At 54.0% G+C, this 57,671-nt stretch carries 44 protein-coding genes and 1 riboswitch (2 of these 45 cut by a window edge); of the genes, 18 read left to right on the top strand and 26 right to left on the bottom strand.

Annotated elements, in window-relative coordinates; genetic code table 11:
- The 8 genes from ACZ51B_RS15145 to ACZ51B_RS15110 form a co-directional block, all read right to left on the bottom strand.
- Nucleotides 1-430, bottom strand: partial view of a hypothetical protein gene (locus ACZ51B_RS15145; protein ID WP_464294176.1) — the start only. 776 nt of this gene lie to the left of the window's left edge; 430 of the gene's 1,206 nt are visible here — the first part of the coding sequence; it begins with the start codon at nt 428-430; the stop codon falls past the left edge of the window.
- 172 nt (nt 431-602) lie between these two features.
- On the bottom strand, nt 603-1,715 hold the full coding sequence (locus ACZ51B_RS15140) for a VWA domain-containing protein (RefSeq protein ID WP_464294175.1): 1,113 nt from the start codon (nt 1,713-1,715) through the stop codon (nt 603-605).
- Entirely contained in the window at nt 1,712-3,961 is a 2,250-nt protein-coding gene (locus tag ACZ51B_RS15135; protein ID WP_464294174.1) for a DUF5682 family protein, read from the bottom strand. The genes ACZ51B_RS15140 and ACZ51B_RS15135 overlap by 4 nt, the downstream gene beginning before the upstream one ends.
- Complete coding sequence (locus ACZ51B_RS15130; RefSeq protein WP_464294173.1) at nt 3,943-5,022, bottom strand: ATP-binding protein; 1,080 nt, start codon at nt 5,020-5,022, stop codon at nt 3,943-3,945. Before ACZ51B_RS15130 ends, ACZ51B_RS15135 begins: the two co-directional genes overlap by 19 nt.
- Before the next feature lie 10 nt (nt 5,023-5,032).
- Nucleotides 5,033-6,460: a DUF5691 domain-containing protein gene (locus ACZ51B_RS15125; protein ID WP_464294172.1), complete on the bottom strand. Its 1,428-nt coding sequence runs from the start codon at nt 6,458-6,460 to the stop codon at nt 5,033-5,035.
- Entirely contained in the window at nt 6,457-7,746 is a 1,290-nt protein-coding gene (locus ACZ51B_RS15120) for an SWIM zinc finger family protein (protein ID WP_464294171.1), read from the bottom strand. The genes ACZ51B_RS15125 and ACZ51B_RS15120 overlap by 4 nt, the downstream gene beginning before the upstream one ends.
- Nucleotides 7,747-7,855: 109 nt before the next feature.
- Entirely contained in the window at nt 7,856-11,419 is a 3,564-nt protein-coding gene (locus ACZ51B_RS15115) for a family 43 glycosylhydrolase (RefSeq protein ID WP_464294170.1), read from the bottom strand.
- Between the two features lie 453 nt (nt 11,420-11,872).
- On the bottom strand, nt 11,873-12,274 hold the full coding sequence (locus ACZ51B_RS15110) for a VOC family protein (protein ID WP_464294169.1): 402 nt from the start codon (nt 12,272-12,274) through the stop codon (nt 11,873-11,875).
- A 411-nt stretch (nt 12,275-12,685) separates the two neighbouring features.
- On the opposite strand from ACZ51B_RS15110, the gene ACZ51B_RS15105 reads away from it, so the two are divergent.
- Nucleotides 12,686-12,823 (top strand): hypothetical protein, encoded by a 138-nt coding sequence (locus ACZ51B_RS15105; RefSeq protein ID WP_464294168.1) that lies wholly within the window; start codon nt 12,686-12,688, stop codon nt 12,821-12,823.
- A gap of 198 nt (nt 12,824-13,021) precedes the next feature.
- Here ACZ51B_RS15105 and ACZ51B_RS15100 read toward each other — a convergent pair whose 3' ends face one another.
- A complete protein-coding gene (locus ACZ51B_RS15100) occupies nt 13,022-14,110 on the bottom strand; it encodes an FAD-dependent oxidoreductase (protein WP_464294167.1) in 1,089 nt (362 codons plus the stop codon).
- A 26-nt stretch (nt 14,111-14,136) separates the two neighbouring features.
- Here ACZ51B_RS15100 and ACZ51B_RS15095 point away from each other — a divergent pair, with 26 nt between their 5' ends.
- Complete coding sequence (locus ACZ51B_RS15095) at nt 14,137-14,595, top strand: MarR family winged helix-turn-helix transcriptional regulator (protein WP_464294166.1); 459 nt, start codon at nt 14,137-14,139, stop codon at nt 14,593-14,595.
- 129 nt (nt 14,596-14,724) lie between these two features.
- On the opposite strand, the gene ACZ51B_RS15090 is transcribed toward ACZ51B_RS15095, so the two are convergent.
- Complete coding sequence (locus ACZ51B_RS15090) at nt 14,725-16,038, bottom strand: helix-turn-helix domain-containing protein (protein WP_464294165.1); 1,314 nt, start codon at nt 16,036-16,038, stop codon at nt 14,725-14,727.
- 303 nt (nt 16,039-16,341) lie between these two features.
- On the opposite strand from ACZ51B_RS15090, the gene ACZ51B_RS15085 reads away from it, so the two are divergent.
- The 4 genes from ACZ51B_RS15085 (at nt 16,342) to nadB (ending at nt 22,095) form a co-directional block, all read left to right on the top strand.
- Nucleotides 16,342-17,232, top strand: a complete 891-nt coding sequence (locus ACZ51B_RS15085; RefSeq protein WP_464294164.1) for a prepilin-type N-terminal cleavage/methylation domain-containing protein — start codon at nt 16,342-16,344, stop codon at nt 17,230-17,232.
- A gap of 164 nt (nt 17,233-17,396) precedes the next feature.
- Entirely contained in the window at nt 17,397-18,197 is an 801-nt protein-coding gene (locus tag ACZ51B_RS15080) for a stalk domain-containing protein (RefSeq protein WP_464294163.1), read from the top strand.
- 110 nt (nt 18,198-18,307) lie between these two features.
- A complete protein-coding gene (locus tag ACZ51B_RS15075) occupies nt 18,308-20,539 on the top strand; it encodes a DUF5060 domain-containing protein (RefSeq protein ID WP_464294162.1) in 2,232 nt (743 codons plus the stop codon).
- A complete protein-coding gene (gene nadB / locus ACZ51B_RS15070) occupies nt 20,539-22,095 on the top strand; it encodes an L-aspartate oxidase (RefSeq protein WP_464294161.1) in 1,557 nt (518 codons plus the stop codon). Before ACZ51B_RS15075 ends, nadB begins: the two co-directional genes overlap by 1 nt.
- Here the strand turns inward: nadB and ACZ51B_RS15065 are convergent.
- From ACZ51B_RS15065 to xylB, 7 genes are all read right to left on the bottom strand, one after another.
- Complete coding sequence (locus ACZ51B_RS15065; protein WP_464294160.1) at nt 22,025-23,830, bottom strand: hypothetical protein; 1,806 nt, start codon at nt 23,828-23,830, stop codon at nt 22,025-22,027. The two genes, nadB and ACZ51B_RS15065, sit on opposite strands and share 71 nt — an antisense overlap.
- Entirely contained in the window at nt 23,817-25,886 is a 2,070-nt protein-coding gene (locus ACZ51B_RS15060) for a hypothetical protein (RefSeq protein ID WP_464294159.1), read from the bottom strand. Before ACZ51B_RS15060 ends, ACZ51B_RS15065 begins: the two co-directional genes overlap by 14 nt.
- A gap of 63 nt (nt 25,887-25,949) precedes the next feature.
- The gene (locus ACZ51B_RS15055; protein ID WP_464294158.1) at nt 25,950-28,799 is read right to left on the bottom strand and encodes a COG1470 family protein; all 2,850 of its coding nucleotides are present in this window, start codon (nt 28,797-28,799) and stop codon (nt 25,950-25,952) included.
- Between the two features lie 84 nt (nt 28,800-28,883).
- Nucleotides 28,884-31,016, bottom strand: a complete 2,133-nt coding sequence (locus ACZ51B_RS15050; RefSeq protein ID WP_464294157.1) for a hypothetical protein — start codon at nt 31,014-31,016, stop codon at nt 28,884-28,886.
- Nucleotides 31,017-31,271: 255 nt separating this feature from the next.
- A complete protein-coding gene (gene coaE / locus ACZ51B_RS15045) occupies nt 31,272-31,814 on the bottom strand; it encodes a dephospho-CoA kinase (RefSeq protein ID WP_464294156.1) in 543 nt (180 codons plus the stop codon).
- Between the two features lie 84 nt (nt 31,815-31,898).
- The gene (locus ACZ51B_RS15040) at nt 31,899-33,515 is read right to left on the bottom strand and encodes a 30S ribosomal protein S1 (protein ID WP_464294155.1); all 1,617 of its coding nucleotides are present in this window, start codon (nt 33,513-33,515) and stop codon (nt 31,899-31,901) included.
- Nucleotides 33,516-33,620: 105 nt separating this feature from the next.
- Nucleotides 33,621-35,060 carry a xylulokinase gene (xylB, locus tag ACZ51B_RS15035; protein WP_464294154.1) on the bottom strand — a complete coding sequence of 480 codons (1,440 nt, stop codon included), beginning with the start codon at nt 35,058-35,060 and terminating at the stop codon, nt 33,621-33,623.
- Nucleotides 35,061-35,123: 63 nt separating this feature from the next.
- On the opposite strand from xylB, the gene ACZ51B_RS15030 reads away from it, so the two are divergent.
- The 5 genes from ACZ51B_RS15030 (at nt 35,124) to ACZ51B_RS15010 (ending at nt 40,781) form a co-directional block, all read left to right on the top strand.
- The gene (locus ACZ51B_RS15030; RefSeq protein ID WP_464294153.1) at nt 35,124-36,044 is read left to right on the top strand and encodes a Ppx/GppA phosphatase family protein; all 921 of its coding nucleotides are present in this window, start codon (nt 35,124-35,126) and stop codon (nt 36,042-36,044) included.
- Nucleotides 36,045-36,072: 28 nt separating this feature from the next.
- A complete protein-coding gene (locus tag ACZ51B_RS15025; RefSeq protein WP_464294152.1) occupies nt 36,073-36,645 on the top strand; it encodes a ComEA family DNA-binding protein in 573 nt (190 codons plus the stop codon).
- Nucleotides 36,646-36,772: 127 nt separating this feature from the next.
- A complete protein-coding gene (locus ACZ51B_RS15020; protein WP_464294151.1) occupies nt 36,773-38,584 on the top strand; it encodes a methyl-accepting chemotaxis protein in 1,812 nt (603 codons plus the stop codon).
- A gap of 239 nt (nt 38,585-38,823) precedes the next feature.
- Nucleotides 38,824-39,699: a hypothetical protein gene (locus ACZ51B_RS15015; RefSeq protein ID WP_464294150.1), complete on the top strand. Its 876-nt coding sequence runs from the start codon at nt 38,824-38,826 to the stop codon at nt 39,697-39,699.
- Between the two features lie 188 nt (nt 39,700-39,887).
- On the top strand, nt 39,888-40,781 hold the full coding sequence (locus ACZ51B_RS15010; protein WP_464294149.1) for a hypothetical protein: 894 nt from the start codon (nt 39,888-39,890) through the stop codon (nt 40,779-40,781).
- 288 nt (nt 40,782-41,069) lie between these two features.
- On the opposite strand, the gene ACZ51B_RS15005 is transcribed toward ACZ51B_RS15010, so the two are convergent.
- The gene (locus ACZ51B_RS15005; RefSeq protein WP_464294148.1) at nt 41,070-42,809 is read right to left on the bottom strand and encodes a carbohydrate ABC transporter permease; all 1,740 of its coding nucleotides are present in this window, start codon (nt 42,807-42,809) and stop codon (nt 41,070-41,072) included.
- A complete protein-coding gene (locus ACZ51B_RS15000; RefSeq protein WP_464294147.1) occupies nt 42,806-45,244 on the bottom strand; it encodes an extracellular solute-binding protein in 2,439 nt (812 codons plus the stop codon). The genes ACZ51B_RS15005 and ACZ51B_RS15000 overlap by 4 nt, the downstream gene beginning before the upstream one ends.
- A 171-nt stretch (nt 45,245-45,415) precedes the next feature.
- A riboswitch (cyclic di-AMP (ydaO/yuaA leader) is annotated at nt 45,416-45,543 on the top strand.
- A 33-nt stretch (nt 45,544-45,576) separates the two neighbouring features.
- On the opposite strand from ACZ51B_RS15000, the gene ACZ51B_RS14995 reads away from it, so the two are divergent.
- The 5 genes from ACZ51B_RS14995 to secA all read left to right on the top strand — a co-directional run bounded on the left by ACZ51B_RS14995 (nt 45,577) and on the right by secA (nt 51,154).
- Nucleotides 45,577-45,867, top strand: coding sequence for a hypothetical protein (locus tag ACZ51B_RS14995; protein ID WP_464294146.1), 291 nt, complete (start codon nt 45,577-45,579; stop codon nt 45,865-45,867).
- A 19-nt stretch (nt 45,868-45,886) separates the two neighbouring features.
- Nucleotides 45,887-47,176 carry an MFS transporter gene (locus tag ACZ51B_RS14990; RefSeq protein WP_464294145.1) on the top strand — a complete coding sequence of 430 codons (1,290 nt, stop codon included), beginning with the start codon at nt 45,887-45,889 and terminating at the stop codon, nt 47,174-47,176.
- Between the two features lie 133 nt (nt 47,177-47,309).
- Nucleotides 47,310-47,561 carry a hypothetical protein gene (locus ACZ51B_RS14985; RefSeq protein WP_464294144.1) on the top strand — a complete coding sequence of 84 codons (252 nt, stop codon included), beginning with the start codon at nt 47,310-47,312 and terminating at the stop codon, nt 47,559-47,561.
- Between the two features lie 74 nt (nt 47,562-47,635).
- The gene (locus ACZ51B_RS14980) at nt 47,636-48,007 is read left to right on the top strand and encodes a hypothetical protein (RefSeq protein WP_464294143.1); all 372 of its coding nucleotides are present in this window, start codon (nt 47,636-47,638) and stop codon (nt 48,005-48,007) included.
- Between the two features lie 120 nt (nt 48,008-48,127).
- Entirely contained in the window at nt 48,128-51,154 is a 3,027-nt protein-coding gene (secA, locus tag ACZ51B_RS14975; protein WP_464294142.1) for a preprotein translocase subunit SecA, read from the top strand.
- A gap of 320 nt (nt 51,155-51,474) precedes the next feature.
- Here the strand turns inward: secA and ACZ51B_RS14970 are convergent, their stop codons facing one another.
- From ACZ51B_RS14970 to ACZ51B_RS14960, 3 genes are read right to left on the bottom strand one after another with little or no spacing between them, the layout of a single operon-like run.
- Nucleotides 51,475-52,248 carry an MOSC domain-containing protein gene (locus ACZ51B_RS14970; protein ID WP_464294141.1) on the bottom strand — a complete coding sequence of 258 codons (774 nt, stop codon included), beginning with the start codon at nt 52,246-52,248 and terminating at the stop codon, nt 51,475-51,477.
- A 17-nt stretch (nt 52,249-52,265) separates the two neighbouring features.
- Nucleotides 52,266-53,174 carry an NADP-dependent oxidoreductase gene (locus ACZ51B_RS14965; protein ID WP_464294140.1) on the bottom strand — a complete coding sequence of 303 codons (909 nt, stop codon included), beginning with the start codon at nt 53,172-53,174 and terminating at the stop codon, nt 52,266-52,268.
- A complete protein-coding gene (locus ACZ51B_RS14960) occupies nt 53,171-53,779 on the bottom strand; it encodes a flavodoxin family protein (protein WP_464294139.1) in 609 nt (202 codons plus the stop codon). The genes ACZ51B_RS14965 and ACZ51B_RS14960 overlap by 4 nt, the downstream gene beginning before the upstream one ends.
- 123 nt (nt 53,780-53,902) lie before the next feature.
- On the opposite strand from ACZ51B_RS14960, the gene ACZ51B_RS14955 reads away from it, so the two are divergent.
- Entirely contained in the window at nt 53,903-54,280 is a 378-nt protein-coding gene (locus ACZ51B_RS14955) for a winged helix-turn-helix transcriptional regulator (protein WP_464294138.1), read from the top strand.
- On the opposite strand, the gene ACZ51B_RS14950 is transcribed toward ACZ51B_RS14955, so the two are convergent.
- From ACZ51B_RS14950 to ftsE, 3 genes are read right to left on the bottom strand one after another with little or no spacing between them, the layout of a single operon-like run.
- Nucleotides 54,266-55,420 (bottom strand): murein hydrolase activator EnvC family protein, encoded by a 1,155-nt coding sequence (locus tag ACZ51B_RS14950; protein WP_464294137.1) that lies wholly within the window; start codon nt 55,418-55,420, stop codon nt 54,266-54,268. The two genes, ACZ51B_RS14955 and ACZ51B_RS14950, sit on opposite strands and share 15 nt — an antisense overlap.
- Nucleotides 55,417-56,295, bottom strand: coding sequence for a cell division protein FtsX (locus ACZ51B_RS14945; protein ID WP_464294136.1), 879 nt, complete (start codon nt 56,293-56,295; stop codon nt 55,417-55,419). Before ACZ51B_RS14945 ends, ACZ51B_RS14950 begins: the two co-directional genes overlap by 4 nt.
- Entirely contained in the window at nt 56,288-56,977 is a 690-nt protein-coding gene (gene ftsE, locus ACZ51B_RS14940; RefSeq protein WP_464294135.1) for a cell division ATP-binding protein FtsE, read from the bottom strand. Before ftsE ends, ACZ51B_RS14945 begins: the two co-directional genes overlap by 8 nt.
- A gap of 122 nt (nt 56,978-57,099) precedes the next feature.
- On the opposite strand from ftsE, the gene mntR reads away from it, so the two are divergent.
- Nucleotides 57,100-57,495 (top strand): manganese-binding transcriptional regulator MntR, encoded by a 396-nt coding sequence (gene mntR, locus ACZ51B_RS14935; protein WP_464294134.1) that lies wholly within the window; start codon nt 57,100-57,102, stop codon nt 57,493-57,495.
- A gap of 16 nt (nt 57,496-57,511) precedes the next feature.
- Here the strand turns inward: mntR and ACZ51B_RS14930 are convergent, their stop codons facing one another.
- On the bottom strand, nt 57,512-57,671 hold the 3' end of the coding sequence (locus ACZ51B_RS14930) for a helix-turn-helix domain-containing protein (RefSeq protein ID WP_464294133.1). 188 nt of this gene lie beyond the right edge of the window; only the last 160 of its 348 coding nucleotides appear in the window; the start codon falls outside the window, past its right edge; it ends in the stop codon at nt 57,512-57,514.

The following is a 57,671-nucleotide window of genomic DNA, read 5'->3' as shown; positions in this document are numbered from 1 at the left end:
TGATGACCACCATGAAAGCGATGTGTTTGTCATCGGACACCAACAAGTACAGCTTCTTGATCAGTCCGTCTTTGTCATCGGTGGTTGCCGAGCGAGTTAGGTACGTGAGGCCGTTCTTCTTGGTCTCGCTCACGTCGCCAAGCGTGCTCTTAGCGTCCTTCTCTGTGTTTGCGACGAGCCGATCGAAGTCACTCTTAACCCCGTTTGCAGAAACGGGCATGGCACGCGAAACAACTGCAACAAGGGCATTGCCCTTTGTCGCTGCAGAGCAGGTTAAGATGACAACGTCTTTTTTAGGAGTAGCTTCCCAGCCAACAGGCTTTTTGAAAACCACGCCACCGAATTCGTCTGCAGGAGCTTTCGCACCGGCGATAAGCATGCCAATGGCGAAGGAAGCGCGGGCGAGCCGACTCAGGTTGTTAGCTTTCATTTTGTACTCCAGTTCTGTGCGGGTGACGGTGTCTCTTAGTCCATAGAGGAGAACACCCTGCTACCATTAACAGGAGAGACTCTGTTCAAAACAACCTACCACAAAGTCGGCCCGAGGTCTCGATATTGTGGCTATTGCATTTAGCGCCTAATAACGCTGGAACGAGTTCCTATTAGGCAAATCCCGACAGGTCTTGCTGCCGTATTGCGAGGCTCATCAGTTCGGGAAAGCGGTCGGGGGTACAGGCGAAGGCGGGAATGTCTATGCTTTGTAGGTGCGCTGCAACTTCATGGTTATAGAATGGCTTGCCGTCGTCGCTGAGAGTTAAGAGTACGATGAAAGTGACACCAGCAGCTTTTAACTCGGCGGCCTTCTTAAGGGTTTGCTGGATGTTGCCACCGTCGTAAAGGTCGCTGATCAGCACTAAGATTGTGTCCCTTGGACTGCCTACAAGTGACTGACAGTAGGTGAGCGCTGGCTCGATGTCGGTGCCTCCACCCAGTTGGGTTGAGAACAACAGCTCCACGGGGTCCTGAAGCACGTGGGTAAGGTCCACCACGGACGTATCGAAGAGAACGATGCTTGTTTTAACGGCCTTGATGGACCCCAACACCGCTCCAAAAATGCCCGAATACACCACGGAAGTCGCCATGGACCCGCTCTGATCGATGCAGAGAATGATGTCCTTGAGCGCCTGACCCTTTCGACCGTAACCGATGCGAATCTCGGGGATGATGGTCTTATATTCGGGCTGGTAGCTCTTCAGATTGGCTCGGATCGTGCGGTTCCAGTCCATCTCGTTCAGCCTCGGACGGCGGTTGCGTACCGACCTCGCTAGGCTTCCAGTTACGGCCTGACGTAGGGCTGCTCCGAGCCTTTTCTCCAGATCCTCCACAACTTTTCTCACGACTTGTCTGGCTGTGTCGCGGGTTTTTGCTGGGATTGCTCCGCTCAATGTGAGGAGCGTCGCCACCAAGTGGACATCGGGTTGCACGGCGCTTAAGCTCTCGGGTTCTAGAAGCATCTGGTGGAGGCCCAAGCGATCGAGCGCGTCCTTTTGCAGAACCTGGACAATGGATTGTGGGAAGTACTCGCGGATGTCGCCAAGCCAGCGAGTTACGTTGGGTGAGGATGGTCCAAGGCCGCCCTTGCGATCTGAGTCGTAGAGCGCATCCAGGCTCCGGTCCATGTTGGCTTGCCGGTCACGGAGTTGGATGCCAGTTCCATCTGCCTGCTCGCCACCCAGCACCAGACGCCATCGTGTTGCTCTTTCCTGCTCGTTCATAAAACTGGCTCCAACCCGAGAATTTTCCGCACTATCGGAATGACCAACTGTGCGCGTTCTTCGTTGATGCTGCTTACCCTGTGTGAGTGAGTTGATTGAGCACCGACGATGTATTGCCCTATCTGCCTGCGGACGGCTTTCTCAAACAGTGCGAAGGTGCGACGCGTGAGGGGGAGTGTCTTTTCAAAGTCTTCCTCGCTTAGACCGCAGAGCCATTCGTCCATGATTTTCAGCAGCTCTTTTTCGTGAAGGATGATGGCCCCTGAACCGTGAAGGAAGCCCTCTATGTAGCTAGCGGCTTCTATGGCCGAGGTCCCAGGTGACGAGACTTGTCCTAATCTGAGGGCGGCTTCTTTTGAATCGATCTCGCGGAAATCGAACAGCAGCCGTACGGCCTTTCCGGTAACCACCATGTTGCCGTTCAACAGGTCTGCCATTCTCACAAGAACGTCCACCCAATCCTTGGTCATCTGGGGTTGATCGATGGTCCGGACCACGTGGGTGACCTCATCGAGTTGGGTTACTACTTGTGAGGCTGCGTCTTCGCTGATTCCCATGCCAGCGGCAGGTAGACCGATACAGATTCTTGCAAAGACCGACCACATGAGAGGTTCCACGAGTGAGCTGTCTACACGTCGCACGGAACCGTACCGAGTGATGTTCGCTAGTGCGGGAAGCGCTGCAATGAGATCTGCGACGTCATGGGCGACTGCTGAGACATCCTGCAAACGCTGGACCACTGGGTCTACTGCCTGTGGTAGCTCGGCAAGCAGTACTTCTTGGATGAGGGCAGTGAGCACCGGGAGGGATTTCGCGCTTGCGGCGGAGTCGATGGCCTTCGCTGTGGCGGCGTCTTCCACCGTATTGCCCCACATGCTGGCTTCGATAATGGGAATCACTAGCTCGGGTTGCCACTGGACGGTCCAATACTCGTGGAACGTTCCTTTCTTGGGTCCCGTTTGTTCCTTTGATCCCCAGGGGATGTCCAACAGTTGGAGCCGATGCAGGAGATGACTTCGGCTCAAATCCGTTTCGTTGCGGAGGTCCAGGTCTAGTTGCTTCTGGGAAGCTTCTGGCTTCAGTCGCAGTCTCTTTTGCTGAGCAGCGATGTCGGCGTGAAGCGGGATCAAGGGGGTTTCGTCGGGAATCGCCCCTAGTTTTTGACCGACAATCAATGCGTCTTTAATGAGCTGCATCGGGACGCTGTTGCCTTGGCACAAGACGGAGTAAGCAGATTCGCCAAGCTCTTGGAGGCCCGGTGTGTGGTAGTTGCGAACTGCGGCTAAAGCCTCGGCCAATCTCACTGCTTCGATCACGCTTGCGGGCGAGGCATCGAGGTCTTCCTCTCGCAGTAGCCAGGCGGCGCGTAGCATCCAGGTGGACGTGACTTTCTCGCTCGGTGTGTTCCAGAGGAGTTCGTAGTAGGCGGGCGAATCGATGCCTGCGCCATAGCCGGACCAGGAACTCATTCGTTGGTTGGTCCACGGAACCCAAGTCACGGCCGTCTTCACCTTGGGAATTCCGCGAAGAATCGCCTTATCTTTCGACTCTGGGCCAAGTTTGCTGAGAGCCGGGGCGTGCCAGGCACCGCATACGACGGCGATGCGCTTCTTGCCTTCCGCGAGGGCGGCTCGGATCCCTTGCCTCATGGTGGCTTCTCGCCACTGCTCGTACTGCTGACGCGGGACTGGAATCAGATCTCCTTCGTAGGGTTCTTCTGGATCAAGATCCTTTTGAGCGTCTTCAGATTCTCTCAAAGCGGCCATTAACTCGTGGATCGCCTCAAACAGATCGGATGCGTCCTGACGGTGTTCGACCATGCTGTCCCACCAGAGCTCGCCGTCTTCCATTCCCGAGGCAAGGGCAATGCTTGCCATGGGGTCACGGCCCCTTGCTCCCACTGGATGAACGGCTAAGATGTGGCTTGCCGCGAGGTCGATAAATCGGACCGGCAGATCGTTCTCTAAGCCATAGCGAATGGCTTGAAACTCGGGCGAGAACTCTGTGTAAGGATAGTAGGCAGCCTGACGAGGCTTGTCAACCGCGTAGGCGAGCAACGCCACGGGTGGAACAAGCTTCGGATGGGCAACCAACGAAAGCATATCGTTTGCTTCCGACGGACCCTCGATGAGAACGGCGTCCGGCTGAAACTCCCGCAGTGCTTTAAGGAGGCTTCTGGCGGAACCCGGTCCATGGTGGCGGATGCCGAAGACCTTATGAGTGGCGTCTACAGCTCCTGTTTGCATGCTTGGTAAAGCTCTTTCCAGTCGTCACGCTCTTTCATGACCGTCTCCAGGTACTCCTTCCAAACAAGAGTGTCCTGGGTTGGATCTTTGATGACTGCGCCTGTTAATCCAGCGGCCAGATCGGAGGCTCTTAACCTGCCGTTGCCAAAGTGGCCGGCCATGGCTTGACCGTTGTTCAACACCGAGATGGCTTCGGCGGTGCTGAGGGTTCCCGATGGAGATTTGAGCTTTGTCCTGTTATCTGCGGTGACGCCATCTCTTAGTTCGCGGAAGATCGTGACTAGGCGCCGAACGTCTTCCATCGCGGGTGGCTCGGCGGGGAGTTCTAAAGCTCTGCCAATGCTTGCAGCGCGAGACTGAACAATTTCGGCTTCCTCTTCAATCGTGTCGGGCAGTGGGAGTACCACGGTGTTAAATCGTCTGCGAAGGGCGCTGGACAAGTCGTTGATGCCTCGGTCTCGATCGTTTGCGGTGGCGATGATGTTGAAGCCTTTGGTGGCTTGCACCTCTTCGGAAAGCTCGGGAATCGGGAGCGTTTTTTCCGAAAGGAGGGTTATCATCGCATCCTGAACATCGGAAGGCATTCGTGTTAGCTCTTCGACGCGTGCGATCTTGCCGTCTCGCATGGCGTGCATCACGGGTGAAGGAACGAGAGCGGCCTGAGAGGGTCCTTCGCTCAGCAGACGGGCGTAGTTCCAGCCGTAGCGCAGAGCCTCTTCACCCGTTCCGGCTGTGCCTTGGACTAGAAGCGTGGAGTCTCCAGAGATGGCAGCACTGAGATGCTCCGAGAGCCAAGTCTTAGCCGTTCCAGGGACGCCGATCAGCAGGAGTGCGCGGTCTGTTGCGAGGGTGGCCGTTGCGACCTCCACCACGTTCTTGCGCCCCACATACTTGGGAGTCACCTTAAACCCATTGGAGAGTTCGCCACCCAAAATGTAGGTGACCACCGCCCATGGGGAGAGCCGCCAGTTGGGCGGTCGCTGTTTGTTATCGACTTTCGACAGCTCTTCTAGCTCGTGTTGGAACTGTTGTTCGGCGTGTTGTCTTAGAACGTTACTCATGGGTGGGTGCCTACTGGATAGACTGGTGCAGTTCGGTGCGGATTCTCATCACGTGAGCCCAATGAATCCAAATCTCGGGCCAGCGTTCGTGTTCGATCTTCGCTCCATCGATCTGAGGAAAAACCGACGGATGGAAGTGTAGGGGAAATCGTCGAAGGTATTGCCCTTCATACAGAAACTTGGACTGCGTGCGCAGGTACTTCTCAAGAACGTGCCACACAGCCAACGATGCGCGAGGGGACCAGGCTCTGCCAAGGTCGCAAAGGGCGTGGAGACTCTCCAGCGGGTTTGGCAACCTGCTTGCAGACTGCACTAGTTCCAACATCACATGCTCGAAACGCGCTTCTGAGAGTAGCTGGACTAACTGTGTTCGCTCGAAGCTATGTTTGATGGCTAGAGCCTCGGCCCAGTCGGCATCCTTGTATTTGAGCGTCGCAATGGTGAGCGCTTTGGTGAGCACATCCTTCTCCGCGACCGAAGCAATCGCGTCGAGCATAGGGGTGGGTTCCAGGCGAAGTTCGCGATTCCAATTGCTCGGCGGTACAGCAGATACCAACTCCTCTAACAGGAGCTGTCCGTAGCCTTTCACCTTTTTCGGGTCGTAATCACCAAACCCATCCCGCACCAACTCGGGAGTGCTGCGCGGTAGTTCGATCACCATCTTGGACCGAAGGAGCGAGCGCTGGTAGGTAACACAGGGCCGAGCGGCTTCCCATGCATGCTTCACCAGCCGACTTCCGGGAATCAGTTGCAGCATTTTCGCCGCCTGCAGCCTCACATCCTTATTGGGATCCGATAAGGCGGCTTCCAAGAAAGGCTCGTCCTCAACCGTTATGTCGAGACGCATTTCTTGAAGGATCCGGACCTTCAATCGAATGGCAAACTCAGACCAGCGCTCTGTTAAGAACTGACGCGACTCTTTGTGTCCGATACGTTGCAAAGCTACAAACTCGTCAAAGGTTCCGATTACCTTGGGTTGCTGCTCAAACACATAGAACCACGCATCGTTTTTCTCAGCGACCCAGAGTCCGCGAACTCCAAGTACCGCGCGGACCAGTTCTCTCAATTTGCTCGACTTGGAACCTAGGTCGAGCAGCAGGGTCAGCACGGCAGGCGGCGCGACCAAGTCGTTTCTTTGAGCGAGTTCAAGCCACTCTTCAATGGCGGGGCTTAGGTTGTTCTCAAAAGCCTCCTTCAGGGGTTGTACTGCCTTCAGGCAAATGGGCTTGGACTCTTTGGGGCACTCTTCCACGGGCTTTGGACCGCTGGTGAGGGGTTCGAATCCTGCGCACTGCATGAGTTCCGAGAGGCCAAGACTTGCCAACAGCTGCTTTTCTTGATTGCCTTCGCCGTAGCCTGCCAGCGACGGATCGAGGTTAATGGGGACCTTCTTGGTTCCGACGGCTGCCTGAGTTGCCAACTGCTTCCACGTGCTCATAGCCCCATGAACCCCCACGAACCCCAAGCTGACCGAGGGCGAAGGGCATGACCGTCCCATTCGCCAAAGATGCAGCACGGCTCAGCACCGGATACCGCTAGAAGCTCCAACTCAAGCTTAAAACCTGGCCATATGGGGACGGACAGACCCTCTTCATCTGTGATGAACCAACTGGAATCGATCCGCGAAAGCCTAGCAGGTGATATCAACATGGGATAAACCGCAAGCCATGGATTCTTCGCAAGGGTCGTTGCGTAGGACGATATCGATTGGCTGATCGTTTGAGCCTTTTTGAAGCTGAAGGGAGCGCCCACTTGCTCTTCCAGCGCTACGCGTAGAGGCGTGGGGCTTTGGAAAAAGCGCGCGGCCGAGTACATTGCGGTTCCGGGGGAGAGCAGGTAGCTGAAGGACTGATTTCCGACGGAGAAATCCAGGTGCATGGCCCATTTGCCACACCCTTCGCCATAAAGCCACGATCGGCGGATCTTGAGCTTATCATCCACCTCATTCGCCACTGCAACCACCTGCCAGAGGTCGGGAAAGTACTCCGCTCCGAGCTGGTCTTCTTGCTTGAGGTTGAACCCAATCTGCGTTCGCACCTCGGCTTGTAAATCGGCGTCGAGTGTGTCGATTCTTCGGAACGCCTCGATGAGTAGATACAGACGTCCGACTCTCGCGGAAACGGTCTCCACCCAGGTTGGGCCAACTCCGATCAGGTCGGCAATGTCTAAGAGTCTTCTGGCGACACCGGGTGCTTGTGCGTCGACCATACGAGCTGCCATCTGCTTCCAGGCGCGATCAGAAGTGTTGGCTAGCAGACCTTGTCGAACGCTGTCCATGAGGAACGATTCGCACTCTTCGAACCCTTGAAGTACGTTCTCGCTGCGTTTGGCAGACCGTTTTGCTTTGGCTTCCGGGTCGGGAGCGGCCTCGGTCTTTTTGACTTGGGCAGCCTCTGCCTTTCCGGCTCTTTTGTCGAGCCATTCAGTGACCCACGGGGGTGCATCCCCATTGCTGAGTTCGCCTTTTGCGAACTGGATGAAGAGGCCTAGGCTGTGTTTGCACGGGAACTTCCGGCTGGGGCACGTACACTTGAAAGCGGGCTCTGCGAGGTCGATGCTGGTTTGGTAGGGCTTGGCTCCGCTTCCTTTAGCTTCTCCCCAGGCAGCGCGGGAATCGCATCCGGAAGAGGCCCATTTGACGGGATTGGAGAGGTCTTTGCCTGCAGACGCCGAGCTTGCATCCGGAGCAAGCGCAAGTACTTGCTCGACCGTCCACTGAGGCATAGCGGGAGTATGACACTCCGAAGTTAAGGATCGAATTCTCAGGTCCTAAAGTCTCTCAAAAATCCGATGTGAGATGGCCTCTAAAGCTGCCATCTCACATCCAAGGCGATCAGTCTTTGCTTGCCAGTGGCTTCGCTCCGGAGCTGATCAGGAGCTTGATCTCGGAACCGCTTAGCGCTCTACCGTAGAACCGGAAGTCGTCCAGGCCGCCATCAAAGTATCGGCTTCCGCCGCCCCATGAGCCGAGGCGAAGACCGTCGCTCAACGAGATCGAGTTTGCCAGGGCGTACTTAAAGTCGGCGAGGAGTTCACCGTCTACATAGATCTTGGCTGAACGGGTTTTAGCGTCGTAAGTGAGCGCGATGTGCCGCCAAACATTCGGCGAATGAACGTCGAATGCGGGGCGAGTTCGGAAGTCGACTGGGGTGTTGCCACTGACGGACAGAAGCAGTCCGCCATCTTGGTGAACCGAAAGGTGCAGCTTTCGATTCGGCTCGAACTGATCCGTGTGGAAGATCGCCTGCCAATCGCGGAACACGTGGGGGCTGACCCAACCGGCGATGGTGATCGCACGGTGAGTTCCCATATTCGGGAGTGTGACATCGCCGCTGGTGCCATCGAGTACCACGCCACCGCCTACCTTGCCTGCTTGCCAAGAAGCGCCTTTGACGGTTGCCGTCAGCCCAGACTCAGAGTCATCAGTCGCCACGGTTCCTTGCTTCTCATCGAATTTGAAGTGAGCCAGAAGACCGTCTTCCAAGGGCGGTATCGCTGGCAGTAGGCGTCGGACGCTTCGTGCATGCAGGTCGGTGCCAGACATCACACCCAGTACTTCGACTGTGTTCCCGACACCGATGATGCGGGCCAACGCTTCTCCCTCGATCTGAACGACGAGTTGGTCGCCGTGCTCGTCAGAGAGGGTCATCGCCTTCCGGTCTTGCGCCACCGACTTGACGACCGCTTTGATGAGGATAGGCGTGCCAGACATTTGCTTGGTCTTGGCGTCGTTGATCGAACCAACATTATTTGGAGCGAGAACGGGTGCGGACTCAGTCTCGGGGGTGTCGGTGAGTTCGATGTAGGGCGTTCCGGATGCATCTTTTTGGAGAGTGCCTCGAAGCGTTACTCCCCAATCTTCTCGCGCAGAATCGCCGCGACCTTTCACCAAAATCGTCTGCATCTTGCCGGTCGAATCGGCTACGTAGAACCAGTTCGTGGTCCGTACGTCGTTCTCATCGCGGGGAGCAAAAGTGACTGAGAGTCCACGCAGATCCACGGCGGAGCCAACCGGCAGTTGGAGCACGTCGCTTACTTCCGCGAGGTGGGGCGCTGTCGCAAGGGACTTCAGCTCAGCATCTTCAAGGGAGTTTCGGAACAGCTTCAGTGAGTCGATCTTTCCGGCGAGATGTTCCGTTCCGGCGGACCCGATCCGCACGCCGGAGGTCAGCGTTAAAGGACCTGCTACGGTGTACTCCTGCCACGCGCCGAGCTTGCCGTCGATGGAGAACCGGACCCGCTTTTGCTTCTCGTCGTACGAAAACGCTAGGTAATGCCACCGCCCGATCAGGTTAGGCTGGTCGCCAAGGTCCGAGGTGATCAGCTCTGGACTGTTGCCCTTTACGTACAACTGGAACTGGCCACTATTGCGGAGTGAAAGCCGCACCGAGCCATCTGCGGAGCTCAACACACCAGCGTGGTCAAGTTCATCAAACTTCACCCACATTCCCATGGATAAGGTGGATCTCGACCCAAGACCTGGGATCGAAACGTACCCTTTCAGACCATCCAGAACAAGACCGTCGCCGAACAGACCGGTTACGCGAGATGGGTTGTTCTTTACATCGCCGTCGCTTGCCAACAGGCCATCCTGCTGAGAGCCCGAATGGTCGATCACTCGGCTGTCGCGCTTTTCGTTGAAGTCATAATCCACGAGCACGGAACGGTCTGGAGTTTTGACGTTGACCACCACCACTCCGGCAGCTTTGCCCTTCTGGTTCTGCCCAGACAGTTCCAGTTCATACCTTCCAGCGGCCGAGAAAGTGGCAACGGTGTCTGCTTCGTTCGCATCTGTAAAGGAGACTGTGCCGGGCCCACTTCGCTTGATCCAACGGGCTTGGGTGGGGAGCCCGCCGTTTTGGACAACACCCTCCAACTGCACGCGTGGGGCATCGACGTAACAGCTCTTCTCTTTGGGTACCTGTACAACTGGTGCTACCAGTGGCTTGGGGACGCCGTCATACAACTTCACGTTCCAGATCCCAATCTCCTTGATGGGCATTTCTGGAGCATCATCGCCAACGATTGTGACTTTAAAGTATCGAGCTGTTTTAGCTGTCTGGACAGAATCCACAGCTGGCTTCCATTCGGATGGTGCCGTGCGATCCACAAACGTGTCCCAGTGCTGCCCATCCATTGAGGACTCCACCTTGTACCGGTAGCCCAGCTGCGGATGCTGGAAATCGGTTTCCACACGCTTGACGCTGCGAGGCTTGCCAAGATCGATCTGTAGCCACTGAGGATATTGAGCGGTTTTTGCTTTCCACAGAGTGCCGTTGTTCGCATCTGCTGCCTGTTCAGGACCAAAATCTGGACCCATGCTGCTTGAGGCGGTGGCCGTCACATGGGAGGAAGGGTCCACGACCCAGTTCGTATCTCGAACGGTGGAGGGGGCTAGATATCCGATGCCATGTTCGCTCGGCGTCATCGGAAGGATCGTCCCCTTGGGTCCAAATTTCATGAAGTCTGCGCAAACCTGACGGTGGCTGCCATCCACGTGGTGCGGATTGTCGTGGCGATGATAGACCATGATGTCGAGGTCCTTCTCTTTGAGCATCGAGTGGTGCCCTGGTCCGTCCACGCTGTTGTCCGTATTGGTCGCCAAAATCGGGTTGTTCTCACCGTATGTCCAAGGCCCTAGGGGAGAAGTACTCGTGCTGTACTTAACCTGATAGGTAGAGTTGCCGCAGAACATGTCGGAGTACATGAGATAGTAAAGCCCATCGCGCTTCAGCATGTACGGAGCTTCCATGCACCCCTTAATCAAACCGTTTGGAGTCTTGTTGTTATCTCGTTTGAAGTACTGAATAGGCTCGGAGGTCCAGCTGATCAAGTCCTTGTTGAGGCGCATGATGGTGGGGGTCCACCACGTGCCGTACATGAGATATCCCTGCCCGTCATCGTCAATGAATACTTCGCCATCCAGCGTGATCGTGCCTTTGGGAACTTGGTTGTCGACGAGCGGTCGATCTCCTAGTGGGTTTTTCCAAGGTCCTAAAGGTGAATCTGAAACACCAACCCAGATCTGGCAGGGCACCTGCGTGTACATGTAGTACTTACCGTTGGCATACACCACAGATGGAGCCCACTTTTCTCGTGTTGTCGGCCAGTTGGAGAGATGAGGGGTCCAGTTGACGAAATCCTTGCTCGTCCAAGTGCACGCTCTCCCTTCACCAATCCCCCATCCATCTGGTGTCGCATAAAGGTAATAGGTATCGCCAAACTTGCGGATACATGGGTCTGCAAAGTATCCGGGAATCAGTGGATTCCCGTTAGTTCGGTTCAACTTGCTGTCAGCGACTGCACACGTAGCCAGCAGGCACAAAACGCCGGTCACAGCGAGACGTCTCAGATGCTTCATTTCAGAAGGAGCACGGTGGCAGATATGAGATTTCACGATACTTTTTTTCATAACGGATGGGTTCAATGTGCTTCGTTGCTAGAACCTATTCTAGTGCACATGTCAATTACTAAGACTCAGTGTATTCATCTAACGCAAACCCTACGCATGAGTACTCTATGCGCAGGTTTCTCGCAAGTTTTTAACAGATGGAGCTCTGTTACCTGTAAATAACATGAACTCATTCAAAAGACGTTTCAATATTGAACGATTGTTCGATTTGAAATGGAAATAGTCGTTAAAATGTTGAGACTATTTCATAAACATCGGCCCGTCGAGCACGATGAAATGTCTAGTTTGAAAGCGAATTATCTATCAAACTAGGGCAGTCAACGATAAGGATGTTGAATGCATCATAGTCGAAACTGTCCCTTCTGTAGAGGCTACACCGCGTCTTTCTTTAGGTGATTTTCAACCACCGGATTCGCTATGTTGCTTAAGCTCACCCAATCAGGCTGTGTACTGCAACTTCCAGGTAATGCCAAACGCGTCGGTCACGATCGCATAGCGATCTGCCCACATGGTCTGCTGGGCAGCCATATCAACGCTGCCAGACCGTGCGAGACCGTCTGCCGCCGCATCCAGATCCTCGGGAGAATTAAAGTGAACCAACAAAGCGAAGCCTCCAAACGAACCTCTTTCCATCTTCGGGTCGTCACACAGGTTAAGGAAGGTCTCGCCAATCCGGAGCGTGCTGTGAAATACCATCTCATCTGGTGCCGTGGCCCGAAGTGGCCGAGGAGCGTCTGCGAATCGACTTAGATGCATCACCTCGGCACCAAGACTTGCGCAATAGAGTTGAATAGCCTGCTCGCAGCAGCCCTCAAAGAACAGATATGTTTGCACGTTCATCAAGTCCATGCTACACGGGTTACAACCAAATGCAGCACACACTCTGAAAGCCCGTTTTCTTGCTTCTCAGTGCTCTATGGCTCTTAGTCGGTCTGGTAGACGGCCGGCTCCGTGACACCCTCACAAGGATTCTGGTGGACTACCCTGAATCCTTGATCGCCACCAGCAAACTCTACGCCACGAACTACACCGCACCTCTGGTTAGACCGTTCCAGGGGATCAGCTGATGGCTACCTGGGTCATGTGCAACGCCTTGATTTTCCTACTGGCGAACAAACGACCTATCCAAATAAATCCTGGGCTGGCTCGATCCATTCAATTAGCTTCACTGGTTTCCTTCGGAGCACAGTTTTTTGGCACCGCCGTATTCGGCTACCTCTTCTTAATCACGCAATCAAGAAGGACTCACCCATGAAGCGACCAGACCCCGCTCTTATCCTGCTGCTCATGGCGCTCGCAGTAGTCACCGTTTTCGACACCCTCCTCGCCTTAGGCAATGGCACTCGGATTCCGGCGACGCTCCCGCTGTGCTTCCTCCTCACTGCCTAAATCCTCGGTACGAGGTTCCCGGAACCGCGCACAACTGCATTTCAGAGCATCCTCATCCTGCTAACCATCCTAACATTGGCCAGGGAACTCCTCTTCTACTTTGGAAAATAGCGTCGAGCCAAGTCGGGCTTAGAAGCCGGAGACCTCAACAACTTCCTAAGGCCCCCTGCCCTGGGAACGCCCGTTGCCAGCGACGCACTATTTGAATCTCGTGCTGAAGAGCTCGACATAGGACTCCAATCCTCCTGGGGCGAGGAAAAGGTCGAGGGATTCCTTTGCGGATCTGGCAGGTTCTTCGCTGGTGGCGTACATCTGCTGTTCGTACATCGCAATGGCAGATGCCATGTCAGGTTCCTGCCTGATTGCCATTGCCAGTGCGTGACCATCGGTGAGGGCGAGGTTCACGCCTTCTCCCGCGAACGGCGACATCAGGTGGGCCGCATCGCCGAGGAGCGTCACGGTGGGCTTGCTTTGCCAAGATGTACCAACCGGAAGCGCGTATAGAGGGCGGACGGTCCAGCTATCGCATTCGTCGATCAGCGTAGAGAAGTCGGGGTGCCAGTCCTTAATTTTTGACTTTAATATCCGCCGGTCCAGAGCGGCGACGTCGAGCTTGTGGGAAGTCTGAACCACAAGACTCAGTTCGGCACTGTCGTCTTGGTGTCGGTGACCGACCAAGGCAACTGTCTCATTGGGACAAAACAGCATCCCGTTCCCAACGATCCGATCCGTGATGGGGCACTTGACGGAGAGTTCAGAGAAGTGCAATTCAATAAAGGTCACGCCCGTGTACGCGGGAACCACCGGCGTGAGGAGCGGCCGAACCTTGGACCATGCGCCATCGGCCCCCACTAGGAGTGTGGCTTCGATGGTTGCGCCGTTAACGCAATGCACCTGGTGGCCGGATTCGCCCACGGAGATCGAGGCGACTTTGTGGTCCCACTTGATGATGTCCGGCGGTAGGGAGTCGAGGAGGATCTGCCGGAGAACACTGCGTTCAACCTCTGGACGAGTCCCGTTCCCAGGCACGTCCAGTAGGATCTTCGCATTTCGGCTAACGATCCTCACCGCGTCTCCGTCGCGAAATGCCGCTGCCTGAACCTGATCAGAGAGTCCAGCGGCGCAGATCGCATTCATCCCCGATCCGTCGTTGATGTTGAGAAGACCTCCCTGCCAACGAGCAGTGGGGGTGGGGTCCGCTTCCAGAATCTGGCAAGGGATGTTGTCGAGAGTGAGCATTCGGGCGAGCATTAGCCCACCGGGGCCTGCTCCAATAATCGCAATCATAGGTGCCTATATAAATATTATATAGGATGCGATATATTCTTAGCATCGGTTTTTCTATGGATATTTTTGATCCGACCATGTTTGCGACCTATTGGGTGAACCACACCTCGCGGGTCCTTATGCGGAGAATGGAAGTGGTTCTCAAACCGTTCGGCTTTGGAGTGGCACAACTCCCGATCCTTCGCGTACTGTTCGACTCTCCCAAGACGCAAAAGGAGTTGCTTGAACTGATTCCCATGACCCAGCCAAGCATGACGGAGCTGTTGGGACGAATGGAGCGCGACGGAATTGTGCGGCGCGAAATGCACCCTACAGACCGGCGCTCGTTTGTCTTTCAACTTACGGAGGAGTGCTGTGAACGCTTGCCCGAGTTGAACCGGGTGATGTTGGAGGAGCATCATCGCATCATCAAGGGGATACCGACGGCGCATTTGGAGCAGCTGAAATTGACACTTGAGACTATCAGAGAACGTGCAGAACTGTAGGTTTGCCGCACGGATCCTCAGTTGTCAGTGATCTCGGGGGACCGCTCATTCTAACTGGATTGTCCCGTAGAGCGTCCGAGTTTTCCTATCCGCCCTCTATTTAGGTCGGTGCAGGTTGGCAGGCCTCTCCTATCCCATGCCTTGTCCTCTCGTGGACGAAAGGAAAGGTGGCGGACTGGAGGGTTGGAGGGCTTGGAGGGATTTGGTTAGTTCGGCTTCGAAGTGCCAGAGGCCTTTGCCGTGGACTTGGGAGTGGGCTTTTAGTAGGGTGGCTTGGGCTAGGTTGATTTGTTTTTCTTTGACGGCGATTTCTGAGGTTACGCAGGCACGGCATACGTTTAGGTAGTGGTCCGTGGTGGGGGTGGTGGGCATTAGGGTGTGGGCGCGGTCGAATTTGCCTTCTTTGAGCGCGATGGAGGATTCGGAGAGGTCACAGCAGAGGGCGTGTGTGGTGGGGTCTTCCCCGCTTTGTTTGTTGCGGCTTTGGTTGAGGGTGGTTACGGCTTGGGTGGGGTTTCCGCACTGAAGGTAAAGGCCGGAGAGTTCTCTTTGGACGAAGGCTTCACTGGGTTGGCCTTCTAGGATCTCTAGGGTTGAGGCTAGGTTGTGGCCCAATTTTTTGGGTTCGACTTTGAGGACTTCTTGGTTGTAGATGCCTGAGCAACGGTAGATTCTTCCCCAAACCGGAAGGGAGCGGTATTTGTTGACCTCTGAGATGTGGGGTTGGATGCAGCGGTGGGCTTCTTCGATTCTCCACCACCACATGAGCCATTCGGCGTAGGCAGCTCGGGTGACGATGAGCAGTTCTTTGGCTGCTTCGCTCCGGAGGGCTTTGGGCCAGAGGGCGGACTGCATGAGGATGAATTGGAGGTCGATGAGGTGGTATTCACCGAAGGCGATTCGGGAGCGGAGGTCTTGGACTTTTTGCTCGATGGCGTCTAGGGAGTCGAATTCGGTTTTTAGGACCGTGTTGACTGATTCGAGCGCTTGGATCTCTTCTGGGGTTGCGCCTAGGGCTGAGGTGATGTCGAGGAACTTGTCTAGCGGCAGGGATCGTTCGCCGTTTTCCCATCGGCTGACGGTGGCTGTTCTGACTAGGCAGAGTTCGGCGACGCGTTGTTGGGAGAGGTTTTGTCTTAGGCGGAGTGCTCGTAGGAAGGTGCCGTGAACTTCGGTGATGGCTGTGGAGTCTTTGAGTGCTTTTTTGGCCTGGGTTGAGTTGAGTTTGGATAGGAGCTCGACTCGATCTTCGGGTGTGGTGTTGAGGGCAGCGAGGAGGCGGTCCAGTTCTGGGACGCTGGGGGTGCATGCGTCTGCTTCCCATCTGCTGAGCGTGGAGCGTCCGACGCCGGATTGGTCGGCCATTTGGCGTATGGAGATGCCCCGTTTGTTTCGGAGCAGTTTGATGCTCGTGCCCAACCCAGAATCGTTGGCAAGGTTCATTTGCGCTTTGTGTCCTTCACTTCAGGTTTTTGAGCATGCTTCCTTGCTGACGATTCCACTCCGTTATGGTGCTGTTTTGAGGTTCGGTTTGGGCCGAATCACTCCTAGAATAGCCCTCTGTTTTTAAGGTTCTGTTTACACACAACCTTGTTTATCAGATATTTGAGAAATCTGTAAGATGTGTCAGGGGTTTGTTTCGCGGAATTGCGGTGCTGGGTCTTTTGGACTGTCCCATATTCTGGTAACGAGTCGTTGCTTAACAGTCCGTTGCAAGACAATGGTGAGTGGCAGGTGTCCCTTTCCATGAATCATATTCGCAAGGCATTTACGCTCATTGAGCTTCTCGTCGTGATCGCCATCATCGCGATTTTGGCTGCAATTCTGTTCCCTGTTTTTGCTCAGGCAAAGACTGCTGCGAAGAAGAGCGCTTCTGTTTCCAACGCTAAGCAGCAGGGTCTGGCTCACTTCATGTACATGGGTGACAATGACGACGTGTACGTGAGCTCTTGGGCTCGCGGTTTTCCTGGCGACGCATCGTTCTGGGTTCAGCCCTACATGAAGAATCTTGCCATCGTTATGGAGCCAAACAAGACTGTTTCGGCTGCATCTTTGGCGACCGTTTGTAAGAGCGGTGACGCTTATGGCGACTATGAGATGTGGGCTGGCGGTCGAGACAACCCGACTGGTGAGACCTATGTTTGGGGCTTTGGTATCAACAAGGGTGCTGGCTGGATGGACGGTACGGGTATCCAGAATGCTGGATTTACTCCTTCCAACAAGGGCCAGGTTATTCAGGGCAGTCTGAACGGTAAGACGGTTGATGTTACTGTGTGGTCTGTACACCAGGGTCGTGGAGCTAGCTCGGTCGTTAACGTGGCTGATACGTTCTTCATGGCTAACTCGGGCGAGTTGCCTCGAATGAGCATGCAGTTGGAAGCGATGTCTCCTCCTAACACTCCAGGTGCGACGAACTCACCTTGTTTCAATGCTGCTCACGCAGGAATTCCTTACGCTGGCGGAAACACCTATCTGTTCTGCGACGGTCACGTGAAGTGGGAGACTTACATCAAGACCCCAACTAAGGCAGGAAGCCCAGGCGGTGGCTTGCCACAGGTTTCGAAGAATCCTTGCCGGTACAACGCGGATCACGACCCAAGCGAGAACTTCCAGGGTTGCCAGAACGGCTGGAACTAAGTTCGTTCTTTCATATGTATGGCCCGGTGGTTGAAGGCTTTCCACCGGGTTCATGCCTAGGACCTCCAAAACAATATTCTCGGTTCGTTCGTCCAAGTTGTAACGACGGCAGACAGATGTTCTTACATACTTGAGTGAGTTCATTGAACGGAGTCGATATGAATATGAAAACAGTAGCTTTTTGGAGAAACACTCTTCTTGTATCTGGTTTGGCTTGTGTATTGACTTCACAGGCTTCCGCTCAGGATGATCGCCATTGGAATGATCGCGACCGTTCGAGTGTCTATTACGACGGCCAGAGAGTTTCTTTCAGCGGGGACGAGGCTATTTATATGCGCGGCGGCACTGCGATGTTGCCTTTCCGAGCGATGGGTTCTCGCATCGGTGGCACCACGGACCGTACGGCGGATGGCAAGCGAATCTATTTGCGCTGGCGCAATAACGAGGTTCAGTACGACAAGGGGCATCGAAACTATCGCATCAACCAGCGCCTTGTTGGGATGAGTTTGTCCTCCGAGGAGCGACATGGGGTGCTGTTTGTGCCTATGGAGCTTTTCAGGGCTGTCACTAATGGCCGAGTGAGCGACGGTCGCGGTGGCGGCTGGGATAACGGAAACAGCGGTCAATGGAACAACGGCGGACCTCGCATTGTGTATCGCGACCGTGAAGTGACTTTTGCTCGCGACGAGGCTCCTTTTAAGTCGAATGCGGTTGTGGTTGTGCCTGCTCGCAAGATGGCTGATGTGATTGGCGCTCGGTTTGAGCGATCCGATGATGGTCGTTATATTTCGATTACTTTGCGTGGCGATCGTGTTGAAGTTGAGCGTCACCGAAACTACTATCGATTTAATGGCCAGCGACGCCAGATTCTTGGGCCGGCTTATGTGGACCGAAATGGTGTGTTGTTCATTCCCTTCGATGCGTTCAAGGCTCTTGCTGGTCGCGACCTTCACGAGCGACGCTAAGAGATTGTTGAGTGCCGACTTTGATATGTCGGCACTTGCCCCTTTGGGTATTTGCATAAATTCGAAACCTTTGCTTTGTGGGACGGGTACAAAGACATTGAGCTACCACTATGATTTTCCCGTTGGTTGCCTGGTCTTTTCAGAAGCAGATTGTTACCCCTTATGCGCATAGTGCGCCCCTTTCCCTTTCTTCGGTGAAGCTCCTTTCTGGGGGCCGTACGAATGAGCCTATTGAGTTCCGGGTGGACGCTGATGGGACCTATTCGAATCCTTTTGACTCCTCTGACGTTCGGTTGGACTGTAAGCTGACCTTCCCATCTGGAAAGTCGCTGGAGATTCCTGGCTTTTTGTATCAGGGTTACAAGCGTAAGAGTGACGGGAAGGCTGAGAGCGTTGAACGAGTGGGTGATCCTGAGTGGAGGCTGCGCGTTTGTCCGACTGAGGTTGGCGAGTACAAGCTGAGAGTGAGTTTCAAGGATAAGTCTGGAAGTAAGACGCTTGATACGACTTTTCAGGCTGTTCAGGGTTCGGCTCCTGGTTTTGTTCGTTTGAGTCCTAAGGATCGGCGTTACTTTGCGTTTGACAACGGGAGCAGTTACTATCCGATTGGGTCCAACGTGTGCTGGGCTGGGGCTAACGGGACTTACGACTACGATAAGTGGTTGGGGGCGTTTGGGAAGCAGAAGGCGAATTTTGCCCGGCTTTGGCTATCGCCTGACTATGTGACTTTTGCGATGGAGCGGACCGGGTCGGCTGCTGAAGGCAAGGGCATGGGGCAGTTCGATCTGGCTAACTTGTGGAAGCTGGATTACGTTTTTGGGTTGGCTGAGAAGAACGGCATTTACCTTCAGCTTTGCCTTGAGTCATATAACATTTTACGAGAGAAGGACGCTTACCCTTACTGGGACAAGACGCCTCACAACTCCGACAACGGGGGGCCGTTGCGGATATGGACGGACTATTGGTCAAAGCCTGAGATGCTCAAGTTGTATGAGGATCGGCTGCGGTACTTGGTGGCTCGGTATGGGGCTAACTCCCATTTACTAGCTTGGGAGTTTTGGAACGAGGTTGATCTAACGGGGGATTACTCGCCTACGACGGTGCGCGATTGGCATCAGTTGATGAGTAAGAGTTTGAAGAAGCTGGACGTGTACGACCACATGATGACGACCAGTCTCTCGGACAGCATGGGCGACCGGACGATTGACTTGGTGGAGGAGTTGGACTTCATCCAGACCCACCATTATGGGAGTGCCGATCCTGGTGCGCAGGTGGCTTTACAGCAGTCTCGAAAGGCTGGGTGGGGCAAGGCTCACTTCTTTGGAGAGGTTGGGGCGGATGCTAGTGGACCACGGGCTGAGGATGATCCGGAAGGGTTGCAGATTCACGATCCGATTTGGATGAGCTTTGCGACGGGTGCGAGCGGATCGGCTATGCCTTGGTGGTGGGACAGTTTGACTGAGCCTAAGAATCTGTATCGGCTGTTTGGGGCCGCAGCGGATTTTGCTCAGGGCATTGACTGGGCGGCTGAGGAGTTCCGGCAGGCGGATGCCACTCTTGCTTCCGTTGATGCGAAGCCGAAGCCGCGATTTAAGGACATCGTGTTTGATCGGGGGCCGGTGAGTTGGAATAAGGGTCCGGGGATGCAACCTCAGGTTGTGACTGTTGCGGATGGACGATATGAAGGCGACTATCCGGCTGGGATTTTGCATGGCCTTACCAATCATCCTGAGTTGCACAACCCGGTTGCTTTTAAGTTGAACCTGGCTAGAAGCAGTGCGCTTGAGGTTGAGGTGGATGAGGTCTCGGGATATGGCGGGGCTGGGCTGACCATTAAGGTAGACGGCCGGCAGGTTGCCTCTAAGGAGTTTCCTAGTCCGGCTTCTAATAGTGAGCACAAGGTGCTGAAGATTGGGACCAAGTACAGCGTGACGATTCCGAAAGGTCGTCATACGGTTACTGTGGAGAACCGAGGGACGGACTGGCTGACGCTGAGTTACCGGTTTAAGGGTGTGGTTTCTACTTATAAGCCGCCTGTGCAGGCTTGGGCAATTACTGGAAACAACATCGCGATTGCTTGGTTACGCGTAGAAGGAAGAAACTGGAGAAATATTGCTGTGAAGAAGCGGGTGATTGCCCCTTCCCCGCCGGTGGTGTTTGGGCTTCAGGGAATTGCGTCGGGTGATTGGAAGGTACAGATTTGGGATACGTGGCAGGGCAAAGTTTTGTCCACACAGACGATTCATGTGAAGAACGATGGGAAGATTCGTGTGTTGGTGCCTAGTATTGCGAAGGACGTGGCTTTGCGCCTTGACCGACAAGGAGTCAACAACTCTCAATAATGGAATGTAGTCGATCGGATTTTCTCGTCGTTGGGAGCGGGCTTGCGGGCTTGGCTTACGCTTTGAAGGTGGCTGAGCGGGGCACTGTATGTGTTCTGACTAAGGGCGAAGTTACAGACTCGAATACGAGTTGGGCACAGGGTGGGATTGCGGCGGCCGTTGGTGAGGCGGACTCTTGGAAGCTGCATGAGAAGGACACGCTGATTGCTGGCGCTGGCCTGTGTGACGAGCATGCGGTTCGGTTCCTGGTTCAGAACGCTCAGAAGGCGATTCAGGTTCTTCAGGACATCGGGACCCGGTTTGACCAGGATGGGGACGATCTCGCTCTAGGCCGTGAGGGTGGACACAGTCGTAATCGGATTGTTCACCACGCTGACAAGACGGGTTGGGAAGTGGAGCGTGCGATGGTTGCTGCGGTGAAGGGCCATCCGAACATCACGATTTTCCCTCATGCCTTTGCGACTTCTTTGTTGATGTCTGACGGGGTTTGTGTGGGTGTCAAGGCCAATATTGAGGCTTTGGGCGAACGACACTTCTTGTCGGGCAGCGTGATGCTTGCTACCGGCGGCTGTGGGAAGATGTATCAGCATACGACTAACCCGCGGGTGGCTACTGCTGATGGGATTGCACTTGCTTCTCGTGCTGGGGCGGAGATTGTGGGGATGGAGTTTATGCAGTTCCACCCGACAACGCTGTATCACCCTCAGAAGCGCAGCTTCTTGATAACGGAGGCGGTTCGGGGTGCGGGCGGGACTTTGCGGAACCATCATGGCCGTCGGTTTATGTACGACTACGATGAGCGGTTGGAGTTGGCACCTCGGGACGTGGTGGCTCGTGCGATTGAGGCTGAAATTAAGAAGCACGAGACTTGGTGCGTGTATTTGGACACCACGCACATTCCGAAGGAGCAACTGCTTCACGAGTTCCCCACCATTTATGAAAAGCTGACCACGATTGGTATTGAGATGGAGAAGGATTGGATTCCTGTGGTCCCTGCTCAGCACTATTCTTGTGGCGGCGTTGTGACGGACTTGGCGGGTCGGACGAGCATCCCTGGGCTTTATGCTGCTGGGGAGGTTGCTTCGACTGGGGTGCATGGCGCTAATCGCCTGGCCAGTAACAGTCTTTTGGAAGCGATTATCTTTGCCACTGCCGCTGCTGAGGTGAGTGAGCTTCAGACGCGTGAGCGATTTGACGTGGTGGACGAGGTGAAGTCGATTCCTGAGGCAGCGGCGATTCGTATTCGTCGGGCTATGCAGCATTCGATGACTGAGAATGTGGGCATTGTGCGGAGCTTTGAGGGGTTACGTGCCACTTCGGCGAAGATTGAGTCGTTGTTAGCGGAGTACATGAAGCATCCGGTGGCACCTTATTCCCAGTATTCCCAGGAGACTTACAATCTTTTGATTGCGGCTCGGCACGTGGTGGATGGCGCTTTGTCTCGGCCTAAGAATATTGGGTTGCACTACAACATCGACTTGGATGTTAGCGAGGAGTCTCCGAGTAGCGCGGGGGATCTGCAGACCTCGGCAACGCAGGTTGTGCAGGAACCTTGAGTTTGACTCGGCACAGGCCAAGACTTTCGGGTGTGTAGGCTAGCTCGACGACGGTTCCGATGAGACTGAACTCGAACCTTGGAAGATTGAGAAGGGGTTCGAGTTCAAAACCTTTGGGTAGGACTAGGTTTAGCTGAGACGGCTTGGCTTCCAGGGCCGACCACTCCAACGAGTAGCTGTCTTTTGCGGCGGAGAGGGCTAGTGATGTGTTGGTCTGGACTCTTAGCGGGCTTCCGAGGAGGACCGAGTAGGCGTCGTCTTTCGCCTCAATGGCGGCGAGGGCATAGAAGCCTTGGCGCACGCTATAGAGTGGCTCGATGAGTGTTTCCAGGTGGGAGGGTTCTCCTAGACGTTTGGCTTTGATTTCTGCGCCTTTTTCTGCCGCTAATCCGGCTTGAAGCATTGCTCCTGAAAGCCTGACAGATGGGTCTTGAGAGAGCGCGGCGGCGAGCGCTGTTAGGGAGGCTGACCGGCGCTTGATTGTTGGATCCTTTGCCCAGAGAGTCCAGGTCCAGGGGTCGAAGCGCTGGAGGCTGGAGGTGAGGAGGGCATTTGCTTCTTGGGAGCCACGGCCAAGGAGGAGTGCTTGCTGAAGGAGCGATTCGGCGCTGAGTACATCAAGACCTACTCCGTCGGCATCGAACGGGAGGATCTGCTCTGTGTTGGGTTCTTTTTTGTAGGTGGCTTGGGAGAGGTACTCGGTGACGGTGTCGTCTGCTTGCTTCAGGGTGGCGTTGTCCGCGCGGCTGAGGAGGCATTCGAGGGCGAGTTCGGATACGGATGGAGGATCTATGGGGGATGCTGATCCGATTGGGGTGGTGGTGTAAGGTCCGACTCCTAGTGCCCTTCCAGGTTGAGCCCTGCGTGTTGGGAACCTCATGGAGAGCCTGTTCCCGACTGCGTATTCGACGGGGAGCTTTTCGGTGGTTGCTGCAAGTGCTCGGAAGGGGCTGAGGACGCGCATGGGGTAGCCGCCTAGCTCGGCTAGTCTGGAGGCGGGCGGGACCATGGCTCCTGGGCCGCTGTAGGTCCAGGTGACGGTTATGCCGAGGTCGTCTGGGATCGTTTCCTGTTTGAGGATGGTGGGAGCGGGAGCGGACCAGATGTCGGAGAATTTCTGGGCTCGTTTTGCCAATTTGCCTAGGGAGCTGGCTGTGTTGGCTACTTCGGCTTCTGTGCCGGTTGGGAGCATCACTCGGACCCAGCCTGTGTACTTCTTGCTATCTAGGCTCCAGTTGCCTGCTTTTCCGGTGACCATGAGGCTGGCTTTCTTTCCGGCGAACCCGAGGACAATGGGAGGTTGTGGGCTTTGGAAGGAGAGTAGGCACCACGGGAGGTCTGGAGTGGGGACTCCGTTGGCTACTGTGCCTTGGCTCCAGCTTAGGTAGGGCGCGCCTGCGGTGTGTAGTTTTAGGCTGAAGCCTTTAGGGAAATAGAGGTCTAAGCTGTTGGATAGGAGGCTGTAGCGAATTTTGGCTGGTTGGTTTTCGCCGCCGACTAGTTGGATAGTTTGTTCTAGCGCGGTGGTTTGGACGTTCCGGAAGAGCGAGCTGGGTTTGGCGAAAGTGAATCGGTCTGCGAAGTCGTGCTTCACCTTGAATCCGGTTGAATCGACCTCTAAGCCGGGGAGGTTCCCAAGCTTGTTATATCCAAAGCGCCCGAAGCCTTGAGACTGAGCAGGTGTCAGCACTACTAGGCAGGCCAACACGACGAATGCCGTCTTAGAAGCTCGCACCGAGCAACTGTACCCCGATACGCTTGGTTCGGTATGACCAGGTTAGTCCGACTTCGCGCCAGCCGATTCGGTAGGAGAATGCGTAGGTGTAGTCTAGGTAGGAGCTGCCTACATAGTGATCTAGGGTGTAGAAGTAAGATAGTCTCCATTTGTCGGAGAGATCGTATCTTAGGTCACCGTAGAGGCTTCTCTGCTCTTTGTCGAGCGACTTTGTTGCGAACAGGGAGGAACCGAGCTTGCCTTTGTTGTAGGAGAACTGGGCGTTGAGTTTGTGTTTACCTAGGTAGTTCTCGTTAAAGCCGTCGTGGGTGTAGTTGTAGGTGAAGAGGACCGAGGCGGCATTGCTGAGCCTGCGGGACATGGTGACGGTTGCTGCTACGCCGACTCCCGATGTGACGTTGCTTCCGTAGAGTTTGCTTGCCGTGATGGAGGCGTTGATATTGCTCAACTTATCAAGCGGTAGCGAGTCTGTTTGGAGACGCGTGGTAAGTCCGGCTGCACGCTGGACTTGGGTCGTCATCGATGTTGTTGTTTCACCGTTTGCGTTGGTGACCGTTAGGGGGAATCGGTTTGTGGACTGGCTGGCGGTGAGACCGTAGAACAGTCGCATGGGGAGGCGTCCAATTTTGGTCGGGTCTTTCTCGGCAGTGAATCCAAAGTTGCTGGATTGGTAGTTGATTCCATTGAGGGACTTCGTGAGGCCCGCGTTGAAAGATGTCTGGAAGCCTGTGAACTGACGGCTTACGGATGCACTTCCGAAGATCGATTGCGTTGTGGGCATTTCGATCTGGGCGAACATGTTGGAGCGGTCGTCGAAGCGCAGGTATTGCTTGGCGGCCATCGAGAAGTCTTGGCGGCCGATTCCTCCGATGGTGAGGCCTCCGTCCATGTCGTCGCCTCTGTTCCAGTTGAGTTCGTAGTCGAGGAAGGCTCCACGGCTGGACGAGGAGCCGCGGCCTACTCTCTCTCCGGTTCTAAAGCGGAATAGGCTTGTTAGTCCCGGTTTGAGTGAGAGGTAGTAGGGATAGTTGAGGGAGAGTTGGTTGTCTACTACGGAGACGAACTCACTGGTGACTAGTTCGCTGGTGTTGTAGAGTCCGACCACGAAGAGGGGCATCTTCATGACCTTGTTGTTGCCTACGTAGATTTCTGCGCGTTGGAATTGGACTTCTTTGCGGGGAAAGATGACGGCTTTCTTGGCGGAGACTGAACTGGGAGATCCGCTGAGATCGTCGAACTCGAACAGCGCTTGGTTGGCTGGTGCGGTGAGCGGGATGATGCGATCGTGATCTAGCTCTACGTAACCGAATCGATCTTCGGGTTTTGGAATTTCAAATTTGCCATCCGACACCTCTTTGAGCATGACGATGCCGAGGTCTGAGGGGGCGATCACGTCGGGTCTAAGGGTTTTGAACGTGGTGGTACCGAAGCCGTGTCGTTCGTCGAGTCGGATATTAAGTTCTTCGAAATCGCGCTCGACTTTGCCGATGATGAGGCGGGCTTTTCTGGCTCTGACCGTGTAGGTTGGGATGGAGAGCTGGAGGTCGTCTGCTTTGATTTCTATTTCTCGGTATCTGAGGCTGACTCCTCGGTTGGGGCCGGCGGCGGCGACTGTTTTTGAGTCGTTGGCGTACTGCATGTAGCCAGGGGCTACGAGTTCGATGTACTCGCGCATGGAGGACAGTTCTTCTTTGCTGCCTACGAAGCGGTACTCGAAGATGGTTGGAACGGAGCCTCCACTTTCGACTGTGGCGGTAACTTTTGCTAGGCCCGGAATGCCGCCTGCGACGAGGGTTGCTCTTGCAACGCCTCCGACTGATTTGACGACTGATTCGCGAAAGCTTCCGAGGGTGGTGGAGAACGAAACTGGGGTGCCGTCTGGGAGTAGGCGTCCGTCGGAGTATCTGAGTTCTGCTGATACCGCGATGGTGCTGCGACCGTCTGAGACGCTGGCGGTCGGGAACGCCGAGATTTTCACCAGGGTTTGGTCGGCGTAGGCTTGGCTAAACGCTAGAAGCGCTGCTAATGCAGAGAGAGTTCTGAGTCGGAGAGCCATGGAGGACACACAGAGAGAAATTGAGAGGGGACGAGCTTATGGCTCGTCCCCTGATGGTTGTTCTTATCTAGGGAACGCTACGTTGACGATCTTCTTCGCGACTTCACCTGAGTCGCCTGTTGAAGAGATCTCGAGTTGGTAGGTTCCAACTGCTGGTCCGCTAGAGAGGACGCCGCCCCAGTGGAGGACGTTCTTACCGGCGACTGAGTCGTGGTCGACTGCGATCTGAGCTACTTCTTTGCCGTTCTTGAGAAGTCTCATGGAGGTGAGACCTGGGATGGCGAGGTAGTAGTCGATCTCGACGTTTCGTAGACTGCCCGTTCCGGTGGTGTTTGCGACCACTGCACCAATTCTTTGAACGGCGCCACCGATTGGGGTGACATCGATTCGAAGGTTCTTGGTGGATTGGGCTCTGGAGGTGAAGGTGTACTTACCGCGTCGGCCATCCACGCTTCGACCTGTTGCGAGATCTACGATTCGGATATCGAGATTTCTTGGCAGTTCGTTGAGGTTTGGAACGCTTACAGTCACGTTCTCAGCCTTTCGAGTCCAGACGTTGTACATGAACGACTGTCGGCCTCTTGAGGAGCGAAGAACTTGAGCGAGCTCAGTTGTTGATCCTCGAGTTCCTTCAACGAAGAAGGAGCGGACGGCGTCCGATGTGGGTGCGGCTGGAGACTTGCGGCTGGTGTACTGATTCACCATTCGGTAGTCCCGCGTGATTCCGGCGTAGTTTGCAGCATCGTTAACGGTGGCTGTTTTCGCAGCGACCTGGATTCGATACTGGTTTACGTTTTGTCGGAACGTGGTAGGAGCCGATGCAGATCTGGTGAACAGGTCGTAGATCGGCGGGAACGAGAGAGTAAGATCCTCGTTGCAGTAGAGCCAGTATCCGTTGTTCGGGGCTAGCTTGCTCTGCGCACCTTGGATCAGGTCATACGCGTGGGTATCAGGGTTATAGTAGTTGAACGTACCGCTGATCGCACCTTGGTTAACTAGATCAACGTAGCTCGATGTGGCAGTGGTGTTGCTTCGAACACCGATCAACTGACCTAGTGAGAAGGAGTAATTGTACGGATTTCCAATCAGGTTCCAACCTCGTTTGAGCTGAATGCTTGGTGCTCCTCCTCCCAGACCATTTGAATCAGGTGGGAAGGTATCCGTTGGTTGCGTTGGACTTCCTTGAAGGGTAACAAATCCTGGATCTATGGTATTGGGGAATACGATCCAAGATCCAGTTCCTCTAGCTGCACCTGTTGAAGGAATGTACTGTCCGGTAACTGGTTCCCAATCATATGCCTGGAAGTCTTGGTTCAGAACGTATGGACTAAGAATGGCTTCCCACGATCGATCTGCAAAGATCCATGGGGATGCAACAAGATTTGCTCCGCTGGTGAATCGCACCGTTGGGCTTGCGGGGATGTTGATCGTGCCGTTAATTTTCTTGACGGTACCTGGAGTTGGCGTAATTACTACGGTGTAATTCATGTCACCGACAGAAGTTGGGTCAACCTGGACTTGGAATGACACCTCACCAATCTTGCCGCCTGGTATTTGACTGATGTACTGGTCGGTCGATCCGCCAACAACGGTCATTCCTGTAGGTAGCTGCAAGCTAACTTTCACGTTCTGCATTGCAACTTCGTTATTCACGACACCGAAGCCACCCGTGTTGTCAATAGATACCTTGATGGTGAACGGGTTTGGTGTTGCGGTGCCTGAGCTAACATTCAGCACCTTCGGTGTGTCGACAACTGCGGCATAGCCGTTTTGGTAGTTCGAGTCACCCCATGTAGATCGGTAATACGTCGTGATTTCTCTGAAATCGCCGGGAGCTACCGGTGTTGGCAACCACTTTTGAAGGTAGGCAACGTTCGGAGCTATTGCAACGTCTGGGATGAAAGTGTCGCCATAAACCGGTGTTTTGACGCTTCCACGGACGTCACCCATAATACCGCCTTGACTTCCGACCACAAACTCGTCGACTGGCGTCTGATCACTCACAAGGTTTTCGTCTGTGGTGTTGGGCGTGGGTCCCATCACTACCTGGAAGCCCTGCCCAGCGGCTCTCCCTCCGGTGAAGTTTAGATAGTTAGGGAAATTCTGAGGATCAGTTAGCCGGTTAAACCTTTGGCCTGAGATGATCGGCTTGTGTCCCGGCACAGTGATATAGGGCTGAGAAAAAGTTGAGCTTCCGTTTTCGAATGTGTACCGCTTAGGGTTCCAGTTACCATCGCGAATTGACACCCATTGACCGAACCACAAACCGAGTTGGGCTGGTGCTGCTGAAAGATTTTGCAACTTCCAGTCAACACGTGCAGCATCGCCGATTACGTCAATTTCCACCGTGGCCAGGACAGATACGCCCGAGACCGTCATCGTGGTAGAACCAACCATATAGCGATTACTGAGGCCTGTGTAGCAAAGATTTAAGTCGTCGGCGCCAAAAACTGTATGGTCGCTTTTACCAGTTGAATCGATTGCATAAACGGTTGCATAGCTCCATGCTCCAGCCGTGGGAACGATGTCTGGGGCCCAAACCAAATTGGGATCGTCCAGAGTATTGAAGCCGTGAGTGAATGACATGTGGTTATCCACCACCGTGCCTGCTAAGTCATCCTGAATGGACCCAATGGATCCTGCTCCGAATCCGATTCGACCCGCTACTACGAGCGTCGATCCTGTGGGCTCACCTGGTGTACAGAACTTGTATGCGCAAGTACCCCAACCCCCCAAAGCAGCTGCAAACATCGGCGTATGAACTTCCCGAGCATTGTAGGCGGTGCTAAATGGGCTGGTTGTCAGAGTGGGATCGATACAGTTGGGATCGTAGTCCCACTGTGCAAGGGCCGGCACAACGCATCCAGCGCTGAGAAGAGAGGCAACTAATGCCTTAGAAAGAGTGCTATTCATTTTGCGTCCTTTCAAAGCGGGGCACCTGCCCCCATCCTAATTTAGACGGAGGCAGGAGAGCGTTTGATCTAATGTTTCTCCAAATTATTGACCAGGAGTCGAAGGCAATGTTACGCCCTTCTTGAAGCTTCTGCGTGCGCTGAACGCATATCGAAGACCTGTTGAAGGATCTGGAACTGGACCTGGGACATCAGTGAAGTTCCTAGCGCCAACACGCCAGTAAACGACAGTTGCACTGCGTATCCTTGAAGGAAATGCGCTGCTGTTTGGATCGATTGTTCCCGCTGTTACCACAGTGGCAGAGGAACCTGCACCTGACCTTCGAACCTTTGTCGGGTACGTGTAGGTCTGAGCACTATCCTTCGGAAAATCTGGGCTTACCGAAAACTGAACGACATATTCAGCATCGATCGACCACTGACGTGCACTTCCAATGAAAGTAAACGGCTGATTTTGAATTATCTGCGCATTGTCATCTGGCGTATTCAACACTGGCAAAGGCAGGGCCGTTGCCGTACCACGGGAGCTGGTGCGGGTGCTGATGAAGAAGCACCATGTTCCGCCACTGGTTGAACCTGAGGTTGAACCAGATGTTGTACCTGAGGTTGACCCAGATGTGGTACCTGAGGTTGACCCAGAAGTCGTACCTGAGGTTGTGCCGGAGGTCGTACCAGAAGTGGTCCCCGAAGTTGTACCCGAGGTTGTTCCTGAGGTCGTTCCAGTAGTTGAACCCGTAGTAGTTCCTCCACCTGAGCTTCCCGAAGGACCTCCGGCAACGTCGTTGCTTAGAACCTTGTAGACTAGCTCGATCTGATAGGTGTAAGGCCTACCAAGCTGAACCGGGAATTGACCAGTTGTTCCACCGGTGGTTCCAGAGGTCGTTCCTGTGGTTGTGCCTGTGGTCGTTCCAGTAGTTGTGCCGGACGTGGTACCTGACGTCGTACCACTAGTTGTGGTTACGATAGATCCAGTAGGGCCGGTCGAGTACACACTGTTGCAGCTTTGATAGTCGATTACTGAGAACGAGTAGTAAGTTGCGACCGCGTGGCCGGAAACCGTGTCTCGCGCAGAGGTTGAACCACCTGGAGCAATATCGATCGGTGAAACGGTTGTATCACTTCTCCAATACTGCCACTGAACTAGGTTATTGTTACCATTAAACGCATAACCGTCCTTGCTCCAGTCTAATCGGATTGCAGGCTGCCCAGTTTCGTCCGTATCAGCCTGAACTTTCAGCTCTTTCGCAGCGTTCGTTGAGTTGGAATTACCGTTTCCGAGGAGCGCTGCAACCAAACCAACGACCAAGAGAATCGTAATCAGCTGGGAATTCTGAGAGTTCCCGCGCTTGTTGGCCTTTACATGGACATCACCACCTGGGGTGAATGCCGAGCGAGGGTCAATCTCTGGAATTGGGAATACAGCACGAACCTTATCGCCTGGCTTTACACCAAGCTGGATCCGCTGGATCGTGATGGTGGAGCTATCTGGCTCAACTTCACTGATGATAGCGGTTCCCACTTGCTGATTCGCACGAGTGAGGATCACTTGCTGCCCGCTGACAAATCCTGAACGCGCGCCTTGGTTGATTAAGGCGGTGTTGTTCGAGTTGGTGTTTAGAACGGTTCCAATTGGAAGCGTTCGGCCTGCCATCTGCTGAACAGCGAGGTTTCCTGCTTGCTGAATCGCGTCTGTAATGAGTGTCTCGTCGGTTGCGTTACCCTGACGGATTGTGGACTCACCCTTAACGACTGCGCCGTTCACTGGAGTGCCACCCGATACGTCGTACGCTACAACACGGAGAGCAACACGTGCCTGTCGACCGTTACCTACGCTGTCAACTTTATAGTCAACAACATCGCCAGCGACGATCGTTTGGACGCGAAGCTCTTGGCCGAGGCGAAGAATGTTCGTTGTCTGCTCAAGAGGTGCAGTAAGGCTAAGCGTTTCAAGTGCGCGCTTTACTGAATCCGGAGGGGAGACTTCGTATTTGTTTGTTTTAGTCAGTTCACCAATGACTGCATCCGAAGCAACTGTTCCGAATTTGGTTCCTGGCGACTTAAAGTTTCTAAATTCTGTTACGGCCCAACGAGGATTCTGCTGAACTTGTCCAGCATGTGCCTTGCCGAGCATAGAAAGGGAAATGGACGGCAGCACTAGGGCCATAACGACCATGTGGCTGACGACCTTCCCTGTTAACGATGTGATGAACCGCCTCACTATGACGCGTCCTCCTTCTCAATCCTTTTTAGGTTAGGGGTTTTACCCTTAGGTCGTGATACCGATCCACGAAGAAACAACGCCTCTAAGACGCTTTTTGCCGGACGTGCAGACAAACGCAACACGGCTGAATACATCGCTTCGATCAACAACCCTCCAATGCCTTGCGGCTTGGCTGAAAACGGGCTCAATAAATGAACCTATTCCCAGCAAATCGCGCTGAGTATAGCACCAATCACACATGTGCGCAACGTGTCAAACGCGAATGCTATCCACCGCTGTCGATAGCACTGTCTTGACGGTTTCAAAACTCATGTTAGTTCGGATAATTCTATCGGCAAATGCCGCGCGAACTGTTGAATTTAGCTGTACTGAAAGGACCTTGTCAATGGGGAAATCGGGTCCATATCGGGCCAAAAGACGTCTTTGCTGCTCTTCCTTGCCGCAAGTGACGACCCAAATCTGATCATAGTTACTATTTAGACAGGCTTCAAATAACAAAGGTACTTCTTCGAAGTCGGCGTGGCTGTTTGCAAGAAATTCTGTGATCGGTTTGTGCAGCAGTCGATTGATGGCTCGACGTGATGTATGAGAATTTAACATTTGATCCCGTACAAATGCTGGATCTACGGGCGCGGGGACTCCCAGGAGCTGGGCAATCTTATGATTGACTTCCTCAGTCTTGAAGAGGGTGCGGGAGATTTCGTCTGCAGAGGCCACTGAGAAGCGCATTTCACGGAGGATATTGAGGACCGTGCTCTTCCCTTCTGCTATGCCACCCGTGATCGCAATTCTCATATTGTGTGCCTTCTGTAAACAAAGAGAGCGGACCTTGCAATGAATGCAAAGTCCGCTCTTTTCTATTGAACAGAATCTGAGACCTTATTCTTCGGTCTTTTCTTCTTCTGTCTTCTCGTCTTCTGCGTCGTCGTCGTCATCGCGATTCAAGAAGCCCTTGAGAGCTGCAATTCTTTCGCCGATGGTAGCGCCGCCGGTTGCGAAGCCACGTCGACCGATTGACTCTTCAAAGTCTTCTTCAACGTCTCTTCCACCAGGACCACGGCCCTTCTTGGCGCCTTTCTTGCCGCCCTTGAAGTCCTTACCGCGTCGCATTTCGTCATCGTAGCTGCCGCCTGGAGCTTCGGTAGCACCTGGGCGAAGTTCGCCGCCGCCGCCGATGGCTCGCATGCTGAGTACCATGCGTCGCTCTTCAGGTCGGAGATCGATGATTTGACATTCGACATCCTGATTCTCTTCGACAACGTCTTGAGGACGCTTGATGCGTCGGTAGGACATTTCGCTGACAGGCATGAATGCCTCAGCGCCTTCAGGAAGTCGGATGAATGCACCGCTCTGAACGATTCGGCTGATGTTAACCGTAAGGTTTTGACCAACTTTATAGTTCTGCTTGATAAGGTTCCAGGGGTCTGGAAGGACCTGTCGGTGTCCAAGAGAAATCTTGCCTGCGCCTTGGTCAAGCCGCAAAACCATGACTTCGATCTTCTGTCCTTCCTTGAACATTTCCTTTGGATGGTTGATACGAGCCCAACTCATTTCGGAAATGTGGAGAAGTCCATCCACGCCGCCTAGGTCCACGAATGCGCCGTAGTCGGTGAGTCGTCGAACGGTACCTGTGAGGCGATCACCAGGCTTTACAGCGCTGAAGATTCCTTCCTTGGCCGCGGTTCTTCGCTCTTCTTCTGCTTGTCGGTTGGAGAGGACGACCTTCTTTCTCTGAACGTCAATTTCGATGACCTTCAGTTGAAGTGGGTTGCCTACAAACTTCTCGATGTTTCGGAGTTTGCCAGATCCAACGTGAGTTGCAGGAACGAAGCCTCGTACGCCGACGTCGACCACAAGACCACCCTTGACTCGATCAACAACCTGGGCTGTGATACTTTCCTGGGTCTTGAAAGCTTCTTCTAGTCGATCCCATGCCTCTTCGAAGTCTGCTCGTTTCTTGGAGACGATGGGGTTACCCTCAGCGCCTTCGGTTCGAAGCACAACAACGTTGATCTTATCGCCGATGTTGAAGAGACCCTCAGCGGTTTCGAGGTTTTGCTCGCTCAACTCGCCGAGAGGGATGATGCCCTCAGCTTTACCACCGAGGTTAACGAAAACACGGTCCTTATCTACTTGAATGACCGTGGCTTCAATACGGTCACCCTTTTGGAGCGGCTTGTATCCGCTACCGATAGCAGCTTCAGGGCTCTCTCCTCGATCCATCGCACTCATGTACGTTTCGAAGAGGTCCATGTCGTTAGGCTCTGCGCCTTCGGCTTTGGCTGGTCGGGCTGGAGTTGAAGGTTCAACAGCAGCAGGAGTGGGCTCAGCTTCAGCTGTGACGGGGGTCACCTCTGGTTCGCTGGGCGTAACAGGGGAAGATTCAACGGCTTCTGTAGTAGCCGCGATAGGAGAGTCGGACGCCGGCACGGCGGTTTTTTCCGCTTGCTGGGCTTCTTCCTCACCCAATGGCGTCTGGTTCTGGTCGACAGTCATGGATAGTAGTGACTAGGCTCCGCGAAGGATGCACACGATGCTACCTGATTTATTCACATCCTTTCGGACATGATAAGCCAGTTATCGAGCAATCGATTATGACCTTTATGATACGTTCCAGTCGCGGGTTTGCGAATAAAGTTGCTGATACCTCGCAAAGAAGGGCTTGTAATCGGTCCCGGAGGGTCGAATTTCCTCTTTTTTGTGGATAACTTGCTGGCAAGCGGCTTGTACGTTGGGCCAAATTCCGATTCCAACTCCTGCCAGGATGGCAGAGCCCATCGCTGGTCCTTCATCACTGACAAGGGTTACGCAAGGGACTTCGAACATGTCGGCCAGCATTTGCACCCAGAAGCGGCTCTTTGCGCCTCCGCTTGTGACTCTAATTTCTGTCGCCGAGGCACCCAGGCCTCGAAGCAGGTTCATTCCGTCGAGAAGGCCGAAGCTGATGCCTTCGAATACGGCTCGACTGAAGTTTGCGTGCGTGTGGCCCAGCGAGATTCCAGCGAAGACGCCTCTTGCGTAGGGATCGTTGTGAGGGCAGCGCTCGCCGGTGAGGTAGGGCAGGAACATGAGGCCGCCAGAACCCGGTTCGACTTTTTCTGCTTCTGAACTGAGCGTGTTGTAGTCCTTCCCTGCTCCGAGGGTGTCTCGATACCATCTGAGGGCACCGCCGCAGGAGAGCATGACGCCCATGACGTGCCATTTGCGGTTGGCGTGGCAGAAGGTGTGAGCTGCTCCGTTTTTGTCGTAGTCGCATTCATCGATGGCGGTGAAGACAACTCCGCTGGTTCCGAGGCTGACGCTGATGACTCCCGGGACTACTGCCCCTGTGCCTACGGCTGCAGCTGCCTGGTCTCCCCCGCCGCCCACTACTGGGATTCCTGCTTTCAGTCCGGCGACGTTGGTGGTTTTGGCTGAGACTTCGTCGGATTCAAAGCTTGTTGGGAGTATTTGGGGATCGATATTGAGTTTCTGGAGCATTTCTGCGGACCAGGTTCGGTTTTTGACATCGAAGATGCCTGTTCCGCTGGCGTCGCTCACTTCGGTGGCTTTGACTCCGGTGAGTTTGAACCGGATGTAGTCTTTGGGGAGGAGCAGCGAGCGAACCTTTGCGTAGTTTTCTGGTTCGTTGTTTCGGAGCCAGAGGAGTTTGGGGGCTTGGAAGCCGGTTAGGGGCGGGTTGCAGGTGATCTCTCTTACACGGGCTGCCCCCACGGTTGCATCGATTTCGGCACACTCGGCGACGGTTCGCTGGTCGTTCCAGAGGATGGCTGGGCGGATTACTTGATCGTTCTCGTCGAGGAAGACGGCGCCGTGCATTTGGCCGGTGACTCCGATGGCATCGACCTCTGTTTCGCCCAGTTCAGCTATGCATTTTGTGACTCCGCTCCACCAGTCTTCTGGATTCTGTTCGGACCACATGGGGTGGGGGACCGAGATGGGGTATTCGGCGGAGGCTTGTTTTAGCACTTCGCCTTTCTCGTTGATCATCAGGACTTTACAGCCGGACGTTCCAATATCGATTCCCAACAACTTCGCCATCGTTCGGTAGCATAGCCGAACTTTGCCCATCTGTTGCATGGGAACCGGTACCATTTTGGGGCAATGCGTAAAGCCGTTATCGACGTTGGGTCCAACTCAGTTCTTCTTGTTGTAGAGGAGCTCACATCTGAGGGATGGGTTCAAATTCATGAGTCTGCGGCTGTAACCGCTTTGGGAGCAGGCACAAAAGCTTCGGGGCTGTTGGGTGAGGAAGGGATCCAGCACACGTTGGTGGCGCTTTCGGATGCGTTTCGGAAGGCGACTGAATTGGGTGCTTCTTCGACTGAAGCGGCCGTGACGATGGCTGCTCGGATTGCGACGAATGCGCAGGACTTCTTGAACCGTTGCAAGCAGCAAGGGACTCCTGTTTTTATCCTTAGTGGTGAGCAAGAGGCTGAGCTTGGGTTTCAGGCTGTGGCTAATGATCCTGTGTTTTCCAGCTTTGAACGGCTATCTATTATTGACGTGGGCGGTCAGAGTACGGAGTTGGTGACTGCTCAGCGCACTTCTCATGGTTGGGATACGAAGTTTCGGAAGAGCTTTGCGATTGGGACGCTTGCGTTGAAGGGTGGCGTTTTGCATGCGGAGTCGCCGGGGCCGAGTGATCTTTTGAACGCTGTTCAGGAGATTGATGAGCAGATTGGGATGTGCTATTCGCGCCGGGAGGCGGGGGTTGCGATTGTTCTGGGTGCGACTGGGACGAACTTGATCACTATTCGCGAGAAGATGACTACTTGGGAGCCTGAGAAGGTGAATGGGCAGCTTTTGAGTTTTGGGGAGATCAGTGAGGCTGTGGGTTCGATGATGCCTCTGACTGATGAGCAGCGGCGGAATATTGTGGGTATGGAGCCTGGGCGTGAGAAAAGTCTTCACATTGGAGCTTTGATTTTGGAGCGGTTTTTGCAGGCCATTGGTGCGCCGGGCTGTTATGTGAGTGTTCGCGGTTGGCGGCACGCATTGCTTGAGTCTGGGCTTCCCAAGTAGAGCTGATCGGGGCTATGATTACCGAAGTATGATTGAGCATCTGCCGCCGAATCAGAAGTGGGCACTCGCTGGTTTGGCGTCGCTCGCGCTATTTGGGCTTGGGTTTGTCGGGTCCAGTCGGCTTCGGCAGCCGGGGCCAGTGGTGATTCAGGTTGAGAAGGATGCGCCGGTTGTTTCTTCTGAACCCGTGAAGCCGCCTGTGGATGAGCAGATTTCTGTCAAGCCGATTGCTGTCCCTCATGAAGAGGTGATAAAGGTTTCGAGAGTGGAGCGGAAGGTGGCTCCGCATGTTGAGAAACCGCCTGCTAAGGAGATCCAGGGAGAAATCGAATCGGAGCCAAGGGTAGAGGCTCCTGTTGACTCATCCGAACCCAAGCATTCAGGTCGCGAGCCGAAGGCGGCACCTTCGGGACCGATTAACCCTAACACTGCTTCGCTGGAGCAACTTGAAACTCTGCCTGGCATTGGGCCGGTGATTGCTCAGCGGATCATTGATTACCGAACTCAGGTTGGATTGTTCAAGGCACCAGAGGACCTGATGGAGGTTAAGGGAATTGGCGAGAAGAAGTTTGCGAAGCTACGTCAGTGGATTCGACTTTAGGGTCGATTTTCTTTCGTTAAGACTCTATTGCAATTCTTGTGCAATTAATAACAATTCCTCCAGTTTACGTTTCACTAGAAATATGCCGACTTTTTATCAGGGTCTTTGGTACCCAGGAGTTGTGCATATGAAACGTTGGTTTGGGAATTTGAAACTTGTATGTAAGCTAGGTATCGGTTTTGGTGCCACAGTTGCACTTATCGTGGCTGTTGTTGCGGTTGCGCTGAGCGGTGCGGGGGAATTGCGGAGCAGTATTCATACACTGACTGAGAAGTCTTTGGACAACGCGGTGACCTTGTCTCACTTGACATATGCAACTGGGCGCGCCCGAATGTTGCAGTATCGTCTGGCCGGTAGTGACGGTGAGGCCGAGCGCGCGCTGGACGCTCAAGTGACAAAGTTCATTGGTGAGGCTGACAACGCGCTGAAGGAGTACGATGCGCAGGTCACCAACCCTGAAGACAGAAAGAACACTGATGCGCTGAAGGAGTCTTGGTCGCGTTACAAGGAGATTTGGGGTGGACTTCGGGTGAAGATCGTCAAATATCCACCTACCGAGGCCTTCAAGCTGCTTGAGACCAACTCGGTGGCCGCCTATGGCAAGGATTTCGTTCCTAAGCTGGATAAGGTGATTGAGTGGAACGAGCGAAGCGCGAAAGCTGAAGCTGCTGCCGCTTATAAGGTCAGTGATTCAGTTCGGCGACTCGTTACCACAATGGGAGCTGTCGCTGTTGTGGTTGCGGTGCTGTTTGCATGGTTCATTACTCGTGCGATTGTGGCGCCGATTCACATGGTGTCTGAACGACTGAAGAGCATCACTGATCGCTGTCTGACGAGTCTCACGGAAGGCCTTGGAGCTTTTGCTGCTGGGGATCTGCGACGGTCTGCGGAAGCCGTGACGACACCGATTCCAGATCCGACCACCGATGAAGTTGGCGAGATGGCGGCTACGTTTAACAAGGCTTTGTCGAAGCTTGAGGCTTCTATATTCGCTTATAACGAGGCACGTTCTTCGCTTACCGATATTGTTCGGCTTTTGGACGACAATTCGCTTTCCGTGAACGAGACGAGTCAGTCGCTGGCTGCTGCTGCGGAGCAGAGTGGTGCGGCATCGACCGAGATTGCTAAGGCGAGTGAGAACCTTGCGCGAGACGCAACATCTTCGTCGGCCATCATGGAGCAGTTGTCGGGCCAGATTGGTATTGCTGGAGCGAGCTACAAGGACAAGGATAACGGCGTTGCTGGTGCAGCGAGCGACATGTCTGACGCGGCGAAAGAGGGCGACCAGGCTGTTTCTCAGACCGTTAAGGCCATGGAGCGGGTGCAGCACCAGGTTCTGACTTCTGCGCGAAAGGTTCAAGAGTTGGACGAGAAGGGCAAGGAGATTGGGCGCATTGTTCAGAGCATTGAGAGCATTGCAGGGCAGACGAACCTTCTCGCTTTGAACGCAGCGATTGAGGCTGCACGAGCTGGTGAGCACGGACGCGGATTTGCTGTGGTTGCCGATGAGGTTCGGAAGCTGGCGGAGAAGGCTACGTTTGCTACTCAGGAGATTTCGGCTCTTATTTCTGGCATTACCGATACCGTTACGGAGACTGTGGTAGCAATTGAAGCGACTCAGTCGGAAGTCGAGGCAGGGGCGCGGACCAGCGAGTCTGCCAAGGATGCATTGGCGCGCATCTTGACGAGTTCTGATCAGGTTGCTCGTCGATGTGAAGAGATGGCAACTGGTGCTGAGCGTGTTGTTTCCTCGATCGTGAGCGTGGCAACTGTTAGCGAGGAAGCTGCGGCTGGTGCGGAGGAGCTGAGTGCTGGGATTGAAGAGGTGAGCGCGGCTGTCAACGAGTTGACTTGCATGAGTTCTCAGCTTCGGGATGTGGTGACGAAGTTCAAGATTGAGGACGAGTCGCCGAGTCGTCGGCTTAAGATCGCGGCTTAAGTCGGTTGTCCCTTCCTCACGATGGGGTGAGGAAGGGACTAGTTTGTTTCCGGTTCTCCTGCAACAATCTGACGGAGCTGTTTCTGGAAGGCAGGGCTTAGAAAACTGTAGAATTTATGCTGTTTGCCTGCTTTATTTCTTCATTAAAGGGAGCTAATACTTTCTTGACACTCTAGAATGTACCGCTTAGTGACAATGCCTTTGGATAAATCACCATGGCGTGGTAGGATTGTTAGAAAATGTTTTGGCCTATTCCAGTACTAGCTAACTTCCAACCTGCGGATCGCGTCACAACAATGTCTTCGATCCTCTATGCATCAAAGCTGCCATATGGTGAGACCCGCATTCGTTATCAGATGACTTTTGGGACTCCTTCGATCGAGGTGAACTGGAATGGTAAGAAGACTGAGTGCTTTGTTGATACAGGGTGCTCACAGATCGTTTCGTTCGCAGCCATGAATCTCCCCGGGGAGGACATTGGACAAGGTGGGGATTGTTTTTGGGCAGGCAAACGGTCGTATAAGTCTCGTTTGGTACGCACAGATTTGGAGGTTGGCAGGATTACAGTGCGCGGAGCCGTTTCCCTTTCTGCTGGCCCTAAAAAGGTGGATTTGAAAGATCTCCCATCAAACTTTCCACTACTGGGCAACACCTTTCTCGAAAAATTCTGTGTTACCTTTGATCCTGTAAAACACGAGTTGATTCTCCGCAAACCGGAATACAAACCGAGCACAAAGGGCGCTTTCGTTTTAGAGATGCGCAAAGATCGGTGGCGTCTGCCTTACGTCTACGGGCAAATCAATGGAAAACGGGCGAAATTTACTATTGACACAGGTTGGAGCGACGATTTTGTATTCAATCAACAGTCGGGAGACAAGTTTTTCAGCTCTTTCTCAGCGCCTGCGAGTCTATCAAAAGGGGTTGCAATTTCTTCTGAACTAGCAAGGGGTTATTCTTGTGTAGTAGGTCCCATCACTCTCAAAGGAAATCGCCTACCAACCTGTTGGATGGCAACTTCAACAGACACCTCACTTGGTTGGCCGCTCCTCAGCAATTTCGAGACTACTTTCGATTTTAAGCGTGGCAGGCTAATCTTGCGTCCAATCAGACGTTAGAAGTTGTAAAGAAGGCCAGAAGAGAAAAGCGTACACTGCTCTGATTCATTTCTTGGTAGCACCCCAGGTGAGCTGGTCTGATTTTCTGCTCGACCTGGATTGTTCTCTGTTGGTAGCATTCAACATGCTCACGCAAGCTAGGTGTATTGATGAGCCATTTGGCGCTCGCATGGTAGTATTACTTGAGTATGCTTTTGCTCGGAATCGTATTAGTGATCACCGGATTCTCGCATTCTGAAAGCGCTGAAGCAAACATCGTCTACAAATCCAAACTTCCTTACGGGGAAACGTATATCCCATATCACAACCATTTTGGTCGTCCTACGATTAATGTAGTTTGGAATGGCCGCAAGACCGAGTGTTTTGTCGACACGGGAAGTTCGGGGATTGTTTCCTTTGCTGCAATGAAGCTACCTGGCGAGGACATTGGAGAGGGCAGAAAACAGAGATGGGCTGGTGGGCGCTCGTTCACTTCTCGCCTGAACCGTACCAATCTGGAGTTGGGCGGGATTACAATTCAGGGTGCCATATCCCAGTGCGTAGGCGACCCAACCATGGCCTTAAAGGACCTGCCATCAGAACTGCCTTTACTGGGTACCGCATTCCTTAAGAATTTCTGTGTTACTTTCAATCCTGAAAAAAGTCTCATTGTGCTTAGAAGACCAGAGTACAAACCCGACCTTAGAGGTGCGTTCATCCTCAACATGCGTCCTGAAGGTGGTTTGCCCTGGGTTTACGGCAAATTCAATGGTAAGGTAGCTAGATTTCTGATCGATACGGGCTGGACAGATGGCTACGCATTCAATTCTAGTTCTGGAACGAAATTCTTTAAGTCCATCCCGCAATATAAGAAAACCTTGAAGGGTGTAGCTAACTCTTCAGATATACCTGCTAGATACAGTTATCAAGTTGGCCCAATCAAAGGGAGAGGACGGCTCCTGCCTTTCTGCTCCTTGGCCTCGAAGTCAGATATGTTGGTCGGTTGGCCACTCCTAAGTAAATACGAAGCAACGTTTGACTACCGCCAAGGCCGTTTGATTTTGCGCCCAATTAAAGAAAAGATGTCCCGCCCTAAATATTAGTAAGTTGTTGGTTATGTTAGTAAAAATGCATCCAGATTCCTAAATTTGAGCTAGTCCTCAACATACATCATTTCACAGAAGCCAAACACAAGCTCTCGTCACGATGTCCTAATGCTTGTGACGTATACGCCTTATGGTCAAAGAGAGAATTTCATCACCTTACTGGGTAAGCGTTTCAGTTTCTTATGAATGTTGAGTCAAACCGCTGAACAAGGAAGCATTCGTTGATTCCCTTTCAAGTCGTGTCGCGTGCGCCACACTATCACTGGCACTACCTCGCAAGTGGACTTATCGGCCGCCTAGGCCGCTGAGGGTTACTCCTTCTATGAAGTAGCGTTGGGCGAAGAAGAATAGGAGGAGGATGGGGATCATGGTCATGGTGGCGAATGCCATGAGCATGCCGGGTTCTCCGCTTCTTTCTCCGTTGAACAGTTGCAGCGCGTAGCTGAGGGGCATGTTTTCTGGGGAGTTGATGTAGATGAGCGGACCCATGAAGTTGTTCCAGGCTCCCATGACGGTGCCGATCGCGACGACTGCTAGGGCGGGTTTGATCATGGGGAGCATGATGCTCCAGAAGGTTTTGAGGTAGCTACAACCGTCGATTTTGGCGGCGTCTTCTAGCTCCATGGGGATGCTTTTGAAGAATTGGCGCAGCAGGAAGATGTTGTAGGCGCTTCCGAAGAATGCTGGGACCCAGAGTGGATAGAGCGTGTCGATCCAGCCGAGTTGTTTGAAGATGAGGAACTGCGGGAGAAGCGTGACCGCGCCGGGGAGCATCATGGTGCTCAGTAGGATGGCGAAGAGCAGCTCTTTGCCTGGGAAGACCATTCTAGAGAACGCGTAGGCGACGATGGCAGAGCTCAAGACGGCACCAAACACCGAGAGGATCACGATGACGAGGGTGTTTTTGAGATAGACCAGTCCTCGTTTGGTCTCGAGGGGTAGGAAGTCGAGAGCTTCCGAATAGTTTTTGGTACGCAGGCCGATGTGGCGGACCGGTTCGGTTTGGGAGGCGAGGAGTATGGCCTCTTTGTTGGCCATGTTTGCGGGTTCTAGGACAGAGACTCGCTTGCGACCATCGTTCATTTCCTCGATGACCATGGCTTTGACCGGGATATTGTCGATCTTTGCTGTGACGACAGGGATGTCTTTGGGGACTTCCTTGAGACTGGCCATCTGCGTCTCGAAGGTGATTCCGCGGATTGCCATTGGCTTGAAGATGTCGACTCGGACGGTATCGCCCTTTCGATCGATAATGTTGCCTTGCACCTTTTCACCGTTGTAGAGCCCTTCGTACATTGGGTTCTTGGGGTCTTTGTAGGGGACGGTGTCCTGCACTCGGGGGATCCAGACGATGCCGTTTGGCGAGGACATGTCGCGGTCTTCTTTGAAGCTAGTGATCACTAAGAAGGCGAAGGGGACTCCGAAGATGAGGGAGCCGGCGATGAGGGTTGCCTGGGTGACAATTGTCTTGGAGTAGCCGCGGGTTTTGGTGGCTCTGCCTGCGATGACCATGGCAAACACACCTGCGATGGCGAGCAGGATGATGGCGCATGCTGTGGTGGGCTCAAAGGGGATGTTGCCTTTGAGGACGGTGATGGTGTTGGTCTTGTCTGACTTGTAGAGGTAGAAGCCCAGAACAAGAACTGCTGCCCAGATGCCGGTGGCTTTCAGCTTTGCTGTGCGGTCTTCCGGACTGGTGGACATGGTTGACTGCGCTGCACGGAGGCCGGTGAACACCAGACTGACGATGCAGAACCAGGCGGCGACGGGCATGACGAGCCATACGATGGGGAGGTGCCAAAGGGCGTCTGTCTTCCCAACAATTGGCTTAGGGGCTAGTGCGGAGAAGGCTAGGCCGGCGGCTCCGATGAGGGAGCTGATGACTAGGTTCTTGCTGAGGCGAGCTTGGTCTAGGCCTGGAGCTTTGGAGACCACCTGCGCGAGCAGAATGATTGCGCGAATTCCGAAAAACCAGCCTAGCCAGGCTGCGAAAGTCGCAAGGACGTAGAGGGTATCGCCGTTCATTTATCTGACTCGTAGTGCACCCAACGAGGGGCCAGTTTGAATTGGAAGCCTGTGAAGAGCAGGATCAGGCCGAAGATCATCCATGCGAGCGCCGATGCGTAGCCCATATCGAAGAACGCGAATGCGTTTCGGAAGAGGTGGTACACGGGCGTTAGAAGCGAGTCGTCTGCTCCGATGGGACCGTCGGCTGACGGCTTCATGATGTAGATTCGGTCGAAGTCCTGAAGTGCTCCGATGAAGCCCATGACTGTGTTGAAGAAGATCACGGGGCTGAGCTGTGGGAAGGTGATGGACCAGAACTGCTGTTTGGGGTTCGCTCCATCGATGCTTGCTGCTTCGTAGAGGGTTCCCGAGATGCCTTTGAGTCCGGCTAGCCAGAGGACCATCCCGCTTCCTGCGCCCCAGACACCCATGAGGATGAGTGCGGGTTTGGACCATTCGGCGGATTGGATCCAGCCGGGTGGCGAAATGGAAAGCCATGGGGTCAAGGTTTTTGCCCAGATGGAGTTGATGAGGCCTTTATTGGGGTCTGCGGTGAGAACCCAGATCCAGAGCACTGCGCTGGCGACTCCTGGCACGATGGACGGGAGATAGAACATCGACCTGTAGAACCTAAGGCCTTTGCTGGCGGTGTTGAGCAGGAGGGCGATGGCGAGTCCGGTGCAAAGGGAGAGTGGGACGCCTGCCAGGGCCATGTAGGCTGAGTTGTAGAGCGACTTGACGACATTTCCGCGGTCCGTGGTGACCATGTCGTGGTAGTTCTTGAGTCCGACCCAGCGTGCTTCGTTGAGGACATCGTATTGGGTGAAGCCGAAGAACAGTGAGGCCAGCATGGGACCAGCGGTGAGGACCAGGAATCCGATGAGCCAAGGGGAGACGAAGGTGTAGGCCCAGCGGGCTTCGTTTCTGGCGAGTTTGCCAATCTTTTGGCGACCGAACCACACCACGAATGTGATCACGGCTGCTGCGATTAGCGCGATACCGCCCTTTACGGGAATACCTAGATCGATAACGGAGTAGCGCTCTTTTTGGAAGAAGGCGTCGAGGTCGCGTTGGACGTTTGCTTGGCTGGAGAGCAGCGCGTCTTTGGGCGACATCTTGTGATAGAGGGCTGTTTCCATGGCTCGGACGTGCTCTGACCAGAGTTTCTGTCCGGCGAAAGTTGCGGGGCGGATTCGGCCCCATTTGGCAACGTCTACGTGGGTTTGGAGCGCTTGGGCGAACTTGGGGTCGGCCGGTTTGAAGCGTTTGAAGGCTTCCTCATTGGCTTCTTGGCTCCCTAAGATTCGTGGGATGAAGGCTCGGCCACGTGAGCGGTCCCACTTTTGTTGCTCGCTGTAATCGAGCATTCGGGCTTCGGTGCTGGTGGCGAATTTGATGTATGCCCAGGCTGCGTCCACATTTTTGGCGCCTCTTGGGATGGAGTAGCAGTAGCCGCCAAACCAGGTGATGAAGGTGTCTTTTTCTTTCGCGAAGCGACCTACTTTGTTATATCGGTCGTCGGGCACTGGGGCGGGGGCCGTGCTGAAATCGAGTTGCGGACCATAGCGGGAGAGGGTGCTGAGGATCCAGTCGCCATCGATCTTCATAGCGACTTTGCCGATGATGAAGGCATCGTTTTCTTTGCCGAGGAAGCCTGATTCGAACGACTTTGCTTTCTCGTAGCCGCCGACTAGGTCGTATCCCTTGAGGATGAACTTGAGGGCCTCTTCGGATTCGGGGCTATAGAGGGTGCAGGTTCTGCCGTCGGGTGACATGAAGGAGGCGTTGTTTTGGAACGAGTACATGTACAGCCAGGAGTTGCCGAAGTTGGGCATGAATCCGGCGATCTTCAACGTTCCGTCTGGATTGAATTCTGTGATGGCCTTACTGTAGGCGAGGACTTCGGACCAGGTTCTGGGTGGGCGCTCTGGGTCGAGTCCGGCTGCGCGGAGTTGGGCTGCTTTTTGGCGGAAGATGCCTCGGTTCCAGTAGAGGATGCGGTTGTCTGCGCCTGTTGGGATTCCGTAGATCTTGTTTTGGTAGATCGCTTCGTTCCAGGGGCCTTCGTAGTACTGCTCTTTCTTGGGGCAAGACGGATCGTTTTTGTCTCGGGCTAGAAGGTCGTCGAGGGGACGGAAGGCGCCACGGCTGGCCCAGTCTGAGATGGTGAAGCGGTCCTGGTTGATGACGTCGGGGGCTACGTTGCCCACGATGCTGGTCATCAGCTTTTGGGGGTCCATGTTGCCGGCTCCCATGCTGAGAACCCTCATATGGACGTCGGGGTTTCTCCGCGCAAATTCCCGGATGACCGCGTCTTGGCCTTTGTTGTCCGCGCCTGAGGTGAGTCCCCAGATAACTAGCTCGCCTTTTGGTTTGGCCGTTTGTGCTTGGGAACCCATGATGGTTCCTAGCGCCGCGAGCACGATGAACAAGAGTCGTCGATGAGTCTTCATCAATTCAGAACACATGCTACACCCGAAACTGGTCATTAGCTTGCCCGAGAATGGTTATTCTTAAAATGTCTTTCTTGCCACATCTTTGATATCTATGGGTTTTCCTATGGGTCTAACGCTCCGAACGGGCGTTGTGACCCGGTAGGATTATTTGCGTGTGATTCATTCACACGTCAGCCAAAGCCGAATGTTGCACGTCAACAGCGGGGGACCCAATTAACGGGGCTAACGATACGAATCGCGGGTAGTTCTTGACCCGAGCCCGACAGCTAACCTCGCAGGCAAATGCAGGAACCACTGCGCCCAGCGCATGTGGAGGAGGTTATGAAAAGTTGTTAACTCAGTACGAGATTAGGAAGCGAGTGGAAGCCATTCGCGCCTCGACGATTAAGCCTTTCAGTAAAGTCCGCCTTTTACTTAAGATGCGGCGTTCGCTTGGTTCGCATGCTCATTCCCTTGAGGTTGCGAAGGACCAGGTGGCTCTTGGTGCGGACCCTCAGGTTCGAGCTGGTATGGATCGGATGATCGACCAGGTTGGGATGTTGGAGGAAGACATTCGGGATGAGGCACGGGTTGCCCTTGCTAAAGCTTACGAACGCTCTGGTCGTCCTGATCTTAGCTGAGTAAACTGCTGACTCTCTCATGAGTCAATCACCCGAAGCCCAGGACGCTGCCCCACGACGTAAGGGGCCGTCGCCTATTCTAGGAATCTTTCTTACGGTATTTCTGGATCTGCTGGGCTTCGGGATGTTTATTCCCGATCTCCAGTTACGCGGCAAGCACCTCGCGGTTTCTTACCTCGGTGCGGGTGCTACTCCAGAGCAGATTCAGACCCTTACTGGGATTTCTCTTGCGGCTTTTAGTTTTGCTCAGCTTTTGACTGCGCCTTTTCTGGGACGGTTGAGTGACAAGATTGGTCGGAAGAAGATTCTGGTGGTTACGACCACTTTGGCGATCATTGGGTATCTGGTTTACGCCAACGCGACGAGTTTTCCGATTGTGTTGATCGCGCGGGCGATCTCGGGCATTGCGGCTGCGAATATTGGTGTGGCGTTTGCTTATGTTGCGGACGTGACGCTTCCTAAGGATCGAGCCAAGGGGCTGGGTGCTGTGGGTGCGGCGTTTGGGCTTGGGTTTGTGATGGGGCCGCCGCTGGGTGGGATTCTGCTCAAGATCAGCCATGACGACCAACACTTGCTGGGATATGTGGGTGCAGCTCTTGCTTGTGTGAATCTGTTCTATGTGGCGTTTTTCCTTCGGGAGAGCCTGGCGAGTTCGGACGCGGTACGCAAGACCGGTTTTTGGCACGACTTCCGGTTGGCGCTTTCGGACCCTAAGATGGCGCTGTTGTTGACGATGTTCTTCATCATCAACTTTGCTTTTACTAACTTGGAGTCCACTTACTTCTTGCTGCTTGCGGATAAGCGGTCGGTGTTCCACTTACCGGATGACCAGGCGAAGGTGACTGGGAGCTATTTGCTGGCGTTTGTGGGCGTCGTGATGGCGTTTATGCAAGGGTTTGTGGTGCAGCGGGCGACGCCGAAGTTTGGCGAAGTGAAGCTGTTGCGGTATGCGTACATTTTTTATGCGCCGATCTTTGCGATGATTCCTTATGCTCCGATTTGGGCTCCTGCTTTGCTTGGGATTTTGGCGCTAGGGATCTGTAATGGGCTTACTCAGCCGAGCTTGAGCAGTTTGATTTCTAGGAGTGCGCCGGGAGCTATTCAGGGCGGGATCTTTGGGATTACTCAGGCTTTGGGCGCTTTTGCGCGGTGTATTGGGCCTTTGATTAGCAGTCGATTGATGGCGAATTCGCCTGCTGCGCCGTATTGGTTGGGAGCGAGTTTAATTTTGATTCCGGCTGTTGCAGCTTGGTTTATTAAGATGGCGAAGGACTCGGGTAGTGCTGTGGCTGCAGAAGTGTTGCACTAACCGAAATTCTTTCAACAGATTCAAGCGTTTGAGCGTATTAAAGCGGTATACGTCGATGGTGACTCACCGGACTCAACGAGATGTGCTTGGTTCGATTCTAGGTTTGCTCGTATTTTTGGGCGGCATAGGACTGATGCTTCTCGTGTTTAAACTTGCCTATGAAATGTTTACAGTGCCACCGGATCAGGCACTGGGCATTGCGAAGGGCAAGGCGATTGATATTGCTCAGGCTGGTAACTCACTGACTTCGATTGGTGTTCGGATTATTTTGCTAATCGTGATGGGCATTGTGGGATCGATGGTGGCGAATCGTGGGATTTCGCTGTATGGGTTCTGCCGTGGCATAAAGACTGCTACCAAACAACCCGTCGAAACTCCAAGTTAACGTTTTTGCGGTCCCAGTTCGGGAATGTTCGGGTTGCCTCAAAACGTCTATAATGGTGTAAAGATCGTCGAACCATGCTTCCTTTGATTCCTGCAATCATAGTGCTCCTGCTGTTAGGGCCTTCCAATTCGGAACGGCTTGCTCGACAGGGCCTGTTGCCAGGGGCGGTTCAGGCGATTCACCAGCAGCTTGCATCTCCTAATCAAGAGGTTACGGACGAAGAGTCTCAGTCGGTTTTGGCTTCTCTGCTTGCCAGGACGAATCACCAAGACATTTCCGAAGCACTTTTGATGCTGTTGGTCGGTCCAAAGACTGCCAACCAAGCCAGCAAGACACCCGAATTTGATTCTGACGCTGAGTTACTTTCTCAGCAACCCCATTCACACCCATCAATTGCGATACAGGATGGGTTCCAAGACTGTCGGCGATCTCGCGACGGACCTTAGTTAACGAACCCTCACTCAGGTGATTTCCTCTGACCTACGATGCGCGTCGGGTTGGGCGTTTTGCCTGTGGATCGTTAACACCTACTCGCGCCATGCAGGTGCAATGCCTGTTCCGTCAACATGATTCAACTACTTAGAAAGCTATTCGACACCAGTAAGAAAGACGTTGATAACGTCCTGCCCATCATCAACAAGATCAACGGTCTTGAGTCTCAGTTCTCCGATTTGAGCGAAGAGCAGCTTCGCGAAAAGGCTTTGAGCTATAAGGAGCGCGCGCGGAGCGGCGAATCGCTCGATTCGCTTTTGCCTGAAGTGTTTGCGGTTGTCCGAGAAGTGAGCAAGCGCAAGTTGGGCATGCGGCACTTTGATGTGCAGTTGATTGGTGGCGCGGTTCTTCACCAGGGTCGCATTGCTGAAATGAAAACCGGTGAAGGTAAGACGCTCGTTGCGGTTGCTCCACTGGTTCTCAATGCGCTTACGGGTAAGGGCGCACACCTTGTTACGGTTAACGACTACCTTGCACGACGTGACGCTGTTTGGATGGGTCCGATTTATGACTTCATGGGCTTGAGCGTTGGAATTATCCAGGGCCAGTCTCAGGAAAGCGATGAGTTGGGTGGGTCTTACATTTATACTCCTGGCGCCTATCACGAGGATCCTCGATATGCGAACTTGGTGCCTTGCTCGCGACGGGATGCTTACGGATGCGACATCACTTACGGCACGAACCACGAGTTTGGATTTGACTATCTTCGCGACAACATGTCGTTCTCCGAAGAAGAGTTGGTGATGCGCGAGCTGAACTACGCGATGATCGACGAAGTCGACTCGATCCTTATTGATGAAGCTCGAACTCCTCACATCATTTCGGGCCCTTCGCATGAGGATGTCAGCGTTTACAAAGAGGTCGATAAGGTGGTTAGCCAGCTAAAGCCTGAGCTTCACTTCACTGCCGACAAGAAGAACCACTCCGCGAGCATGACTGAGGAAGGCATGGACTACGTGGAAGAGTTGATGGGCATTGACAACATTGCTGCTGACCCACGACTGTTCCACCACGTGAACGCTTCCGTTAAGGCTTATGCCTTGTTCGACCGGGATATTGACTACATCGTTCAGAAGGGCGAGGTTGTTATTATCGACGAGAATACGGGTCGTGCGATGTATGGCCGACGTTATGGCGACGGACTGCACCAGGCGCTTGAGGCTAAGGAAAAGGTTGAAGTTCAGCGCGAGAGCCAGACGGTTGCGACGATTACCTTCCAGAACCTGTTCCGACTTTACAGCACGCTGGCTGGTATGACCGGTACGGCTAAGACTGAGGAAGACGAGTTCCGAAAGATTTACGGTCTGGACGTTGTGAGCATTCCGACTCACCGACCGACGGCTCGTGTGGACCAGCCTGACGTTATTTATAAGACCATTGAAGCGAAGTTCCGCGGTATTGCTTGGGAGATCCTTCGGGTTCACACCAAGCAGCAGCCAGTTTTGGTTGGAACGCGGTCGGTTGATATGTCGGAGCAGGTTTCTGCTCGGCTGCACTCGGACGTTCTTCGCCGGCTGATCATTACACAGCGGTTGAAGGAGCGACTTGAGGTCAAGAAGGACATCAAGGGCGAGATGCGGGACGAGGCCAAGCGGCTTTATGAGACAGATCTGACTGAGATCAACGCTCAGGCGCTTGCTACTTTGTTGGCGAAGATTGACATGACCGGTGATGTCACGAAGGGCGACTGGCTGGACTGGTGTCTTGAGCAGTGGAATCTTCCTGCCGAGAACAAGATCTATTTGGAAGAGGCTCTTCTTCACGGCATTCCTCATAGTGTCTTGAACGCGAAGTTCCACGAGCGAGAGGCGTTGATTATTGCTGAGGCTGGACGAAAGGGCCAGGTCACGATCGCTACCAACATGGCGGGTCGTGGTGTGGACATTCTGCTTGGCGGTCGCGTTGAGGATGATGTGGTTCGCCAGTCGCGTGGTCAGGAGACTGACGGTTCGCAAGGCGAGGATGCTTCGGATTACCGACGTGGTGGATCGAAGCAGCGTGCGGTTCCACCTTTGCCTTTGGACGACCAGGAGCGAAGAACGCTTGCTGAAGAGGTCCGGGCTCTGGGTGGTTTGTTCATCTTGGGTACGGAGCGACATGAGAGCCGACGAATTGACAACCAGCTACGTGGTCGTGCCGGACGACAGGGTGACCCTGGTGAAAGCCGGTTCTATGTGGCGCTTGAGGATCATCTCTGGAAGATCTTTAACGCGAACATGATGGAGAACCCTGCCCTCAAGATGTGGCCGCCGATGGAAGAGGTTACGGCTGGATTCCTTAGCCGCATGATCTTGAAGACTCAGGAGCGGATTGAGAACCACTTCTTCGAGGCTAGAAAGAACGTTCTTGAGTACGACGACGTTTTGAACGCTCAGCGTGAGCACATCTACGGTCTTCGCCGAGAGATTCTTCTTGGTAAGGATGTTCGGACTGAGCTTCGAACTTACATTGAGGACATGATTGGCGAGTTGGTGAACAACGCTTGGATGTTGGAAGAGGACGGAACCCGGGTTTATGACTACTCCGTTCTGTTTGAAGACGCCAATGAGCTGTTCCCGCTGATTGACTACGCGACGATTTCTGACCTTGAGAAGTTTGAGCCAGGTAGCCAGCTTGTTCAGTATCTCCAGGATATTGCGATCCAGGAATACGACGCGAAGATTGAGCGCACGGGTGAGGTGATCAAGCGGCTGGAGCAGTATGTTCTGCTTAAGGCGATCAATGATCGCTGGATGGAGCACTTGCAGACCATCGACTACATCCGCGAGGGCATTGGCTTGCGTGGATATGGTCAAGTCGATCCTTTGGTTGCTTACAAGCGCGAAACTTACGATACGTTCCAGCACACGCTGAAGAACATTCGTGATGATGCTGCGAAGATGTTCTTCCACTTGAATGTTCAGCCAGAGGACTACGAGACGATGCTTCATGGGGATCTTGAGGATCTCGCTCTTGAAGATGGTTCTGATCATAGCGGTCCTGTTGATCTGGACAAGATTGATTGGAAGAAGGTTGGACGAAACGAGGACTGCCCTTGCGGCAGCGGCAAGAAGTTTAAGGCTTGCCACTATAACGACCTTCGCGCTCAAGGCGTTATCTGATAACCCATTCTCCTTCTTGTGTGAAACAACGCAAGAAGGAGAGGCCCTTCGGGTGCTTCAGTTCAGTCGAACTGTATGTTCATGGCCGAGGCTTGTTCACGGAGCCTCATTGCCTTGCATCCGACATGGGTTTCCCCCGGTCCAGAATCGGGGGACTTTCTACTATTTATTGCTACCGCAATCGCAATAAATGAGTGGCCCTTTTTGGTGTGAAGTACAGTCAAAAGTTGTGAGGGTTCAAAACGGATTGCTCTCCCCTATTCCGTGGAGAGCCCTTGTGCTGTCGGCCTCCGGATGTTAATGCCGGGGGCTTTTTTTCGTTAGATGGCTTCGATGGGATCGCCGACTGCGATCTTGCCTTCGTTGTCTGGAATGCAGTTCATTCCAAACATGATTTTTTGATCGATGACGCGATAGGTGGCCAGGGTGTGGAGGGGTTCTACGCCTCGTTCTCCGGTGTTCTGGTCGACTGTCGTCATCACGCAGCGCGAGCAGAGCTTTGGGGTTCTCATTTTTACGGAACCGATGAATATGTTTCTCCAAGTGTCTTCTTCGAAGGCGGGGCAATCATCGACTACGACGTTTGGTCGGAATCGCGCCATTGGGACTGGCTGGGGGAGCTTTGCGTTGAGATCGTCCAGGGATGCTTGGCTGATCGCCAGGACTGGGTAGCCGTCGGCGAAGCTGACTTGGTCGCCTTCTAGTCCGCAGGCTCGCATTGAGGAGTCTGGCATGGCGGCGAGTCTGCAGTAGGTTCCGAGGGCTTCGGAGAGCCATTTGTCGGCAACAGGGGTTCCGAAGTTCGCGTCTACGATAGAGTTCCACACTCGGACTTTCTCGGATTGGCCTTCGAAGGTGGTGGGGACTTCTATGGAGCCGAGTCCGTCTGCGGTTAGGCGGAGTTGGTCGTTGTGTAACTCCGTGTGGATGAGCGCCATTTCGGGGTGCTCTCGTTGGGTGATGAAGTGTCCGGAGGGATCGACAACCATCCAGCGTCGGTCAAAGCGAAAGCCGCGCCGTTCCACTTCGACTTCCGTTAGGGCGATCCCTTTGAGGGACTTCACGGGGTAGATGTGGAGCGACGCGACTTTCATAGTCCCATTGAACCTTGTTAGCTGACGCGGACGACTAGTTTGCCGATGCTTCTTCCGCCTTGGCTCTCTTTTTGAAGTTCTATGGCCTTCTCGAAGGGAACGACGGTGTCGATTACCGGCTTGAGTTGGAGGTCGTTTATGAGTCCTACAAGGGTGTCGAGATACTCGCGGGTGGGCTGCATTGCCATGGAGATGAGGGTTTTTCCTTCGGCTTCACCTTGTCCCCCTGTGAGTGTGACTACGATTCCGCCGGGCTTGAGCACCGACAGGGATTTCTGAGTGGTTTCGCCTCCGATGGTATCGAGCACGAAGTCGATGTCTGAGAGAACCGTTGAGAAGTCGGTGGTGTGGTAGTCGATGACTTCATCTGCACCGAGTTCTGTGACGAAGTGCTGGTTCCTTGCCGATGTGGTTCCGATGACGTGGGCGCCTTTCCACTTGGCGAGCTGGACTGCAAAGGAACCTACTCCGCCCGAGGCTGCGTGGATAAGGACCTTTTGGCCGGGCTGAACGTTTCCTTTTACGAAGAGTGCTTCCCAGGCGGTCATTCCACCTACTGGGACGCCCGCTGCGTCGGCGAGGTCCATGGTTGCTGGCTTGAGGCCGATGGTGGCGGCGGTTGCAGTGGTGTACTCTGCGCAGCTGCCGGAGTTGGCGAGGCCGTAGACTTCGTCACCGATGTTGAAATCGTTAACACCTGCGCCTAGCTTAGTTACTGTGCCCGAGAATTCCGTGGATACGATCGCTGGGAAGGAGACTGGCATGAAGGCTTTCATGTAGCCTTCGCGGAGTTTCCAGTCGAGTGGATTGACTCCTGAGCCGGCTACTTTGATCTGTACTTCGCCTTCGGCAGGGTCTGGGATGGGGACTTCCTCGTATTTTAAGACTTCAGGTCCGCCGTATTCGTGATATCTGAGTGCTCTCATTTGCTTCCTTTGTTCCAGCGAACTGCTGCTTCGGCGATTCTTTGACCGTAGTGCTCTCCAGTCTTGAGGTCTTGCTCGGGTGGTGCCACATCGGCTCCTTCGTCTGCGTTGGCTTGTGCTCCGACGCCTAGGAAGAACCCAGTTCGGTTGAGATCGGTGATGCTCGCTTTACTGCTATTGTAGCCAGGGTGGAGTCCGAGGGGGATCCAGTTCATGCCGTGTTGGGCGGCGAGGATGGCCATTTGGATGAGGGTGGAAAGTTTGTCTCCCGAATATGAGCCAGAAGCGGTGAAACCACCGGCGAGCTTGTCCTTCCAGGCGAGTGTGAACCAAGGCTTGCTGGTTTTGTCTTGGAAAGCTTTGAAGCCAGCTGACGCGCTACCCATGTAGGTTGGAGCGCCGAAGATGATGGCATCTGAAGCTTGGAGCACGGCCCAGCCATCTTCAAATCCTTCGTAGGCTTCATCGACATGATCGACGTTGAGGACGTAGACTTGGACGCCTTCCACTGTGCGAGCTCCTCGGGCTACGGCCTCGGCTAGGGATGCTGTGTGGCCGTAGCCGCTATGATAGGCAATGGTGACAATCGCTTTTTGTTCCGACATTGTTTCTTTATCCTCTGATAAGACGCACAGCGCCTACTCTGGTTAGAGTTATGGGCTTAAAACGACCCATCCGTCAAGTACACACTAAAAAGTTTTATACCCACTTAATGGTAAGATAGATGTATGGCTGCCATCGCCGCTGATGTACGCAAACGTGCTTGTCCTTCGCAGAAACTCCTTGCTTTGATTGCCGATAAGTGGAGTGCTTTGGTGATTTCAGTGCTTTCCGATCGGACCGTTCGGTATCTCCAGTTGCAGCGCGAGATTGATGGCATCTCCCAGAAGATGCTGACCCAGACTTTGCAGAATCTGGAGCGCCATGGGTTGGTACATCGTCAGGTTTATGCTGTGGTTCCTCCACGCGTTGAGTACAGTTTGACTCCGTTGGGGCAAGACCTTCATGGATACCTTGCTTCGCTTTGTGAGTGGTGCGAGTCGCATGCTCAGGAAGTTGAGGCGGCTCGCATCGACTATGATGCGCGCAACTCAGAGCTTTCCTAGTGGGTTGACAGCGTGACCGTGGACGTGAACCTCGAAGTGGAGGTGAGGTCCGGTTGCTAGGCCCGTGTTTCCTACTGCACCGATGCGTTGGCCGCGTGCGACACGTTGACCTCCTGAGCAGCCGAAGCTGGATAGGTGGGCGTAGACCGTTTGGATTCCTCCGCCGTGGTCGATGATCACGACGTTTCCGAAGCCTCGCATGTAGGAGGTTGAGATCACGACCCCTTCCGCTGCAGCGTGGACGGATGCTCCGTAGTGTGCTCCGAAGTCGATACCGGCATGGATTCGGGATTTGTGGAGGATGGGGTGGTAGCGCATCCCGAAGCCGCTGGTGATGGGTGCGTTCACGGGCTTGGAGAATCTTCCAGAGAACATTTGGGGGACGTATTTGCCGCCGGGTCTGCTTCGGGTGAAGGCAGCGATTTGGGCGGCGATGTCTCGCTCGTCCTCTTCGAACTGGTTGAGCATCTTTTGGAGCTGACCTTGTTTGTCCCGGAGGTTTTCTAGGACTTCCCCTTTCTCTTGTCGGACTTCTTTGAGATCGTTTTCTTGGGCTCGTTGGCTGGAAGCTAGTTCGGCTACTCGGCGCACGAGATGGTCTTGTTCGGCTTTCTTTTGTCGGACCTGCTTCTCAAGGTTCTGAAATTCGGTGAAGAGCTGACGGTCTTTGCGGGTGATGGCCTCCATGAGGACTTTTCGGGAAGCTAATTCGCCGACGCTTTGGGTTCCGACGAGGGCGGAGATGTAGTTTCCTTGCCCTTTCATGTAGAGTCGCTTGAGGCGGGCTCGGACCTGCTTGCGGGTGTCGTCTAGTTTTTTGGTGGCGGTTGTGAGTTCTGCCGCGAGTGTTTTTTGGCGTTCTTTGCCGGATGAGAGTTTTTCCGTTGTGTCTTCCAGCCTGTGTTGGACCGAGGTGAGCTTTTGGTCTACCGCGTGGAGGTCTGTACTGACGGCTCGGACCTTCTTTTTGGTCTCGTGGATTTCGGCTCGGAGTTGGTTCTTTTTCTTGCGGACCGTTGCGAGTTGGCCCTGGAGTTGGCCTTTGCTCTTGTTTGACCTCTTGTGCTTCTTGTGGTGAGTCTGTGCGGGGCACGTGGACACCAGGATGGAGCAGGCGAGGATGAACGGTAGGTATCTCATCGGAAGTTTAGTTGGGCTCGGGTGAGGCCAATGAATGAGCAGAGCAGGCCGTATCCACCTCCCACGAGTGCCAGGAGGAGGGAGGCTTGGCCGATGGGGAAGGCGGCGATGTGGAAATCTGGGTTGATCTGCAGCAGTTTGCTTTGTAGGACGCGCTGGGACGCTAGCAGCATTGTTGCAGCGAGTAGGCCGCCTAGTGTTCCTTGGATGAACCCTTCGATGAGAAATGGGACTCGGACCACGAGGCGGGAGGCACCTACGAGTTGCATGATTCGGATCTCCATCCGCCGGGAGAGCACGGTGAGCTGGATGGCGTTGTAGATGAGGACACCTGCGGTGACGAACAATAGGCCGCCTAGGACTGAGCCGAGCCATCTTAGCGCTTGGAGGAGCTGTTCGATGAGGTGCTGCTCGTCGCTGAGGTAGCTGACTCCTTCTTCGGGGGAGACCGTGTTTAGAGCGCGGACCTTTGCGGCGATGGCATCGCCTAGCTTGAGGTCTTTGATGGTCACTTTGAAGGCGTCGGGGTACGGGTTTTCGATGCCTGTGGTGAGAGCTGGGTTTTCGCGTTTTTCCTTTTCCCAGGCTTTGTCTCGTGGGATCCAGCTGACTTCGCCGACTCCGGGGAGTGCTCGGATGTCGAAGGCGGTCTGCTTGATCTCGTTGAAGGTGGTTCCTTCTTTGAGGAAGACGCGCATCTCGAACTTGCCGGGGAGGGTGTTGGCGTAGTCGGTTGCCCTGGCGTACACGTAGACCATTCCACCGAGTAAGTAGAGCGAGACTGCGACCGTGCTGATGGCGGCGAACGTCATGAAGCCGTTGCGGCGCAGGGCGATCATGGCTTCGCCCAGGATGAAGCTTAGGCGATCAAGCAAGGGTGCCCTCCTCGTCGGAAGAGACTCGTCCGTCTTCCATGGTGACGATTCGTTGCGCCATTCGGTGGATCACCATCATGTCGTGACTGGCTACTAAAACGGTGGTGCCCTTTTGATTGAGCTTCTTTAGGAGCTCCATGATCTCCCAGGAGTGTTCGGGGTCGAGGTTTCCTGTGGGTTCATCGGCGATGAGGAGGGGCGGATTGTTGATGAGTGCGCGGGCGATGGCGACTCGTTGTTGCTCTCCTCCGGATAGCTGATTTGGGAAGGCGTCGGCTCGATGTCCGATGTTGACTTGATCGAGGATATCGGGGACTCGTTTGCGGACTTCGCGTTTGGTGTGGCCAACTGCGCGCATGGCGTAGGCGACGTTTTCCCAGACTCGCTTGCGTTGTAGGAGGGCGAAGTCTTGGGGGACGATGCCCATTTCGCGGCGGAGCCCGGCGACTTCTCCTTCTCGGATTTTACTGATGTCGCGGCCGTGTAGGAAGACAGAGCCGTAGGTTGGCTTGACTTCGCGCGTCACTAGCTTTATCAGTGTGCTTTTGCCTGCGCCGGTTCTGCCGATGAAGAATACGAAGGCACCTTTTTCGATTCTTAGACTGACTCCGTTAAGACCGCTCACATGACCGGGGTATTCGACCTTAACATCTGCGAATTCAATATAAGGAGAGGTAGACATGTGAGGGTTGAGACTGTGCAAATTGCAGAGTTTTTGCAGCGGGTTGTAAAGTATGGAACGGTTCGAGGTGTAATAAGCGTCCCATTAAGTCGTTCTAGTGCTTAATAATCTGCAGAAAGGCCATGACAAACCGCTTTCAGCGAACACGTGACGATCACAGTCGAGAGATCGCGGAGGATTACCTGGAGTTGATCGACTCCTTGATCCAAGAGAAGGGCGAGGCCAGGGCTGTGGATTTGGCTGAGAGGCTGGGTATTAGCCATGTATCCGTGTCTAAGACAGTGCAGCGATTGCAGCGCGATGGGTTTGTGACTTGCCAGCCTTATCGAAGCATTTTCCTTACTGATTTAGGCAAGCAGGTGGCTGCTTCTGCGCGTGAGCGGCATCATCTGGTTTACGATTTTCTGCTGGCGATCGGGGTTAAAGCTGAGGCTGCCGAGATCGATACTGAGGGGATTGAGCATCATGTGAGCGATGAGACGCTTGCTTGCATGAAGCGGTTTCTTGCTAAACCCTAAAGTTGTAGAAACCCTATCACTGGTTAGCGAAGACCAACACTATTAGGAAGAAGACAAAGGCAACGAAGACCATAAATGGAAAGAGTAGGTCTTTGGAGCTTTCTTTTTCGGGAGGATCGCTTACTTCGATGCGGATTGGAGCAACGGACATTGGAGCCATCACAGGCTGTCTGCGC

Source organism: Fimbriimonas sp. LA-C6, assembly GCF_055398105.1.
The sequence above is the reverse complement of the archived record's forward strand: the minus strand, read 5'-3'. Positions and strand labels throughout refer to the sequence as shown.

What these genes read in the sequence shown, in the direction of transcription:
- ACZ51B_RS15140 (WP_464294175.1), bottom strand. Translation starts at nt 1,715, where the DNA reads ATGAACGAGCAGGAAAGAGCAACACGATGGCGTCTGGTGCTGGGTGGC.
- ACZ51B_RS15135 (WP_464294174.1), bottom strand. Translation starts at nt 3,961, where the DNA reads ATGCAAACAGGAGCTGTAGACGCCACTCATAAGGTCTTCGGCATCCGC.
- ACZ51B_RS15130 (WP_464294173.1), bottom strand. Translation starts at nt 5,022, where the DNA reads ATGAGTAACGTTCTAAGACAACACGCCGAACAACAGTTCCAACACGAG.
- ACZ51B_RS15125 (WP_464294172.1), bottom strand. Translation starts at nt 6,460, where the DNA reads ATGAGCACGTGGAAGCAGTTGGCAACTCAGGCAGCCGTCGGAACCAAG.
- ACZ51B_RS15120 (WP_464294171.1), bottom strand. Translation starts at nt 7,746, where the DNA reads ATGCCTCAGTGGACGGTCGAGCAAGTACTTGCGCTTGCTCCGGATGCA.
- ACZ51B_RS15110 (WP_464294169.1), bottom strand. Translation starts at nt 12,274, where the DNA reads ATGAACGTGCAAACATATCTGTTCTTTGAGGGCTGCTGCGAGCAGGCT.
- ACZ51B_RS15105 (WP_464294168.1), top strand. Translation starts at nt 12,686, where the DNA reads ATGAAGCGACCAGACCCCGCTCTTATCCTGCTGCTCATGGCGCTCGCA.
- ACZ51B_RS15100 (WP_464294167.1), bottom strand. Translation starts at nt 14,110, where the DNA reads ATGATTGCGATTATTGGAGCAGGCCCCGGTGGGCTAATGCTCGCCCGA.
- ACZ51B_RS15095 (WP_464294166.1), top strand. Translation starts at nt 14,137, where the DNA reads ATGCGATATATTCTTAGCATCGGTTTTTCTATGGATATTTTTGATCCG.
- ACZ51B_RS15090 (WP_464294165.1), bottom strand. Translation starts at nt 16,038, where the DNA reads ATGAACCTTGCCAACGATTCTGGGTTGGGCACGAGCATCAAACTGCTC.
- ACZ51B_RS15085 (WP_464294164.1), top strand. Translation starts at nt 16,342, where the DNA reads ATGAATCATATTCGCAAGGCATTTACGCTCATTGAGCTTCTCGTCGTG.
- ACZ51B_RS15080 (WP_464294163.1), top strand. Translation starts at nt 17,397, where the DNA reads ATGAAAACAGTAGCTTTTTGGAGAAACACTCTTCTTGTATCTGGTTTG.
- ACZ51B_RS15075 (WP_464294162.1), top strand. Translation starts at nt 18,308, where the DNA reads ATGATTTTCCCGTTGGTTGCCTGGTCTTTTCAGAAGCAGATTGTTACC.
- nadB (WP_464294161.1), top strand. Translation starts at nt 20,539, where the DNA reads ATGGAATGTAGTCGATCGGATTTTCTCGTCGTTGGGAGCGGGCTTGCG.
- ACZ51B_RS15060 (WP_464294159.1), bottom strand. Translation starts at nt 25,886, where the DNA reads ATGGCTCTCCGACTCAGAACTCTCTCTGCATTAGCAGCGCTTCTAGCG.
- ACZ51B_RS15055 (WP_464294158.1), bottom strand. Translation starts at nt 28,799, where the DNA reads ATGAATAGCACTCTTTCTAAGGCATTAGTTGCCTCTCTTCTCAGCGCT.
- coaE (WP_464294156.1), bottom strand. Translation starts at nt 31,814, where the DNA reads ATGAGAATTGCGATCACGGGTGGCATAGCAGAAGGGAAGAGCACGGTC.
- ACZ51B_RS15040 (WP_464294155.1), bottom strand. Translation starts at nt 33,515, where the DNA reads ATGACTGTCGACCAGAACCAGACGCCATTGGGTGAGGAAGAAGCCCAG.
- xylB (WP_464294154.1), bottom strand. Translation starts at nt 35,060, where the DNA reads ATGGCGAAGTTGTTGGGAATCGATATTGGAACGTCCGGCTGTAAAGTC.
- ACZ51B_RS15030 (WP_464294153.1), top strand. Translation starts at nt 35,124, where the DNA reads ATGCGTAAAGCCGTTATCGACGTTGGGTCCAACTCAGTTCTTCTTGTT.
- ACZ51B_RS15025 (WP_464294152.1), top strand. Translation starts at nt 36,073, where the DNA reads ATGATTGAGCATCTGCCGCCGAATCAGAAGTGGGCACTCGCTGGTTTG.
- ACZ51B_RS15020 (WP_464294151.1), top strand. Translation starts at nt 36,773, where the DNA reads ATGAAACGTTGGTTTGGGAATTTGAAACTTGTATGTAAGCTAGGTATC.
- ACZ51B_RS15015 (WP_464294150.1), top strand. Translation starts at nt 38,824, where the DNA reads ATGTTTTGGCCTATTCCAGTACTAGCTAACTTCCAACCTGCGGATCGC.
- ACZ51B_RS15010 (WP_464294149.1), top strand. Translation starts at nt 39,888, where the DNA reads ATGCTTTTGCTCGGAATCGTATTAGTGATCACCGGATTCTCGCATTCT.
- ACZ51B_RS15005 (WP_464294148.1), bottom strand. Translation starts at nt 42,809, where the DNA reads ATGAACGGCGATACCCTCTACGTCCTTGCGACTTTCGCAGCCTGGCTA.
- ACZ51B_RS15000 (WP_464294147.1), bottom strand. Translation starts at nt 45,244, where the DNA reads ATGAAGACTCATCGACGACTCTTGTTCATCGTGCTCGCGGCGCTAGGA.
- ACZ51B_RS14990 (WP_464294145.1), top strand. Translation starts at nt 45,887, where the DNA reads ATGAGTCAATCACCCGAAGCCCAGGACGCTGCCCCACGACGTAAGGGG.
- ACZ51B_RS14985 (WP_464294144.1), top strand. Translation starts at nt 47,310, where the DNA reads ATGCTTCTCGTGTTTAAACTTGCCTATGAAATGTTTACAGTGCCACCG.
- ACZ51B_RS14980 (WP_464294143.1), top strand. Translation starts at nt 47,636, where the DNA reads ATGCTTCCTTTGATTCCTGCAATCATAGTGCTCCTGCTGTTAGGGCCT.
- secA (WP_464294142.1), top strand. Translation starts at nt 48,128, where the DNA reads ATGATTCAACTACTTAGAAAGCTATTCGACACCAGTAAGAAAGACGTT.
- ACZ51B_RS14970 (WP_464294141.1), bottom strand. Translation starts at nt 52,248, where the DNA reads ATGAAAGTCGCGTCGCTCCACATCTACCCCGTGAAGTCCCTCAAAGGG.
- ACZ51B_RS14965 (WP_464294140.1), bottom strand. Translation starts at nt 53,174, where the DNA reads ATGAGAGCACTCAGATATCACGAATACGGCGGACCTGAAGTCTTAAAA.
- ACZ51B_RS14960 (WP_464294139.1), bottom strand. Translation starts at nt 53,779, where the DNA reads ATGTCGGAACAAAAAGCGATTGTCACCATTGCCTATCATAGCGGCTAC.
- ACZ51B_RS14955 (WP_464294138.1), top strand. Translation starts at nt 53,903, where the DNA reads ATGGCTGCCATCGCCGCTGATGTACGCAAACGTGCTTGTCCTTCGCAG.
- ACZ51B_RS14950 (WP_464294137.1), bottom strand. Translation starts at nt 55,420, where the DNA reads ATGAGATACCTACCGTTCATCCTCGCCTGCTCCATCCTGGTGTCCACG.
- ftsE (WP_464294135.1), bottom strand. Translation starts at nt 56,977, where the DNA reads ATGTCTACCTCTCCTTATATTGAATTCGCAGATGTTAAGGTCGAATAC.
- mntR (WP_464294134.1), top strand. Translation starts at nt 57,100, where the DNA reads ATGACAAACCGCTTTCAGCGAACACGTGACGATCACAGTCGAGAGATC.